Annotated in this window: 51 protein-coding genes and 1 riboswitch (2 of these 52 cut by a window edge); of the genes, 27 read left to right on the top strand and 24 right to left on the bottom strand. The window is 72.7% G+C overall.

What is annotated here, in order from left to right; translation table 11 throughout:
• Both tal and tkt read right to left on the bottom strand, forming a co-directional pair.
• Positions 1-1,098 carry the 5' portion of a transaldolase gene (gene tal, locus ACFYXK_RS00540; protein WP_389409162.1) on the bottom strand. The gene continues 21 nt to the left of window position 1, outside the view, so the window shows 1,098 of its 1,119 coding nt (coding positions 1-1,098); the start codon lies at positions 1,096-1,098; its stop codon lies beyond the left edge, outside the window.
• Positions 1,099-1,132: 34 nt separating this feature from the next.
• The gene (gene tkt / locus ACFYXK_RS00535) at positions 1,133-3,220 is read right to left on the bottom strand and encodes a transketolase (protein WP_389409161.1); all 2,088 of its coding nucleotides are present in this window, start codon (positions 3,218-3,220) and stop codon (positions 1,133-1,135) included.
• A gap of 262 nt (positions 3,221-3,482) precedes the next feature.
• Between tkt and ACFYXK_RS00530 the strand changes: the two genes are divergently transcribed.
• The 3 genes from ACFYXK_RS00530 to ACFYXK_RS00520 all read left to right on the top strand — a co-directional run bounded on the left by ACFYXK_RS00530 (position 3,483) and on the right by ACFYXK_RS00520 (position 6,076).
• Entirely contained in the window at positions 3,483-4,424 is a 942-nt protein-coding gene (locus ACFYXK_RS00530; RefSeq protein WP_383508596.1) for a heme o synthase, read from the top strand.
• Positions 4,425-4,463: 39 nt separating this feature from the next.
• Positions 4,464-4,808 (top strand): hypothetical protein, encoded by a 345-nt coding sequence (locus tag ACFYXK_RS00525; protein WP_389409160.1) that lies wholly within the window; start codon positions 4,464-4,466, stop codon positions 4,806-4,808.
• Positions 4,809-4,948: 140 nt separating this feature from the next.
• Positions 4,949-6,076, top strand: a complete 1,128-nt coding sequence (locus ACFYXK_RS00520) for an amidohydrolase family protein (RefSeq protein WP_389409159.1) — start codon at positions 4,949-4,951, stop codon at positions 6,074-6,076.
• A gap of 39 nt (positions 6,077-6,115) precedes the next feature.
• Here the strand turns inward: ACFYXK_RS00520 and ACFYXK_RS00515 are convergent, their stop codons facing one another.
• The 4 genes from ACFYXK_RS00515 to ACFYXK_RS00500 all read right to left on the bottom strand — a co-directional run bounded on the left by ACFYXK_RS00515 (position 6,116) and on the right by ACFYXK_RS00500 (position 10,048).
• Positions 6,116-7,105 carry a heme A synthase gene (locus ACFYXK_RS00515; RefSeq protein WP_389409158.1) on the bottom strand — a complete coding sequence of 330 codons (990 nt, stop codon included), beginning with the start codon at positions 7,103-7,105 and terminating at the stop codon, positions 6,116-6,118.
• Between the two features lie 4 nt (positions 7,106-7,109).
• Positions 7,110-8,258, bottom strand: a complete 1,149-nt coding sequence (locus tag ACFYXK_RS00510) for a hypothetical protein (RefSeq protein WP_389409157.1) — start codon at positions 8,256-8,258, stop codon at positions 7,110-7,112.
• A gap of 84 nt (positions 8,259-8,342) precedes the next feature.
• On the bottom strand, positions 8,343-9,125 hold the full coding sequence (locus ACFYXK_RS00505) for an ABC transporter permease (RefSeq protein WP_389409156.1): 783 nt from the start codon (positions 9,123-9,125) through the stop codon (positions 8,343-8,345).
• Positions 9,122-10,048, bottom strand: a complete 927-nt coding sequence (locus tag ACFYXK_RS00500) for an ABC transporter ATP-binding protein (RefSeq protein ID WP_383508613.1) — start codon at positions 10,046-10,048, stop codon at positions 9,122-9,124. The genes ACFYXK_RS00505 and ACFYXK_RS00500 overlap by 4 nt, the downstream gene beginning before the upstream one ends.
• Before the next feature lie 344 nt (positions 10,049-10,392).
• On the opposite strand from ACFYXK_RS00500, the gene ACFYXK_RS00495 reads away from it, so the two are divergent.
• The 9 genes from ACFYXK_RS00495 to ACFYXK_RS00455 all read left to right on the top strand — a co-directional run bounded on the left by ACFYXK_RS00495 (position 10,393) and on the right by ACFYXK_RS00455 (position 18,549).
• Entirely contained in the window at positions 10,393-11,154 is a 762-nt protein-coding gene (locus tag ACFYXK_RS00495; protein WP_389409155.1) for a helix-turn-helix transcriptional regulator, read from the top strand.
• The gene (gene sufB / locus ACFYXK_RS00490; RefSeq protein WP_030292244.1) at positions 11,151-12,566 is read left to right on the top strand and encodes a Fe-S cluster assembly protein SufB; all 1,416 of its coding nucleotides are present in this window, start codon (positions 11,151-11,153) and stop codon (positions 12,564-12,566) included. The genes ACFYXK_RS00495 and sufB overlap by 4 nt, the downstream gene beginning before the upstream one ends.
• A 60-nt stretch (positions 12,567-12,626) precedes the next feature.
• Entirely contained in the window at positions 12,627-13,805 is a 1,179-nt protein-coding gene (gene sufD / locus ACFYXK_RS00485; protein WP_389409154.1) for a Fe-S cluster assembly protein SufD, read from the top strand.
• Positions 13,805-14,122 carry a bifunctional 3-phenylpropionate/cinnamic acid dioxygenase ferredoxin subunit gene (locus ACFYXK_RS00480; protein WP_053785806.1) on the top strand — a complete coding sequence of 106 codons (318 nt, stop codon included), beginning with the start codon at positions 13,805-13,807 and terminating at the stop codon, positions 14,120-14,122. Before sufD ends, ACFYXK_RS00480 begins: the two co-directional genes overlap by 1 nt.
• A 7-nt stretch (positions 14,123-14,129) precedes the next feature.
• Complete coding sequence (sufC, locus tag ACFYXK_RS00475; RefSeq protein ID WP_053785807.1) at positions 14,130-14,894, top strand: Fe-S cluster assembly ATPase SufC; 765 nt, start codon at positions 14,130-14,132, stop codon at positions 14,892-14,894.
• Positions 14,891-16,147 carry a cysteine desulfurase gene (locus ACFYXK_RS00470; RefSeq protein ID WP_383508624.1) on the top strand — a complete coding sequence of 419 codons (1,257 nt, stop codon included), beginning with the start codon at positions 14,891-14,893 and terminating at the stop codon, positions 16,145-16,147. The genes sufC and ACFYXK_RS00470 overlap by 4 nt, the downstream gene beginning before the upstream one ends.
• A 22-nt stretch (positions 16,148-16,169) precedes the next feature.
• On the top strand, positions 16,170-16,634 hold the full coding sequence (sufU, locus tag ACFYXK_RS00465; protein ID WP_030858995.1) for a Fe-S cluster assembly sulfur transfer protein SufU: 465 nt from the start codon (positions 16,170-16,172) through the stop codon (positions 16,632-16,634).
• Positions 16,631-16,978 carry a metal-sulfur cluster assembly factor gene (locus ACFYXK_RS00460; protein WP_030160393.1) on the top strand — a complete coding sequence of 116 codons (348 nt, stop codon included), beginning with the start codon at positions 16,631-16,633 and terminating at the stop codon, positions 16,976-16,978. The genes sufU and ACFYXK_RS00460 overlap by 4 nt, the downstream gene beginning before the upstream one ends.
• A gap of 200 nt (positions 16,979-17,178) precedes the next feature.
• Entirely contained in the window at positions 17,179-18,549 is a 1,371-nt protein-coding gene (locus ACFYXK_RS00455; RefSeq protein ID WP_389409153.1) for a hypothetical protein, read from the top strand.
• Here ACFYXK_RS00455 and ACFYXK_RS00450 read toward each other — a convergent pair.
• Positions 18,536-19,447 carry a winged helix-turn-helix transcriptional regulator gene (locus tag ACFYXK_RS00450; RefSeq protein WP_389409152.1) on the bottom strand — a complete coding sequence of 304 codons (912 nt, stop codon included), beginning with the start codon at positions 19,445-19,447 and terminating at the stop codon, positions 18,536-18,538. The two genes, ACFYXK_RS00455 and ACFYXK_RS00450, sit on opposite strands and share 14 nt — an antisense overlap.
• An 85-nt stretch (positions 19,448-19,532) precedes the next feature.
• Between ACFYXK_RS00450 and ACFYXK_RS00445 the strand changes: the two genes are divergently transcribed.
• Both ACFYXK_RS00445 and dapD read left to right on the top strand, forming a co-directional pair.
• Positions 19,533-20,762, top strand: coding sequence for an MFS transporter (locus tag ACFYXK_RS00445; protein WP_389409151.1), 1,230 nt, complete (start codon positions 19,533-19,535; stop codon positions 20,760-20,762).
• A gap of 9 nt (positions 20,763-20,771) precedes the next feature.
• Positions 20,772-21,752: a 2,3,4,5-tetrahydropyridine-2,6-dicarboxylate N-succinyltransferase gene (gene dapD / locus ACFYXK_RS00440; RefSeq protein ID WP_383508633.1), complete on the top strand. Its 981-nt coding sequence runs from the start codon at positions 20,772-20,774 to the stop codon at positions 21,750-21,752.
• A gap of 94 nt (positions 21,753-21,846) precedes the next feature.
• Here the strand turns inward: dapD and ACFYXK_RS00435 are convergent, their stop codons facing one another.
• From ACFYXK_RS00435 to ACFYXK_RS00425, 3 genes are all read right to left on the bottom strand, one after another.
• On the bottom strand, positions 21,847-22,101 hold the full coding sequence (locus ACFYXK_RS00435) for a hypothetical protein (RefSeq protein WP_389409150.1): 255 nt from the start codon (positions 22,099-22,101) through the stop codon (positions 21,847-21,849).
• A 214-nt stretch (positions 22,102-22,315) separates the two neighbouring features.
• Complete coding sequence (locus tag ACFYXK_RS00430) at positions 22,316-22,762, bottom strand: GNAT family N-acetyltransferase (RefSeq protein ID WP_389409149.1); 447 nt, start codon at positions 22,760-22,762, stop codon at positions 22,316-22,318.
• A gap of 71 nt (positions 22,763-22,833) precedes the next feature.
• The gene (locus tag ACFYXK_RS00425; protein WP_389409148.1) at positions 22,834-24,675 is read right to left on the bottom strand and encodes an endonuclease/exonuclease/phosphatase family protein; all 1,842 of its coding nucleotides are present in this window, start codon (positions 24,673-24,675) and stop codon (positions 22,834-22,836) included.
• A gap of 319 nt (positions 24,676-24,994) precedes the next feature.
• Between ACFYXK_RS00425 and ACFYXK_RS00420 the strand changes: the two genes are divergently transcribed.
• On the top strand, positions 24,995-26,467 hold the full coding sequence (locus tag ACFYXK_RS00420; protein WP_389409147.1) for a hypothetical protein: 1,473 nt from the start codon (positions 24,995-24,997) through the stop codon (positions 26,465-26,467).
• A gap of 179 nt (positions 26,468-26,646) precedes the next feature.
• The gene (locus tag ACFYXK_RS00415) at positions 26,647-28,086 is read left to right on the top strand and encodes an alkaline phosphatase PhoX (RefSeq protein WP_389409146.1); all 1,440 of its coding nucleotides are present in this window, start codon (positions 26,647-26,649) and stop codon (positions 28,084-28,086) included.
• 76 nt (positions 28,087-28,162) lie between these two features.
• Here ACFYXK_RS00415 and ACFYXK_RS00410 read toward each other — a convergent pair whose 3' ends face one another.
• From ACFYXK_RS00410 to ACFYXK_RS00395, 4 genes are all read right to left on the bottom strand, one after another.
• Positions 28,163-28,339, bottom strand: coding sequence for a hypothetical protein (locus ACFYXK_RS00410; RefSeq protein WP_166663187.1), 177 nt, complete (start codon positions 28,337-28,339; stop codon positions 28,163-28,165).
• 112 nt (positions 28,340-28,451) lie between these two features.
• Positions 28,452-29,717 carry a TerD family protein gene (locus ACFYXK_RS00405; RefSeq protein WP_389409145.1) on the bottom strand — a complete coding sequence of 422 codons (1,266 nt, stop codon included), beginning with the start codon at positions 29,715-29,717 and terminating at the stop codon, positions 28,452-28,454.
• 62 nt (positions 29,718-29,779) lie between these two features.
• Positions 29,780-30,001, bottom strand: a complete 222-nt coding sequence (locus tag ACFYXK_RS00400; RefSeq protein WP_266630431.1) for a hypothetical protein — start codon at positions 29,999-30,001, stop codon at positions 29,780-29,782.
• 57 nt (positions 30,002-30,058) lie between these two features.
• The gene (locus ACFYXK_RS00395) at positions 30,059-31,582 is read right to left on the bottom strand and encodes an aldehyde dehydrogenase (NADP(+)) (protein ID WP_389409144.1); all 1,524 of its coding nucleotides are present in this window, start codon (positions 31,580-31,582) and stop codon (positions 30,059-30,061) included.
• 147 nt (positions 31,583-31,729) lie between these two features.
• On the opposite strand from ACFYXK_RS00395, the gene ACFYXK_RS00390 reads away from it, so the two are divergent.
• From ACFYXK_RS00390 to ACFYXK_RS00360, 7 genes are all read left to right on the top strand, one after another.
• A complete protein-coding gene (locus ACFYXK_RS00390) occupies positions 31,730-32,542 on the top strand; it encodes an IclR family transcriptional regulator (protein ID WP_389409143.1) in 813 nt (270 codons plus the stop codon).
• A 107-nt stretch (positions 32,543-32,649) separates the two neighbouring features.
• The gene (locus ACFYXK_RS00385) at positions 32,650-33,639 is read left to right on the top strand and encodes a hypothetical protein (protein WP_389409142.1); all 990 of its coding nucleotides are present in this window, start codon (positions 32,650-32,652) and stop codon (positions 33,637-33,639) included.
• Between the two features lie 60 nt (positions 33,640-33,699).
• The gene (locus ACFYXK_RS00380) at positions 33,700-35,007 is read left to right on the top strand and encodes a sensor histidine kinase (RefSeq protein ID WP_389409141.1); all 1,308 of its coding nucleotides are present in this window, start codon (positions 33,700-33,702) and stop codon (positions 35,005-35,007) included.
• Positions 35,004-35,684, top strand: a complete 681-nt coding sequence (locus ACFYXK_RS00375) for a response regulator (RefSeq protein ID WP_389409140.1) — start codon at positions 35,004-35,006, stop codon at positions 35,682-35,684. The genes ACFYXK_RS00380 and ACFYXK_RS00375 overlap by 4 nt, the downstream gene beginning before the upstream one ends.
• Positions 35,685-35,746: 62 nt before the next feature.
• The gene (locus ACFYXK_RS00370; RefSeq protein ID WP_389409139.1) at positions 35,747-37,195 is read left to right on the top strand and encodes a peptidoglycan D,D-transpeptidase FtsI family protein; all 1,449 of its coding nucleotides are present in this window, start codon (positions 35,747-35,749) and stop codon (positions 37,193-37,195) included.
• Positions 37,196-37,257: 62 nt separating this feature from the next.
• Positions 37,258-37,758: a GNAT family N-acetyltransferase gene (locus ACFYXK_RS00365; RefSeq protein WP_389409138.1), complete on the top strand. Its 501-nt coding sequence runs from the start codon at positions 37,258-37,260 to the stop codon at positions 37,756-37,758.
• A gap of 82 nt (positions 37,759-37,840) precedes the next feature.
• On the top strand, positions 37,841-38,548 hold the full coding sequence (locus tag ACFYXK_RS00360) for a DsbA family oxidoreductase (protein ID WP_389409137.1): 708 nt from the start codon (positions 37,841-37,843) through the stop codon (positions 38,546-38,548).
• Positions 38,549-38,625: 77 nt separating this feature from the next.
• Here the strand turns inward: ACFYXK_RS00360 and ACFYXK_RS00355 are convergent, their stop codons facing one another.
• The gene (locus ACFYXK_RS00355) at positions 38,626-39,708 is read right to left on the bottom strand and encodes a pyridoxal-phosphate-dependent aminotransferase family protein (RefSeq protein WP_389409136.1); all 1,083 of its coding nucleotides are present in this window, start codon (positions 39,706-39,708) and stop codon (positions 38,626-38,628) included.
• Positions 39,709-39,796: 88 nt separating this feature from the next.
• Between ACFYXK_RS00355 and ACFYXK_RS00350 the strand changes: the two genes are divergently transcribed.
• Together ACFYXK_RS00350 and ACFYXK_RS00345 are read left to right on the top strand one after the other, a co-directional pair.
• Positions 39,797-40,885, top strand: coding sequence for an amidohydrolase family protein (locus tag ACFYXK_RS00350; protein WP_266630449.1), 1,089 nt, complete (start codon positions 39,797-39,799; stop codon positions 40,883-40,885).
• A 294-nt stretch (positions 40,886-41,179) separates the two neighbouring features.
• Positions 41,180-42,100 (top strand): SCO1860 family LAETG-anchored protein, encoded by a 921-nt coding sequence (locus ACFYXK_RS00345; protein WP_389409135.1) that lies wholly within the window; start codon positions 41,180-41,182, stop codon positions 42,098-42,100.
• 58 nt (positions 42,101-42,158) lie between these two features.
• Here ACFYXK_RS00345 and ACFYXK_RS00340 read toward each other — a convergent pair whose 3' ends face one another.
• Both ACFYXK_RS00340 and cobC read right to left on the bottom strand, forming a co-directional pair.
• Positions 42,159-43,415 (bottom strand): CapA family protein, encoded by a 1,257-nt coding sequence (locus ACFYXK_RS00340; protein ID WP_389409134.1) that lies wholly within the window; start codon positions 43,413-43,415, stop codon positions 42,159-42,161.
• A 164-nt stretch (positions 43,416-43,579) separates the two neighbouring features.
• Positions 43,580-45,010: an Rv2231c family pyridoxal phosphate-dependent protein CobC gene (cobC, locus tag ACFYXK_RS00335; protein WP_389409133.1), complete on the bottom strand. Its 1,431-nt coding sequence runs from the start codon at positions 45,008-45,010 to the stop codon at positions 43,580-43,582.
• A gap of 86 nt (positions 45,011-45,096) precedes the next feature.
• On the opposite strand from cobC, the gene ACFYXK_RS00330 reads away from it, so the two are divergent.
• Complete coding sequence (locus ACFYXK_RS00330) at positions 45,097-45,822, top strand: ZIP family metal transporter (protein ID WP_389409132.1); 726 nt, start codon at positions 45,097-45,099, stop codon at positions 45,820-45,822.
• A 2-nt stretch (positions 45,823-45,824) separates the two neighbouring features.
• Here ACFYXK_RS00330 and ACFYXK_RS00325 read toward each other — a convergent pair whose 3' ends face one another.
• The 7 genes from ACFYXK_RS00325 to ACFYXK_RS00295 form a co-directional block, all read right to left on the bottom strand.
• On the bottom strand, positions 45,825-47,201 hold the full coding sequence (locus ACFYXK_RS00325; protein ID WP_389409131.1) for a cobyrinate a,c-diamide synthase: 1,377 nt from the start codon (positions 47,199-47,201) through the stop codon (positions 45,825-45,827).
• A complete protein-coding gene (gene cobO, locus ACFYXK_RS00320; RefSeq protein WP_030300494.1) occupies positions 47,195-47,794 on the bottom strand; it encodes a cob(I)yrinic acid a,c-diamide adenosyltransferase in 600 nt (199 codons plus the stop codon). Before cobO ends, ACFYXK_RS00325 begins: the two co-directional genes overlap by 7 nt.
• Positions 47,794-49,956: a putative cobaltochelatase gene (locus ACFYXK_RS00315; protein WP_389409130.1), complete on the bottom strand. Its 2,163-nt coding sequence runs from the start codon at positions 49,954-49,956 to the stop codon at positions 47,794-47,796. Before ACFYXK_RS00315 ends, cobO begins: the two co-directional genes overlap by 1 nt.
• Before the next feature lie 169 nt (positions 49,957-50,125).
• Positions 50,126-51,631 (bottom strand): cobyric acid synthase, encoded by a 1,506-nt coding sequence (locus ACFYXK_RS00310; RefSeq protein WP_389409818.1) that lies wholly within the window; start codon positions 51,629-51,631, stop codon positions 50,126-50,128.
• Positions 51,632-51,642: 11 nt separating this feature from the next.
• Positions 51,643-52,602, bottom strand: coding sequence for a cobalamin biosynthesis protein (locus ACFYXK_RS00305; protein ID WP_389409129.1), 960 nt, complete (start codon positions 52,600-52,602; stop codon positions 51,643-51,645).
• 38 nt (positions 52,603-52,640) lie between these two features.
• Positions 52,641-52,792: riboswitch (cobalamin riboswitch) on the bottom strand.
• A gap of 114 nt (positions 52,793-52,906) precedes the next feature.
• Complete coding sequence (locus tag ACFYXK_RS00300; protein WP_389409128.1) at positions 52,907-53,128, bottom strand: hypothetical protein; 222 nt, start codon at positions 53,126-53,128, stop codon at positions 52,907-52,909.
• A gap of 28 nt (positions 53,129-53,156) precedes the next feature.
• On the bottom strand, positions 53,157-54,440 hold the full coding sequence (locus ACFYXK_RS00295; protein ID WP_389409127.1) for an anion permease: 1,284 nt from the start codon (positions 54,438-54,440) through the stop codon (positions 53,157-53,159).
• Between the two features lie 353 nt (positions 54,441-54,793).
• On the opposite strand from ACFYXK_RS00295, the gene ACFYXK_RS00290 reads away from it, so the two are divergent.
• Positions 54,794-55,833 carry the 5' portion of an alpha/beta hydrolase family protein gene (locus tag ACFYXK_RS00290; RefSeq protein ID WP_389409126.1) on the top strand. It continues 91 nt past the right edge of the window, so the window shows 1,040 of its 1,131 coding nt (coding positions 1-1,040); its start codon is at positions 54,794-54,796; its stop codon lies off the right edge, out of view.

Here is a 55,833-nt window from a genome sequence, read left to right as displayed (position 1 = left end):
GCGCTCGAGCTCCGCCTCGGTGGACTTCAGCAGGTCGTTCCAGGACGCCTCGAACTTCTCGACGCCCTCGTCCTCGAGCAGCTGCACCACATCGTCGTACGAGATGCCCAGCTTCGCGACCGCATCGAGCTCGGCGCGGGACTGGTCGTAGGTGGCGCGCACGGTGTCACCCGTGATCTGGCCGTGGTCGGCGGTGGCCTCCAGCGTGGCCTCCGGCATGGTGTTCACCGTGTTCGGGGCGACCAGGTCGTCCACGTACAGGGTGTCCTTGTACGCCGGGTCCTTGACGCCCGTCGAGGCCCACAGCGCACGCTGCTTGTTGGCGCCGACACGCTCCAGGGCGTTCCAGCGGTCGGAGGAGAACACCTCCTCGTAGGCCTCGTAGGCCAGACGGGCGTTGGCGAGGGCCGCCTTGCCCTTCAGGGCCTTCGCCTCGTCGGAGCCGACGGCGTCCAGGCGCTTGTCGATCTCGCTGTCCACGCGGGACACGAAGAAGGAGGCGACCGAGTGGATCAGGGAGAGGTCCAGGCCCGCGGCCTTGGCCTTCTCCAGACCCGCCAGGTACGCGTCCATGACCTCGCGGTAGCGCTCCAGCGAGAAGATCAGCGTGACGTTGACGCTGATGCCCTTGCCGATGACCTCGGTGATCGCCGGCAGGCCGGCCTTGGTCGCCGGGATCTTGATCAGCGTGTTCGGGCGGTCCACCAGCCAGGCGAGCTGCTTGGCCTCGGCGATCGTCGCCGTGGTGTCGTGGGCCAGCCGGGGGTCGACCTCGATGGAGACCCGGCCGTCCTGGCCGTCGGTGCGGTCGTAGACCGGGCGCAGGATGTCGGCGGCGTCGCGGACGTCCGCCGTCGTGATCATGCGGATGGCCTCGTCGACGGTGACCTTGCGGGCCGCGAGGTCGGCGAGCTGCTGCTCGTAGCCGTCGCCGCTGCTGATCGCCTTCTGGAAGATCGACGGGTTGGTGGTGACACCGACCACGTGCGACTGGTCGATGAGCTCGGCCAGGTTGCCGGACGTGATGCGCTTGCGGGACAGGTCGTCCAGCCAGATCGCCACGCCCTCGTCGGAGAGGCGCTTGAGTGCGTCTGTCATGGGAATTGCATCTCCTACTGGTTCGGTACGGGCCTCAGCGCGCGGCGGCGGCGATGGAGTCCTTGGCGGCGGCGGTCACGGCCTCGGCGGTGAAGCCGAACTCGCGGAACAGCACCTTGGCGTCGGCGGAGGCACCGAAGTGCTCCAGCGAGACGATCCGGCCCGCATCGCCGACGTAGCGGTGCCAGGTCAGGCCGACCCCGGCCTCGACCGCGACGCGCGCCCTGACGGAGGGCGGCAGGACGCTGTCCTTGTACGCCTGGTCCTGCTCCTCGAACCACTCGACGGACGGCATCGAGACCACGCGGGCGGGGACGCCCTCGGCCTGCAGCGCCTCGCGGGCGGCGACGGCGAGCTGGACCTCGGAGCCGGTGCCGATGAGGACGACCTGCGGCTGGCCGCCTTCCGCCTCGAAGAGCACGTACCCGCCCTTGGCGGCGTCCTCGTTGCGCTCGTACGTCGGAACGCCCTGACGGGTCAGCGCCAGACCGTGCGGGGCGCCCTTGCCGAACACCTTGGTGTGGCGGCGCAGGATCTCGCGCCAGGCGATGACGGTCTCGTTCGCGTCGGCCGGGCGGACCACGTTCAGGCCCGGGATGGCGCGCAGCGAGGCGAGGTGCTCGACCGGCTGGTGGGTCGGGCCGTCCTCGCCCAGGCCGATGGAGTCGTGCGTCCACACGTACGTCACCGGCACGTGCATCAGCGCGGACAGGCGCACGGCGTTGCGCATGTAGTCGGAGAACACCAGGAAGGTGCCGCCGTAGATACGGGTGTGGCCGTGCAGCGCGATGCCGTTCATGGTCGCGGCCATGGCGTGCTCGCGGATGCCGAAGTGGACGGTGCGGCCGTACGGGTCGGCCTCCGGCAGCGGGTTGCCCTTCGGGAGGAAGGACGAGTGCTTGTCGATCGTGGTGTTGTTGGAGCCGGCCAGGTCGGCCGAGCCGCCCCACAGCTCCGGGATCACCGCGCCGAGCGCCTCGAGCACCTTGCCGGAGGCCGCGCGGGTGGCGACGCCCTTGCCGGTCTCGAAGACGGGGAGCTTGTCCTCCCAGCCCGCGGGCAGCTCGTTGGCGTTGATGCGGTCGAACTCGGCGGCGCGCTCCGCGTTGGCGGTGCGCCAGGCGGAGAAGTCCTTCTCCCAGGCGGCCTTGGCCTCGCGGCCGCGGTCCAGTGCCTTGCGGGTGTGCGCGAGGACCTCGTCGGAGACGTCGAAGGACTTCTCCGGGTCGAAGCCGAGGACGCGCTTGGTGGCGGCCACCTCGTCGTCGCCGAGGGCCGAGCCGTGCGAGGCCTCGGTGCCCTGGGCGTGCGGGGCCGGCCAGGCGATGATCGAGCGCATCGCGATGAAGGAGGGGCGCCCGGTCTCGGCCTTGGCCGCGGCCAGGGCCTCGAACAGCGCCTTCGGGTCGAGGTCGCCGTTCGGCTGCTGCGCGACGCGCTGGACGTGCCAGCCGTACGCCTCGTAGCGCGCCAGGGTGTCCTCGGAGACGGCCGTCTCGGTGTCGCCCTCGATGGAGATGTGGTTGTCGTCCCACAGCAGCACCAGGTTGCCGAGCTTCTGGTGGCCGGCCAGGGCGGACGCCTCGTGGGAGATGCCCTCCTGGAGGCAGCCGTCGCCCGCGATCGCGTAGACCATGTGGTCGAACGGGGAGGTGCCCTGGGCGGCCTCCGGGTCGAACAGGCCGCGCTCGTAGCGGGCGGCCATGGCCATGCCCACCGCGTTGGCGATGCCCTGGCCGAGCGGGCCGGTGGTGGTCTCGACGCCGGCCGTGTGGCCGTACTCCGGGTGGCCGGGGGTCTTGGAGCCCCAGGTGCGGAACGCCTCGAGGTCGGCCAGCTCCAGGCCGAAGCCGCCCAGGTAGAGCTGGGTGTACAGAGTGAGGGACGAGTGCCCTGCGGAAAGCACGAAACGGTCGCGGCCGACCCACTCGGGATCGGCCGGGTCGTGCCGCATCACCTTCTGGAAGAGGGTGTACGCGGCGGGGGCCAGGCTCATCGCCGTACCGGGGTGGCCGTTACCGACCTTCTGGACCGCGTCGGCGGCCAGGATGCGGGCGGTGTCGACGGCCCGCTGGTCGAGATCGGTCCAGTCGAGCTCTGTGGTCGTCGGCTTGGTGCTCACCGTTGGTCAGGGCTCCTCTCCACATGTCTGTTACCCGGTGACGAACGGGACACCGGCGCGATTCCGAGCCTACCCCCGTGACGGCGTGCAGCTATTCGAGTGCCCGCAGTCCGTCACAACGTCGGCGGTCCGATCGGACCAACACGAGGCGACCCCCGCGCAGGGCGACGTAAGTGCAACGTCTAGAGTGGCGTGGTACGTGCGAGCCTTCATCGGACCTTTATGTCCGGAGCTTGCCTGGTTTTCTCTGTCAGGGGTGTGCGTGACGGCCGTCGAATCCCGTCCAGCGGGGGTGCTCGGGACGAGCCCCGGTCACCGGCCGTTCGGGGCCCGGGTCATGGCTTTCGTGGCTTTGACCAAGCCTCGGATCATCGAACTTCTGCTGATCACCACAGTGCCGGTGATGTTCCTCGCGGAGCAGGGTGTGCCGTCGCTGTGGCTGGTCCTCGCGACCTGTTTCGGCGGCTACTTGTCCGCGGGCGGCGCCAATGCGCTGAACATGTACATCGACCGCGACATCGACGCGCTGATGGACCGGACCTCGCAGCGGCCGCTGGTGACCGGCATGGTCAGCCCGCGCGAGTGCCTGGCATTCGGCATCACCCTCGGCGTGGTCTCCACGCTGTTCTTCGGGCTGCTCGTCAACTGGCTGTCGGCGGCGCTCGCGCTCGGCGCGCTCCTCTTCTACGTCGTCGTCTACACGATGCTGCTGAAGCGGCGCACCGCGCAGAACATCGTCTGGGGCGGCATCGCGGGCTGCATGCCGGTGCTCATCGGCTGGTCCGCCGTCAAGAACGAGGTCTCCTGGGCCGCGGTCATCCTCTTCCTCGTCATCTTCTTCTGGACGCCGCCGCACTACTGGCCGCTGTCCATGAAGGTGAAGGACGACTACGCGCGTGTCGGCGTGCCGATGCTGCCGGTCGTGGCCGGCAACAAGGCCGTGGCGCGCCAGATCGTCCTCTACAGCTGGGTGATGGTGGGCGTCTCGCTGCTGCTGACCCCGCTGGGGTACACCGGCTGGTTCTACACCGCGGTCGCCCTGGCCGCGGGCGGCTGGTGGCTGTGGGAGGCGCACGCGCTGCACGCACGGGCCAAGGCGGGTCTGACGGGCGCGAAGCTCAAGGAGATGCGCCTGTTCCACTGGTCCATCACGTACGTGTCGCTGCTCTTCGTCGCCGTGGCCGTGGATCCCTTCCTCCGCTGATGCTTCCTCCGCTGATTACCCGCCGGTAGCATGCTGTCCATGGCAGACACCACCGCGGACACCGCAGACAAGAAGCAGGACCGGAAGGCCGCGAAGCTGGCCAAGCAGATCGGCGCGTTCGCCAAGGAGCACGGCGGCGCCGAGGGCCAGATCGCGCACATCGGCCAGGCCGGCACCCGGATCGTCCTCGTCGGCACGGACGGCGGCTGGGGCGACCTGGTGGCCCCGACGTACTCGGTGGCGCAGCTGGCCGCCGAGAAGGCCGGCCTGACCCTCCACGAGGAGTTCGACGGCGAGTTCGCCGCGCGGGTGAAGACCGGCCCGTACGAGTGGTCGCGGATGGCCGGCATCCAGCTCGGCGGGGCGGCGAACCCGGCGGCCTGACGCCTGACGTTGCCGCGCTCCGGCGGGGGCTTCGCCCCTTCGGTGGCCGCTCGGTCAACAGCGCGAGCAACACCTCACACCCCGCTCACCCGTTAGGACGTGTGGAAGCCCCTTCCTCACGTCCGCAACGGGATGCCCGGATGATCGAAACGCCGCCCCTGGTGGACCAGTACTGCCACGGAGTGCTCCGTACGGAGCTGGGCCTCGGCACCTTCGAGGCCCAGCTGATCCGCTCGGCCGGCCCGCCCGCCGCCGGGACCACCTTCTTCGACACCCAGACCGGTTTCGCGGTGCGCCGCTGGTGCCCGCCGCTGCTCGGGCTCGAGCCGCACTGCGCCCCCGCCCGGTACCTGGCCCGGCGGCGCGAGCTCGGCGTGGTCGAGTCCGGGCGCCGGCTGCTGCGCGGCGCGGGCGTCGCCGCCTATCTGGTCGACACGGGAGAGCCGGGGGACCTCACCGGCCCCAAGGAACTGGCGCTCGCGGCGGACGCCGACGCCTTCGAGGTGGTACGGCTCGAACTGCTGGCCGAGCACGTCGCCGACACCTCCGGCACGGTCCCCGCCTTCCTCGCCAACCTCGCCGAGGCCGTCCACCACGCCGCCGCGGCGGCCGTGGCCTTCACCTGCGGCGCCGAGGCCGGATATCCCGCCGTCCTCGGCCGCGCCCCCGAGCCGCCCGGTCCGGGCGAGGTGCACGGGGCGGCCGGGCGGTGGCTGGCCCGGCGCTCCAAGGGCGGGGCCGTCCGGGACCCCGTACTCCTGCGGCACCTGCTGTGGAGCGCGGTGGCGACCGGGCTGCCGCTCCAGCTGCACACCGGGGCGGGGGCGGTGGAGCCGGGGCAGCGGCCGGAGCAGGCCGATCCGGCGCTGCTGGCGGAGTTCGTACGCGCCACCGCGGGGCTCGGGACCCGGCTGGTGCTGCTCGGCGGATACCCGTACCACCGGCACGCCGCCCAGCTGGCGGCGGCCTTCCCGCACGTCCACGCCGATCTCGGCGGGGCGTTCGGGCAGAGCGGGCCGCGGGCGGCGGGGGTGCTGGCCGAGGTGCTGGAGCTCGCGCCCTTCGGCAAGCTGCTGTTCTCCAGCGGCGGGCGCCGGCTGCCCGAACTGCACGCGGTGGGCGCCCTGGTGTTCCGGGAGGCGCTGGGCCGGGTGCTGGGAGGCTGGGTCGGCGAGGGCGCCTGGTCCTGGCGGGACGCCGAACGGGTGGCGGCCATGATCGCGGCGGGCAATGCCCGGCGCGTCTACCGGCTGGACGAGCGCGGGTGAGCGACGCGGGCCCGGGGCCTGCCCGGGGCCCCGGCCGGCTCAGACGGCGGAGAGCTGCGGGTCGCCCTGTGCCGGGATCTGCGCCTCCGCCGCGGGCCGCTCCCGCAGGCTCAGCGCCACACGGACCACGGCGATCCACACCAGGCAGGAGCCGAGCATGTGGGCGGCGACCAGGGCCTCGGGCACGTGGGTGAAGTACTGGACGTAGCCGATGCCGCCCTGGGCGAGCAGCACGATCAGCAGGTCCCGGGCGCGCGCCCGGGTGTCGGCCGGCGCGTCGACCACGCGCAGCACCAGCCACATGGCCACGGCGAGCGCGCACACCACCCAGGCGGAGACCGCGTGGACGTGGGCGGTGGCCGCCCAGTCGAACGGCATCCGCTTGATCTCGCTGCGGTCGCCCGCGTGCGGACCGGAACCGGTGACCACCGTGCCCGCGGCGATCAGCACCAGGGTGGTCGCGAGCAGCGCCCACGAGAGCTTGCGCACCGGACCGGGTACGCGCGGCCGGGGAGCGCAGTCGCCCTCACGGGTGCGCTGCCAGGTGACCGTCGTGACGGTGATCAGCGAGGTGGCGAGCAGGAAGTGCCCGGCCACGCTGTACGGGTTGAGCCCCGTCAGGACGGTGATGCCGCCGAGGACCGCGTTGCCCATCACGATGAAGAACTGGGCCCAGCCGAGCTGCGTCAGCGGACGGCGCCACGGCTTGGCCGAGCGCGCCGCGATGATGCCCCAGCCGACGGCCGCGCAGAGCACGTAGGTCAGCATCCGGTTGCCGAACTCGATGGCCCCGTGGAAGCCCTGCTCCTGGGTCACGATCAGGCTGTCGTCCGTGCACTTGGGCCAGGTGTCGCAGCCGAGACCGGATCCGGTCAGCCGCACCGCACCGCCGGTGACGACGATGACCACGCTCATGACGAGCGCGGCGAGCGCGGCCCGCCGGACGATCCGGGGTGACGGGGTCCAGCGGCTGGCGAGGTAAGCGAGAGGGGTCAACACGGCCCTTATCGTACGCGGGGCCTTGTGCAAACTTTCACGAGGGGGTCCCCGCCGGTCCGCCCGCGGCCGCATCGGGCCCGACGGCCAGCCGGAACCGGGCCCCGGCGGGATCGCCTTCCTCGTGCCACCAGACGCGTACGCGCCAATGGGCGCCGTCGCCGGGGTAGTCCGCGGAACGCGTGAACCCGTGCACCAATTCGGCCCCTACGTCCTCGGCTGTCCTGTTTCTTATGTCTGCCCCGCTGTGCCACGGATGTTCCTGTACGTTCCACAGTCCGTCAGGACCGCGCACCTCGAAGCGCCAGACCGCGCGCCAGGGCGTGACCTCCAGCATCGTGCGCACCTGTTCGGCGCCGAGGTGCAGCCGGGCCGCGATCTCGTGCTCGGCCACCCCGTCGATCCTGGCCGCCACCACGGCCCGCGGCAGCAGGGGCTCGGGCAGCAGGCCCCGCGCGCGCAGGTTCACCAGGGAGTCGAAGGACAGGAAGCGCAGGCGCAGTTCCAGCTGGCGGCCGATGTGGTCGAGGGCCTCCTCCGCCTCCTGGGCCTCCTCCGAACCGGGGACCGCGAGCAGCAGTTGGCGAAAACCGCCCTCCGCGTCCACCGCCCACGCCACCGCCTCCTCGGCGGATCCCAGTTCCGCGAGGCGGTCCCCGAGGAAGACCTTGGCCTGCGCGAGGCCGCGCCGGTTGACCGGATCGCGCTGGTCCAGGCCCGCCCAGACCTCGACCGCCGCCCGGGTCAGGTCCCGGGCGCGCTCGCCCGCCGCCCGCTCCATGGCGCTCGGGCCGGTCTCGGCCGCCGGGCCGAGCGGGTAGCGGGGCAGCCGCTCCCCGTCGCTCAGCGGCCAGGACAGCCAGACCCCCTGGTTGATCAGGCCCCGGGCGTACCAGCGGGCGTACTCGGGGGCGTGCCCCGCGGCCTGCTGTGCGGACCGCAGCCCCTCCTCGACGGCCGCCAGGGCCCCGGCCCGGTCGCCGCCGGCGAACCGGCGGGCCGCCAGGTCACCGAGGCGAAGGCCGAGCCGCGCCGCGCACTCCGGATCGGTCCGCGCCGGCTCGCGCAGTGCGCCGATCAGCTCCGTCAGCAGGGCCTCGGCCTCGGCGGGCGCCGCCCGTGCGGCCCCCGACCGGATCCGTGCCCATTGGGCGTCCAGCCGTAGTACGTCTTCCCGCTGCGCCATGCCCGCCCCCCGGCGTTCTGGTGTGCACCACCCCCGCGGGGCGGCGCCCATCCTCCTGCCAGGCCAACGTCCGGGGGCGGGGATTCACTCCCAGCGGAACAGCTTCGCGGCGGCGCCGAGCCCGAGCACGGCCCACGCGGCGAGCACGGCCGCGTCCCCCCAGGGCAGCGCGGCCCCGTGCCGGAGTACCTCGCGCAGCCCGTCGGAGAGCGCCGAGATCGGCAGCAGGCCGAGTACGGACTGCACGGCGCCGGGGAACTTCTCCATCGGTACGATCACCCCGCCGCCGACCAGCAGCAGCAGGAACACCAGGTTGGCGGCGGCCAGCGTGGCCTCGGCCTTCAAGGTGCCCGCCATCAGCAGCCCGAGCCCGGAGAAGGCGGCCGTGCCCAGCAGGACCAGCGCGGCGACCGCGAGCGGGTTGCCGTGCGGGGACCAGCCCAGCGCGAGGGCGATCACCGTCAGCAGCGCGATCTGCAGCACCTCCGTGACCAGCACGGACAGGGTCTTGGCGGCCATCAGCGCCCACCGCGGCAGCGGCGAGGCGCCGAGCCGCTTGAGCACCCCGTAGCGGCGGTCGAAGCCGGTGGCGATGGCCTGGCCGGTGAAGGCGGTGGACATCACGGCCAGCGCCAGGATGCCGGGCGCGAGGAAGTCCACGGACTTCTCGGAGCCCCCTTCCTGAACAGGCACCGTGACGATGTCGACGGTGGAGAACAGCACCAGCAGCAGCGCCGGGATGATCACGGTCAGCAGCAGCTGCTCCCCGTTGCGCAGCAGCATCCGCGTCTCCAGCGCGGTCTGCGCCAGGATCATGCGGGACACGGGCGCGGCCCCCGGGTTGGGGGCGAACGTACCGGCGCTCATGCGCGCAGCTCCTTACCGGTGAGCTCGAGGAAGACGTCTTCGAGGGTGTGGCGCTCCACCGAGAGGCTGTTCGGCATCACCCCGTTCTGCGCGCACCAGGAGGCGACGGTGGCCAGGAGCTGCGGGTCCACGGCGCCGGTGACCCGGTAGACGCCCGCGTTGAGCTCGGCGGCCTCGGTGCCGTCGGGCAGCGCCTTCAGCAGGGAGCCGAGGTCGAGGGCGGGCCGGCCGGTGAAGCGCAGGGTGTTCTCGGCGCCGCCGCGGCACAGCTGCTCGGGGCTGCCGTGGGCGATGACCCGGCCCGCGTCCACGATGGCGACCTCGTCCGCGAGCTGCTCGGCCTCATCCATGTGGTGGGTGGTGAGGACGACCGAGACCCCGTCGGCGCGCAGCTCCCGTACGAGGTCCCAGGTCGCGCGGCGGGCCTGCGGGTCCAGACCCGCGGTCGGCTCGTCCAGGAAGACCAGCTCGGGCCGCCCCACCACGGCCATGGCGAGGGCGAGGCGCTGCTGCTGGCCGCCGGAGAGGCGGCGGTAGGCGGTGCGGCCGCAGCCGCCCAGCCCGAGCCGCTCCACCAGGACGTCCACGTCGAGCGGGTCGGCGTACAGCTTGGCCATGTGGCGCAGCATCTCGACGGCGCGGGCGCCGGAGTAGACCCCGCCGGACTGGAGCATCACGCCGATCCGCGGGCGCAGTGCCTCGGCCTGGGCGACCGGGTCGAGGCCGAGGACGCGGACGGTGCCGGCGTCGGGGCGGTGGTAGCCCTCGCAGGTCTCCACGGTGGTCGTCTTGCCCGCGCCGTTGGGACCGAGGACGGCGGTGACCGAGGCCCTGCGGACGGTGAGGTCCAGGCCGTCCACCGCGGTTTTCGGCCCGTACCGCTTCACCAGTCCGCGGATCTCCACGGCGGGGTCATTGCTCATGCGGGTGAGTCTACGGAGCCGCAGAAGGGGTCCCGGGTCCAGGGGTCGAGGGCTTTCGGACGTGCGTACCGATGACTTTTTCGGGTGCTCGGCCTGGATGGACCAGTCGGTTTCGGTGATCTTTTATGTCATTCGGCGTCTGCCGTGCCGGGGGCCGCCGTGGGCGGGGGATTGCTGGTGGGAGCGGTTGACCGGCTCGCTGCGGGGGCTCGGCGCGGACACGGAGCAATGCCGTCCGCTTAACTCTGCGTAGATAAATTAGGTAACCCTTAGTGATAGAGGCCACCAGGGGTGGCGTCCGTCACGGCTTGTCGGGGCTCGACTAATTACGCAACAATGGCGTTGTGAAATACGGCGAACGGATGATCGAGACCCCCCAGGGGGAACTCGCTACCGGGGAGCGGTCAACCCGCAACCGGGTCGCGCGTTCCATCCTGGACCACGGTCCGTCCACCGTCGCCGACCTCGCCGCGCGTCTCGGCCTCACCCAGGCCGCCGTCCGCCGCCACCTCGACACGCTCGTCGCCGACGACGTGGTCGAGCCCCGTGAGCAGCGCGTCTACGGCACGCGCACCCGGGGCCGGCCCGCCAAGGTCTTCGCGCTCACCGACTGCGGCCGCGACGCGTTCGACCAGTCCTACGACTCGCTCGCCGCGGACGCCATGCGCTGGATCGCGCAGGCCGCCGGCGGAGGCGAGCAGGGGGAGGCGGCCGTCGCCGCCTTCGCCAGGGCACGGATGGACGCACAGGCCGAGACCTACCGGGAAAGCCTGGACGCGGCCGCCCCCGCGGAGCGCACCGAGGCCCTTGCCAAGGCGTTGACCGCGGACGGGTACGCTGCTACGGCGAAGAGCGCTCCCGGTCCGCACAGCGGTGAACAGCTCTGCCAGCACCACTGCCCGGTCGCCCATGTCGCCGAGCAGTTCCCGCAGCTCTGCGAGGCGGAGACCGAGGTCTTCTCCCGCCTGCTCGGGACGCATGTGCAGCGCCTCGCCACGATCGCCCACGGCGACGGGGTGTGCACCACGTTCATCCCACGAGGCGCGGGCACCGCACAGACCGACACATCAGCATCTGCAAGTACGGCCGGGAGGAACCCCGCATGACCACGGAGACTGCTCACCCTGAGCTCGATGGCCTGGGCACCTACGAATATGGCTGGGCCGACTCCGACGCGGCCGGTGCCGCTGCCAAGCGGGGTCTGTCCGAGGACGTCGTACGCGACATCTCGGCCAAGAAGAACGAGCCGGAGTGGATGCTGAAGCTCCGTCTCAAGGGCCTCAAGCTCTTCGACAAGAAGCCCATGCCGACCTGGGGCTCCGACCTCTCCGGCATCGACTTCGACAACATCAAGTACTTCGTGCGTTCGACCGAGAAGCAGGCCGCTTCGTGGGAGGACCTGCCGGAGGACATCAAGAACACGTACGACAAGCTCGGCATCCCGGAGGCGGAGAAGCAGCGCCTCGTCGCCGGTGTCGCGGCCCAGTACGAGTCCGAGGTCGTCTACCACCAGATCCGCGAGGACCTGGAGGAGCAGGGCGTCATCTTCCTCGACACGGACACCGCGCTCAAGGAGCACCCGGAGCTCTTCCAGGAGTACTTCGGCACGGTCATCCCGGTCGGCGACAACAAGTTCGCGTCGCTGAACACCGCCGTGTGGTCGGGCGGCTCGTTCATCTACGTGCCCAAGGGCGTCAAGGTCGACATCCCGCTCCAGGCCTACTTCCGCATCAACACGGAGAACATGGGCCAGTTCGAGCGGACGCTGATCATCGTCGACGAGGACGCGTACGTCCACTACGTCGAGGGCTGCACCGCCCCGATCTACTCCTCGGACTCGCTGCACAGCGCCGTGGTCGAGATCATCGTGAAGAAGGGCGGCCGCTGCCGCTACACGACCATCCAGAACTGGTCGAACAACGTCTACAACCTGGTCACCAAGCGCGCCGTGGCGTACGAGGGCGCGACCATGGAGTGGATCGACGGCAACATCGGTTCCAAGGTCACCATGAAGTACCCGGCCGTCTACCTGATGGGCGAGCACGCCAAGGGCGAGACCCTGTCCATCGCCTTCGCGGGCGAGGGCCAGCACCAGGACGCCGGCTCCAAGATGGTCCACATGGCGCCGAACACCTCCTCCAACATCGTCTCCAAGTCGGTGGCACGAGGCGGCGGCCGCACCTCGTACCGCGGCCTGGTCGAGATCGGCGAGGGCGCCCACGGCTCCAAGTCGAACGTGCTCTGCGACGCGCTCCTGGTCGACACCATCTCCCGCTCGGACACGTACCCGTACGTGGACGTCCGCGAGGACGACGTCTCCATGGGCCACGAGGCCACGGTCTCCAAGGTCTCCGACGACCAGCTCTTCTACCTGATGAGCCGCGGTCTGACGGAGTTCGAGGCCATGGCCATGATCGTGCGCGGCTTCGTCGAGCCCATCGCGCGCGAGCTGCCCATGGAGTACGCGCTGGAGCTGAACCGGCTGATCGAGCTGCAGATGGAGGGCTCGGTCGGCTGATCCCGACCGCCCGAGTCCCGCAGACATTCTTTGACGTAGGAAGAGAGCACGAAGACAGCCATGGCTGAGGCTCAGAACATTCCGGCGGGTTCCACCACCGCCGGCGCGATCGCGGTGGCCGCCGAGTCCACCGTCGCCACCCGGATGAGCGCACCCCCGTCCTTCGACGTGGCGGACTTCCCCGTCCCCCACGGCCGCGAGGAGGAGTGGCGGTTCACCCCGCTGGCGCGCCTGCGCGGTCTGCACGACGGCACCGCGGTCGCCAACGGCACCATGAAGGCCCAGATCGACGCGCCCGAGGGCGTCACCGTCGAGTCGGTGGAGCGCGACGACGCGCGCATCGGCAAGGCCGGCACCCCGGTGGACCGGATCGCCGCCCAGGCGTTCTCGTCCTTCGCCAAGGCCACGGTCGTCACCGTGCCCAAGGAGGCCGTCCTGACCGAGCCGGTGCGCGTCTCGCTGCACGGTGAGGGCGGCACGACCTTCGGGCACACCGTCTTCGACGTACAGGCCTTCGCCGAGGCCGTCATCGTCATCGACCACACCGGTGACGGCGTGCGCGCCGCGAACGTCGACTTCCTCGTCGGCGACGGCGCCAAGCTCACCGTCGTCTCCGTCCAGGACTGGGACGACACCGCCGTCCACTGCTCCCAGCACAACACGCTGATCGGCCGCGACGCGAGCTTCAAGTCGATCGTCGTCACCTTCGGCGGCGACCTCGTACGCCTGCACCCCCGTATCAGCTACGCGGGCCCCGGCGGCGAGGCCGAGCTCCTCGGCCTGTACTTCACGGACGCCGACCAGCACCAGGAGCACCGCCTCCTGGTCACGCACGACGCCCCGCACTGCAAGTCCCACGTGGTCTACAAGGGCGCACTGCAGGGCGAAGGCGCCCACGCCGTCTGGATCGGTGACGTCCTCATCGAGAAGAGCGCCGAGGGCACCGACACCTACGAGATGAACCGCAACCTCGTCCTCACGGACGGCGCGCGGGTCGACTCGGTGCCGAACCTCGAGATCGAGACCGGCGAGATCGTCGGCGCCGGCCACGCCTCCGCGACCGGCCGCTTCGACGACGAGCAGCTCTTCTACCTGCAGGCCCGCGGCATCCCGGCCGACGAGGCCCGCCGCCTGGTCGTGCGCGGCTTCTTCGCCGAGCTCGTCCAGCAGATCGGTGTCCCGGACATCGAGGAGCGCCTCCTCTCCAAGATCGAGACCGAGCTCGAGGCGTCCGTCTGATGACCTACGTCAAGGCCTGTGCGCTGAGTGAGCTCGAGGAGAACACCCCGAAGCGGGTGGAACTCGACGGCACGCCGGTGTCCATCGTCTCCACCGAGGGGGAGGTGTTCGCGATCAACGACATCTGCTCGCACGCGAACGTCTCGCTCTCGGAGGGCGAGGTCGAGGACTGCATGATCGAGTGCTGGCTGCACGGGTCCTCCTTCGACCTGCGCACCGGCAAGCCCTCCGGTCTGCCGGCGACCCGCCCCGTACCCGTTTACCCCGTAAAGATCGAAGGGGACGACGTGCTCGTCTCCCTCACCCAGGAGTCCTGAGGCACCCATGGCAACGCTTGAAATCCACGACCTGCACGTCTCCGTCGAGGCCGAGAACGGCGCCCGGGAGATCCTCAAGGGTGTCGACCTCACCGTCAAGCAGGGTGAGACGCACGCCATCATGGGCCCCAACGGCTCCGGCAAGTCCACCCTGGCGTACTCGCTCGCCGGTCACCCGAAGTACACCATCACCGGTGGCACCGTGACCCTCGACGGCGAGGACGTCCTGGAGATGTCCGTCGACGAGCGCGCCCGCGCCGGCGTCTTCCTCGCCATGCAGTACCCGGTCGAGGTCCCCGGTGTCTCGGTCTCCAACTTCCTGCGCACCTCGGCCACCGCGATCCGCGGCGAGGCGCCGAAGCTGCGTACCTGGGTGAAGGAGGTCAAGTCCGCGATGGAGCAGCTCCAGATGGACCCGGCCTTCGCCGAGCGCAACGTCAACGAGGGCTTCTCCGGCGGTGAGAAGAAGCGCCACGAGATCCTCCAGCTGGAGCTCCTCAAGCCGAAGATCGCGATCCTCGACGAGACCGACTCCGGCCTCGACGTCGACGCCCTGCGCATCGTCTCCGAGGGCGTCAACCGCGTCCGCGAGACCGGTGAGGTCGGCACGCTGCTGATCACCCACTACACGCGCATCCTGCGCTACATCAAGCCCGACTTCGTGCACGTGTTCGCGAACGGCCGCATCGCCGAGTCCGGTGGCGCCGAGCTGGCGGACCAGCTGGAGGCCGAGGGCTACGACAAGTACGTGAAGGGTGGCGCGACCGCGTGACACAGATGCCTGGCCTCCTCGACATCGAGGCGATCCGCAAGGACTTCCCCCTTCTGGATCGTGTGGTCCACGACGGGAAGAAGATCGTTTACCTGGACAACGCGGCGACCTCGCAGAAGCCGCGCCAGGTGCTCGACGCTCTGAACGAGTACTACGAGCAGCACAACGCCAACGTCCACCGTGGCGTGCACGTGCTCGCCGAGGAGGCCACGGCGCTGTACGAGGGCGCCCGCGACAAGGTCGCCGCCTTCATCAACGCGCCGAGCCGCGACGAGGTGATCTTCACCAAGAACGCCTCGGAGTCGCTCAACCTGGTCGCGAACATGCTCGGCTGGGCGGACGAGCCCTACCGGGTCGACCGCGAGACCGAGATCGCCATCACGGAGATGGAGCACCACTCCAACATCGTGCCGTGGCAGCTGCTCTCGCAGCGCACCGGCGCGAAGCTGAAGTGGTTCGGCCTGACCGACGACGGCCGGCTCGACCTGTCCAACATCGAAGAGGTCATCACGGAGAAGACGAAGATCGTCTCCTTCACGCTGGTCTCCAACATCATGGGCACGATCAACCCGGTCGAGGCGATCGTCCGCCGCGCGCAGGAGGTCGGCGCGCTGGTGCTCATCGACGCCTCGCAGGCCGCTCCGCACATGCCGCTGGACGTCCAGGCGCTCGGCGCCGACTTCGTGGCCTTCACCGGCCACAAGATGTGCGGCCCGACCGGCATCGGCGTCCTCTGGGGCCGCCAGGAGCTCCTTGAGGACCTGCCTCCGTTCCTCGGCGGCGGCGAGATGATCGAGACCGTGTCGATGCACGCCTCGACGTACGCCCCGGCTCCCCACAAGTTCGAGGCGGGTACGCCCCCGATCGCCCAGGCCGTCGGCCTCGGCGCGGCCGTGGACTACCTGACCGCGATCGGCATGGACAAGATCGCCGCACACGAGCACGCGATCACCGAGTACGCGGTGAAGCGCCTCCTGGAGGTCCCCGACCTGCGGATCATCGGCCCCACCACGGCCGAGGACCGCGGCGCGGCGATCTCCTTCACGCTCGGTGACATCCACCCCCACGATGTCGGCCAGGTCCTGGACGAGCAGGGCATCGCGGTCCGCGTGGGACACCACTGCGCGCGCCCTGTCTGCCTGCGCTACGGAATTCCCGCGACCACGCGAGCGTCTTTCTACCTGTACTCCTCTCCGGCCGACGTCGACGCGCTGATCGACGGGCTGGAGCACGTACGGAACTTCTTCGGCTGACGAGGGCGACGAGGACGACGCAGTGAAGCTGGATTCGATGTACCAGGAACTGATCCTGGACCACTACAAGCACCCGCACGGGCGTGGCCTGCGCGACGGCGACGCCGAGGTGCACCACGTCAACCCGACGTGCGGCGACGAGATCACGCTGCGCGTGAAGTACGACGGCGAGACGCTGACCGACGTCTCGTACGAGGGCCAGGGCTGCTCCATCAGCCAGGCCAGCGCGTCCGTGCTGAACGAGCTGCTCGTCGGCAAGGAGCTGGCCGAGGCGCAGAAGATCCAGGGCGTGTTCCTGGAGATGATGCAGTCGAAGGGCAAGATCGAGCCCGACGAGGCCATGGAGGAGGTGCTGGAGGACGCGGTCGCGTTCGTCGGCGTCTCCAAGTACCCGGCTCGCGTGAAGTGTGCTCTGCTGAGCTGGATGGCCTGGAAGGACGCGACCGCCCAGGCACTGGGCGACGGCGCGGAGAGGAAGACGGCATGACCGAGAACGCGACGCCCGCCGAGGCGTCGATCAAGCCGGCCACCGAGGAGGAGGTCCGCGAGGCCCTCTACGACGTGGTCGACCCCGAGCTGGGGATCGACGTCGTCAACCTGGGCCTGATCTACGGCATCCACATCGACGACGCCAACATCGCGACCCTCGACATGACGCTGACCTCGGCGGCCTGCCCGCTGACGGACGTCATCGAGGACCAGGCGAAGTCGGCGACGGACGGCATCGTGAGCGAGCTCCGGATCAACTGGGTCTGGATGCCGCCGTGGGGCCCGGACAAGATCACGGACGACGGCCGCGAGCAGCTGCGCGCGCTCGGCTTCAACGTCTGAGCGACCCGCTTCACGAAGGGCCCCCGGCACTCTGTGCCGGGGGCCCTTCGCGTGCCCGGGAGCTCCCGGGAGGCCCTGCGTGTTCGTCCGGCGGACGATTGACGTGCACCGGATGTTGGCCACGGTGGCCGAACCTGCTCGACGGCCGTCACGGCGTGACGTGGTTCGCGCCCGGCTCGACTCCTGGGGACGGGACACCGATGAAGAAGCAGCTTGGTATCGCAGGGATCGCGGCGCTGGTCGTCGCCGGGACGGTCACGGTCGTGCCCGCGCAGGCGGTGACGTACGGGACGCCGACCATCAGCCTGTCCGCGGCGTACCTCTCCGGCGCCGTCGGCGCGGTCGGGGACCCCGTGGTGGACGTGACCGTGGGGCAGAGCGGCGCCGACGCGTCCGCGCTGACGGTCAGCGCCTCCGCGTCGAGCAGGGCCTCGGTCGCCGGGACGGGCGACGTGACCGTCACCGGGGCCGGTGCGGTGCGGCAGCTGGCCGTCGCAGCGCGCGGCCGCGGCTACACCAACCTCACCGTCAAGGTGACGGGGCTGGGCGGCAAGAGCGCCACCAAGACCCTGTCGTACGCCGCCTCGGCCGCCGTGCAGAACCCGGCCGACGCCCGCTACTTCACCGGCGCCTCGGACTCCTCGGCCGCCGTGGACGTGGGCGGCGGCTACACCGTGGTCGCCGACGACGAGAGCAACGTGCTGCGCCTGTACGACCGGTCCCGCTCGGCCGCCCCGATCCGGACCTGGGACTTCAGCTCGCAGCTCGGCGTCACCAAGGAGGTGGACATCGAGGGGGCGACCCTCATCGGCAACACCATCTACTGGACGGGCTCGCTCGGCAACAACAAGGACGGCGAGTACAAGGCGCCCCGGAACACGGTGTTCACCACCACGGTGACCGGCTCCGGTTCGGGGACGCAGCTCGCGTACGGACGCTCGTACAAGAAGCTCCGCGACGACCTGGTGGCCTGGGACACGGCGAACGGGAACCGCTACGGCTTCGCGGCCGGCACCGCGGCCGGCGAGGCGCCCAAGCAGATCGACGGCTTCAACGTGGAGGGGCTGGAGTTCGCGCCGGGCTCGACCACGACCGCGTACCTGGGCTTCCGCGCCCCGCTGGCCCCGGCGGTGCCGGGCGGCAAGGCCCTGATCGTGCCGGTGATCAACTTCGACAAGGTGCTCTCCAGCGGGGCCAAGGCCACCTTCGGGGCGGGCATCGAGCTCGACCTCGGCGGGCTGGCGATCCGCGACATCCGCAAGAACGCGGCGAACCAGTACCTGATCCTGGCCGGCTCCTGGGCCGCGGACGACAACTCGGACCCGTACGCGCTCTACCAGTGGGACGGCGTCGCGGGCCACGCCCCGGTCAAGCGGGCCGACCTGCCGACGACCGACCCGGGCGGCTGGGAGGCCGTCGTGGACGTGCCGGACCTGTCGGTGGCGGGCGCGCGCGTCCAGCTGATCACGGACAGCGGGTCCGCGGACCTGTACGGCGACGGGATCGAGGCCAAGGACCTGACGCACCCGGAGTGGAAGAAGTCCCGCGCGGCCTGGTTCACCCTGAACTGACGCCCCCGCCCCCACCGTCGCCCCCGCCGGCGTCGCGGACGGCGCTCAGCGCCGCCGCGACGCTCGCCTCGATGTCCCGGACCGGGTAGAACACCTCGCGCACCACCCGCTCCCGGTCCACCACCAGCGTCAACCGCTTCAGCCGGCTCACCCCCGCCGCCCGGAACGTCGGCAACCGCAACGCCGCCGTCAGCGAAAGCTCCGCGTCCGAGAGCAGCGGGAACCGCAGACCCTCCGCCTCCGCGAACTCCCGCTGCTCATCGGGCCGCTGGGTCGACACCCCGTGCACCGTCGCCCCCGCCGCCGTGAACTCCGCCAGCTGGTCCCGGTACGTGCACGACTCGAACGTGCAGCCCTTCGCCCCCGGGATCCCCGCCCACCCCGGCGGGTAGGACTCGGCCCGGGCGTACGCGCCGGGGAAGCAGTACAGGACCGTGAACGGCGTGTCCGCCACCGGATCCCGGACCTCCCCGAACCGGTCCGGCAGTGCCAGCTCCGGCAGCCGCGTACCGCGCAGCGCGTGCACCCGTTCCGCCTCCCGCGAGGACTCCTCCGTCGTCGCCGTCATCTCTCCCTCTCCCAGGACCCAGGCATCTCCCCAGTCCTGGAGGGCCACCAGGACCGGCAGCAGCCCCCGCCCGCGCGGGGTCAGCCGGTATTCGTGCCGCACCGGACGCTCCTGGTACGGCTCGCGCGTCAGCACCCCGGCTTCGACCAGCAGCTTCAGCCGCTCGGCCAGCACCTTGCGGGACATGCCCAGCTCGCGCTGGAACGCGTCGAAGCGGTGCACGCCGCGCGCGGCGTCGCGCACGATCAGCAGCGTCCACCAGTCGCCCACCACGTCGAGGGCCTGGGCGATGGCGCAGTCCGCGTCGTCGAGGTGTGTGCGCTGGGCCATGGGCACTCCTTTGTCCGTTGACCCAAGGCTGTCATGCTGACATAGTCCGTTCCCAAAAGGAACTGACCAACTCGCGGGGGGCGTGGTGCAAGGCTTCAAGGACGTGCCGAGAGCGGTGTGGCTGCTGGCGGCGGGGGTGTTCGTCAATGCCGTCGTCAGCTTCACCTTCGTCTTCGTCTTCCTGTACCTGACCGGCCCGCGCGGCCTCGGTGCCGCCCAGGCGGGCCTGGTCACCGGCATCGGCGGCGTCGGCCTCGTCGCCGGGAACTTCACCGGCGGCTGGTACGGGGACCGCTTCGGCCACCGCCGGGTGCTGCTCGCCGCCTCCACCGCCGCAGGCCTCGCCCTGATGTCCTTCCCGCTCCTGCCCACCGCCGGGCTCTACGCCGCCCTGCCGCTGGCCCAGTACGCCTCCGGCGTGGTCCGGGCCGCGAACTCGGCGCTGGTCGCCGTCACCGTCCCCGAGGGGGCCCGCCGGCAGGCCTTCGCCGTCGTCCGCTGCGTCTCCAACGGCGGCTTCACCCTCGGCCCGCCCCTCGGAGCCCTGATCGCGACCGGGCTCTCCTACGACTGGCTCTTCGTCTGCGACGGCCTCGGGACCCTGTTCTTCGCCCTCTGGACCGCGCGGGTCGTCCCCGCCCGCGGTGCCTCCCCCCATGCCGCCGCGGCCCCGGACGGGGGTCGGGGCCGCGGCCTGTGGGCGCAGCTGCGCGCCCGGCCCGCCGTACTCGTCCTGCTCGGCGCGATCCTGGTGACCGACCTCGTCTACCGCCAGCAGTACGGCACCTTCCCCGTCTTCCTCGCCGACCACGGGCTCGATGTCCGAGCTTTCGGCCTCGTGATCGCCCTCAACGGCGCGGTCATCCTGCTGCTCGAGCTGCCGGCAGCCGTCGCGCTGCGCGCCCGGCCGCCGCTCCCGGTCATCGGGACCGGCCTGCTGCTGGTCGGGGCCGGGTACGCGGCGCTGCTGCCCGGGGTGGGGGTTGCGAGCGCCGTGGTGATGATGGTGCTGCTGAGCCTCGGCGAGATCCTGTACAAGACCACCGCCACCGCGTACGTCGCCGACCAGGCGCCCGAGCACGCCATCGGGCGGTTCCAGAGCCTGTACGCGGGGGTGTCGGTCAGCGGTGTCGTCCTCGGGCCGCCGCTGGGCGGAGCGCTGTACTCGGCCGCCCCCGGGCTGCTGTGGCCGCTGTGCGCGGCGCTGGCGGCGGGCGCGGGCGGGGCGCTGCTGTGGGTGTCGGCGCGGCAGCGGCGACACGCGGGCCGACCGGCACATGAGACCGGTTCGCAACCGCAGGCCGTCGCCGGTTAGGTTTCGGGCATGACTGCTACGCGTACCACCGGCGCCGTCGCCGCCGGACTTGCCACCATCGCCTCCGACGGCACCGTCCTCGACACCTGGTTCCCCGCCCCCGAGCTGGTCGCCGAGCCCGGCCCGGCCGGCACCGAGCGCCTCACCGCCGACCAGGCCGTGGAGCTGCTGGGCGCCGCCGCGGCCAAGGCGATCCGCCTGGACGCCGTCCGCGACGTCGAGGTCGTAGCCGTCCGCACCGTGATCTCCTCCCTCGAGGACAAGCCGCTGGACGCGCACGACGCGTACCTGCGCCTGCACCTGCTCAGCCACCGCCTGGTCAAGCCGCACGGCCAGAGCCTCGACGGCGTCTTCGGCCTGCTGGCCAACGTCGCGTGGACCTCGCTGGGCCCGGTCGCCGTGGACCAGGTGGAGACCGTACGGCTGAACGCGCGCGCCGAGGGCCTGTACCTCCAGGTCACCTCGATCGACAAGTTCCCGCGGATGACCGACTACGTCGCCCCCAAGGGCGTGCGCATCGCCGACGCGGACCGGGTCCGCCTCGGCGCGCACCTCGCCGAGGGCACCACCGTCATGCACGAGGGCTTCGTCAACTTCAACGCCGGCACCCTCGGCACCTCCATGATCGAGGGCCGCATCTCGGCGGGCGTCGTGGTCGGCGACGGCTCCGACATCGGCGGCGGCGCGTCCACGATGGGCACCCTCTCGGGCGGCGGCAAGCAGATCATCTCGATCGGCGAGCGCTGCCTGATCGGCGCCGAGGCGGGCGTCGGCATCGCGCTGGGCGACGAGTGCATCGTCGAGGCCGGCCTGTACGTGACCGCGGGCACCCGCGTCACCCTCCCGGACGGCCAGATCGTCAAGGCCCTGGAGCTCTCCGGCGCCAGCAACATCCTCTTCCGCCGCAACTCGGTCACCGGCACGGTCGAGGCCCGCCCGAACAACGCGGTCTGGGGCGGCCTGAACGAGGTCCTCCACAGCCACAACTGACGCCCCGCCGCCCTGATCTGCGGCTGAGCCGGCGCCGGTGGTCGCGCCGGCCGGCCTGACGTCCTCCCGCCCCGAGCGCGGGAGGACGGGCCGGTCAGGAGTGGGGGAGGGTGCGGATGAGGCCTGCGAAGGCCTCTTCCTCCGCCTCGGTCAGCTCGACCGACTCCATCGGGTGCGCGGCGGCAGTGCGCTGCGCCGGGATCACCGCGATGCCCTCGAACGCACCGGGCTCCGGATGGTGGGAGCGGGCGCCCCGCACCATGTGGCCGAGGCCGAACACCCAGACGAGGGTGGCCACGAGCAGGACGGCGAGGCCGATTTCCTGGGCGGGGGAGATGGAGGGGAACACGCGGTCCTCCGGGGATACGGGCGGACATGGCCGAGCGTGGGGCACTGTCGAGCGTGGGGACACTCAACACCACAACCCGGGTCGAATGGGTGGTGATGTGGCGAGCATCACGCCAGGGGCGAAAGTCCCTATTGTCAGCAGAATCGAGCCGAACCAGCCCGGACCGAACCGGACCGCACCGGACCGGACCGGACCGCACCGGAGAGTTTCCCGCTCAGTCCGCCAGCCGCAGCTTGAAGCCCTCGTGGCTGCGCGCGAAGCCCAGCCGCTCGTAGAAGCGGTGGGCATCCGCCCGCCGCTTGTTGCTGGTCAGCTGGACCAGGCCGCAGCCGCGCTCGCGCGCCCGCGCCACCGCCAGCCGCATCAGCTCCGCGCCCAGCCCGCCGCCCCGCCGGTCCGCGCGGATGCGCACCGCCTCGACCAGTGCCCGCTCCCGCCCGCCCTGGCCGAGACCCGGGACGTACGTCAGCTGGAGACAGCCGAGCACCGTCCCCGTCCCGCCCTCGCAGAGGACCAGCATCTCGTTGCGGGCGTCCGCCGCGATCGCGGCGAACGCCCGCTCGTGCGCCTCGGTGACCTCGGCCCGCTCCTCTTCGCCGGCGTCGGCCAGCAGGGCCAGTACGGCGGGCAGGTCCTCACGGGTGGCAGTACGGAAGATCATGACCGGAAGTGTGGCAGGGGGCCCGGACGGGACGGCGTCCGGGCCCCCTGCGGCTCAGGTCCGCACCGCGGTCACGGGCGGAAGCGGAGCACCTGCGGGTCGTGGTCGCTGTTCTGCGCCGAGAACTCCGCGTTGATGTGCACGCTGTCGTACGTGAAGTTCTTGACCGCCGGGCTGGTCAGGATCTGGTCGAGCACCTGCGCGTTGCCCTGGTACACGTACGAGTAGCGCTCCGCCTTCGGCAGCGACTTGATCGCCGAGTACAGCGCCCCGCCGTCCTCCAGCGCCTGCGCGGTCGCCGAGAACTCGAAGTCGTTGATGTCGCCGAGGGCGAGGACGTTCGCGTTCTTGTCCGCCGCCAGGAGCTCCTTGACGAAGCCGTTCACGGCCTGCGCCTGCAGCAGGCGCTTGGCCTCCGAGGAGCGGACCGGGGGCTGGTGGGACGAGGTCAGGCCCTCGTCGCCGCCCTTGGAGCCGAAGTGGTTGGCGATCACGAAGACCGTCTTGCCCTTGAAGACGAACTCGCCCGCGAGCGGCTTGCGGCTGTCGGTCCACGCCGGGTTCGCCGGGTCGATCCGGCCGGGGGAGTGGGTCAGGGCGGCCTTGCCCTGCTCCTTGACGACACCGGTCGCGGTCACCGCGTCGCCCGCGGCGCGGTCGGTGAAGGAGACGCGCGCCGGGTTGAACAGGAACACCTGGCGGATGTTGCCGCCGGGCTCGCCGCCGTCCTTGTTGTTCTCCGGGTTGACGGTGCGCCACTGGTACGCCGGGCCGCCGGCCGCGACGATCGCCGCCGTGAACTTCGTCAGCGTCTGCTCCGCCGACACGGTGCCGTCGTTCTTGGCGCCGTTGTCGTCCTGGATCTCCTCCAGCGCCAGGATGTCGGGCGAGGCGAGGTTCGCGACGACGGCCTTCGCCAGGTTGTCGAACTTCTCCTGCGGGTCGCCCGGGTCGAGGTTCTCCACGTTGTACGTGGCCACCGCGAGCTCGTTCGTGGCCTGGGCCTTGGTCTTCTCGGGGGCGAGGGTGCCCGCCTTGACCGTGCCGAGGGTACGGGCCACCAGGGTGTAGCCGCCGAACTGGTTGAAGTCCAGCGGGCCTTCGGTGGTGCCGGTCAGCTTGTCGCCGACGTTGGCCACCGGGAAGGGCTGCTGCGCCAGCGGCGCGAGCTGCTGGATCTGGAGCCGGCCGGTGTTCTGGGACTCGTACGAGCCGTACAGCGTGCCGCCGCGCTTGGCGGTGTTCTCCCAGCCCTTCACCGTGACCCACAGCTCCGCGTGCGGGTCGGTGGCGCCGACCACGCGCGAGGTGCCGATCTTCACGTTCATGCCCTCGAGGGACTCGTAGAAGTCCAGTGCGTAGCGCGAGGGGTCCAGGGTCAGGCCGTTGATGCTGCCGGCGGCGGCCGGGTCGCCCGCCGGGGCGTACTCGGCGGGCACGTTGTACTCGTTGATCACGGTGGTCTCGGGCAGCGCGTTGCCCGAGGAGACGACGGTCACGGTCGGCTTGGAGATCTGGGTGACCGACTGGTTGCCGGAGGAGACGCCGCCGGGGATGTACTCGCCGACCAGGCCGGAGACCTTGACCGCGTCGCCGACGGCGACGGTCGGGACGGAGCTGGTGAAGACGAAGACGCCCTCACTCGTCGCGTCGTTGTCGTCGGCGTCCGGGTCCTGCATCCAGAAACCGCGCGAGCCGTACGTGCGCACGCCGGTCACGATGCCCGCGACATCGGCGACCTGCTTGCCGTTGAGCGGCGATATCCGGGTGGTGCCCTGGATGTCGTGGATGCGTATCGGATCGGCGGACGCGGCGCCTTCGGCGGCGTCGGCGGTGCCCGCGAGCAGGCCGGTGGCCAGAGCGGTGGCGACGAGTGCCGAGACGGCGGCGGAACGGGGATGCGAGGAGCGCATGGTCAGGAACTCCGGTGTGTGGAAGAGACGAGCGAAGGGGGTGATGCGTGGTTTTGGCGGGATACGTGCGGCGGGTCCGCGGCCGGGCCGCAGGGGATCCGCAGGAATCCCGGTGGTTCCCCATAGATCTACGCGCGTCAATTTCCTGTGTGACCAGGGAAGTTGTCAAGGCCTCCAGGGGATACGGAAGCTGACTGTGGGATGAACCAAAGGAGATGACCCGCCGGGCGCGCCCGATATGCGTCTACGCTTGTGCGCCGGACGGCCGCCCGCGGCGGCCGTGCCCACCGCCCCACCGCGTCCGCGAGGAGACCGCCCCATGTCCGCAGAGCCGCACGCCACGCTGCCGCCCGTACGGCTGCCCTCCGATGCGGAACTGGCCCGAGACGCCCTCGTCGCCCCGCTGTTCGCCCGTGCCGTAAGGCTGGCCCGCTGGGCCGGACCGGACACCCGCGTCGACATCGGCGGCGAACTCGTCGCCGCACAGCTGACCGAGGCCGCCGCCGCGCTCGGCTTCGACGCCGCCGACGAGGAGGGCCCGGTGCTCGCGAGCCAGGCCTGGCGCGTGGCCGTGGACACCGGCCTGGTCGACGTGACCGAACCCGAGGACGACGGTGAGGCGGAGTCCGGCACCGCCCTGCCCGGCGAGGACCTGGCCCTGGTGCCCGCAGGCGCGCCCGGCGAGGTGCTCGGCCTGTGGCTCGCCGCCCTGGACACCGTGCTCGCGGACGCGGCCGTGCCCGATCTGGACGGCCTCGTCGACGCGTTGGACGCGGGCGGCGAGATCGACTTCGACCAGCTGGACTGGAACCCGCGCCGCGAGGCGGACTTCCTCGACGGGGTCCTCGCCAACCTCTACCTGCTCACCGTCACCGAGCGCGGCGCCTCGGACCGCCCGGTTCCGCTGCCCGTACTCGCCGCTTCGATGGTCATCCCGCAGGACATGAGCGAGCCGACCGACGCCGTGCTGGAGCAGGTCTCGGACGCGATGATGCGCCTCGACGACCAGTTCCGGCAGCTGGAGCCGATCGGGCTCGTGGAGTTCCGGCCTGTCGACGAGGCGCTGATGGCGGAGGCGGACGACGAGGAGCTCGCCGCCGGTTCGGTGGCGGGCGCCGCCGACGACGAGGACGTCTCCCGGTACGGGATGGTGCGGCTGACCCCGCTCGGCCTGTACGGGATCCGCGCCCGCATGCTGGAGGCCGGGGTCGTCGCCCCCGCCGTCGGAGAGCTGGCCGACAAGGGCGCGGACGCCCTGCTCGACGCCGTCTCCGGCTATCCCGAGGGCGCGGCCCAGGCCGAGATCGAGCAGTGGCTCACGGGCCGCGAACTGCCCGCCGCCGTCGCCGAACTGCTGGCCGCCGCCCGCGGCGCCGACGAGGGCGGCCCGCTGCGCCGGCTGCGCTGCCAGCAGGCCCTCGCCCCGGCCGGTCCTGAGGCCGAGCCCGCGGTCCGCGCGGTGCTGGACGACCCGGAGCTCGGCGGGCTCGCCCGGGTCTGGCTGTCCGAGCGCGGGGTGGCCGACGTACCGGCGCCGGACGGGGCGATGGTGTTCTGGCTGACCGTCGACACGATCGCGGCGCAGCTCGCGGCGGACGGGGAGACGGTGGAACTGCCGCTGCTGATGGAGTCGCTGACCGCGCACCACGCCGGGTTCTTCGACCAGGTCTGGCGGGTGGAGCACCCGGCGACCGCTTACGTGCTGGAGGCGATGGGCCGGCTGCACCCGGACAGGAAGGCCGCGAAGGAGGCCCGCAAGGCCGCCTTCAAGGCTCGCTCCCGCCAGTCCTGACGCACCGGGGAACGGGTGCCGGAACGCGCCGTTCCTGAGCCGGAGTTGGCCATTCCGGCGACCGGGAAGGGGTCGGTTTCCCTTCGTGGGTAGTTCAGCCGCCGTTCACGTGCGGGCGGGAGCGTGTGCGCCGACGACCGCACGACAGGCGCACCACCTCCCCACCCCCTGGAGACCCGATGCCGCTCAGCCGTAGAGACTTCACCGCCCGCACCGTCATCGCCGGCGCGGGAGTCGCGCTCACCGGAACGGTCGGCGCACTCGCCACCGCCCCGGGAGCGCTGGCGGCCGACGACGGCACCCGCCGCGACGAGCACGGGCGGCCCTGCGAGCCCGGCTACGGCCCGCTCCTCCCGGACCCGGCAGGACTGCTCGCCCTCCCCGCCGGATTCGCCTACCGCGTGATCACCCACAGCGGTGTCACCACACTGGAGTCCGGCGAGTCCACGCCGTCCAACCACGACGGCACGGCCGCTTTCGAGGGCCACCGCGGGGTCACCCTCCTCGTCAACAACCACGAGCTCAAGGGCAAGCGGGCGGACTGGGCCCACCCCGTCCCCCTCACCGAGGGCCTGGTCTACGACCCGGCCGCTGCCGGCGGCTGCACGGTCGTCGAGGTCCGGCGCGGCGGAGAGGTCGCCGAATGGGTGGGCGTCGCCGGTACGTCGACCAACTGCGCGGGCGGTGCCACCCCCTGGGGCACCTGGCTGACCTGCGAGGAGACCGAGGACCTCGCCGGCAAGAACGGGATGACCAAGGACCACGGGTACGCGTTCGAGGTCGACCCGCACGACCGCCGAGCCAACCGCGACCCCCAGCCGATCAAGGCCTTCGGCCGGTACGCCCACGAGGCTGTGGTCATCGACCCGCGCCAGGGACACGCCTACCTGACCGAGGACGCCTCCGGCCCCAACGGGCTGCTCTACCGCTGGACCCCGCCGAGCGGCTTCCGCCACGGGCGCGGCAAGCTCCGTACCCTCGCCGCCGACGCCGGCGTGCTGGCCGCCGCCAAGTGCTTCGACAGTGCCGGCCGGTTCGTCGACGACCTCTCGCGCGCCACGAAGACCGGCACCGTCTACGGGGTCGACTGGGTGAACGTGGCGGACCGCGACGCGCGGACGGTGTCGGTGCGCAAGCAGTTCGCGGACGGCGCGGTGACCCGCGCGCGCAAGCTGGAGGGCATGTGGTGGGCCGACGGCGGCGCCTACTTCGTCTCCTCGTACGCGCGTGAGGAGAGCCCGGGTGCGGCGCACGACGGCCAGGTGTGGTTCTACGACCCGAAGCGGCGCACGATCCGGCTGATGGTGCTGCTCGGGGTCAACGCCGACCCGGCCGAGGACGGCTCCTTCGACGGTCCCGACAACATTACGGTCTCCCCGTACGGGGGCCTGGTCATCGCGGAGGACGGCAGCGGACTGCAGCACCTGTTCGGCGCAACCGAGTCGGGACGCACCTACCCGCTGGCGCGCAACGAGCTGAACATCGGGACGGCGCAGAAGCCGGAGTACTCGGAGTTCACGGGGGTCTGCTTCTCCCCGGACGGGCGCACGCTGTACGCCAACATCCAGGAGCCCGGCATCATGCTCGCCATCACCGGACCGTGGCGGCGCGCGCACTGACGCGCCGGCAGCCGGTACCGACGACCGACGGCTGCGCCACCGCCCTCTCACGGGCGGCGGCGCAGCCTTCGATCGTTCACTGAGCGGCGGCGACCTCGGCGCGACTGGCTGCGGCCCATTCCTCGAGCAGGAACTCGTACGCCTCGGAGGGCCACTCCTCGTCCACCCGGGTCTCGACGAGGTGCCGTATCGCCTCGTTCGCCTCAGCGGCGGACGGACGGGCGGGACCCGCGGGCCGGAGTGTGCTGTACATGCCTTCAAGGCTACGGGTGGGCACTGACAGTCACCTCCGGATTAAGGGTGGAATCCATCACCTCGGCCCTCGGGCCGATCGGTCACCGTAGCTCCGCGTGCCGCCCACCTGCTCAGAGTGCCTGTGAGGCGGGTTGGACCATGCCGCGCACTGTGCGCGACTTCACAAAGTCTCCGATCGCCGTCATCTCCCATTCGCCCGAGAACTGGCGAACCAGCTTGGCCATCATGACCCCGGTCTGCGGCTGGGCGCCGGTGAGGTCGAAGCGCACCAGCTCCTCCCCGCTCGCCGCGTCGATCAGGCGGCAGTAGGCCTTGGCGACCTCGGTGAACTTCTGGCCGGAGAAGGAGTTGACCGTGAAGACCAGGCCCGTGGCCTCGGCCGGCAGCCGTCCGAGGTCCACCACGATCACCTCGTCGTCCCCGGCGCCCTCACCGGTGAGGTTGTCGCCCGAGTGCTTGATGGCGCCGCCCAGGATGGACAGCTTGCCGAAGTAGCAGCTGTCGATGTGGTTGCGCTGCGGGCCGTACGCGATGACGGAGGCGTCGAGGTCGATGTCACGGCCGCCGAACGCCGGCTCCCAGCCCAGGCCCATCTTCACCTGGGAGAGCAGCGGGCGGCCGTTCTTGACCAGGGAGACGGTCTGGTTCTTCTGGAGGCTGACCCGGCCCTTGTCGAGGTTGATCTTCCCGGTGCCGGCGGCGGCAGGGGGCGCGGTCGGCGGCGCGGCCGGGGCGGCGGGGGCCGCCGGCGTCGTGGGGGCGCTCGGCCAGGAGGAGGCGGACGGGGCGGACGGCGGCGAGGGGGTCTGGCCCCAGACCGGGGCCGAAGGGGTGACCGGGGCCGCAGGAGCCTGCGGGGCGGCCGCGGGCGGCGGCGCGGCTTCCTCGTCCACGGAGACCCCGAAGTCGGTCGCGATCCCGGCGAGACCGTCGGCGTACCCCTGGCCGACCGCACGCACCTTCCACACGCCGCCGCGCTGGTAGACCTCGACGACCACGAGCGCGGTCTCGGCGCCCAGCTGCGGAGGGGTGAACGTGGCGATCACGGCGCCGCTGTCCGCATGGCGCACGGTGGCGGTGGGCTCGATGCCCTGGAAGGTCTGACCTGCGGCGTCGGGACTGGCCGTGACCACGATCCGCTCGATGCCCGGCGGCAGCGCGCCCGTGTCCACCGTGATCGAGTCCGGCGCCGCCCCGCCGCCGGACCGGTAGCTGACACCGGGCCCGGACGGCTGGTTGTAGAAGATGAAGTCGGCGTCGGAACGCACCTTGCCGTCCGCCGCGAGGAGGAGTCCCGACACGTCGAGCCGCACCGGGGCAGCCACGTCCACCGTCACGCGGACGGTGTTGAGCGGCAGGTTGGAACCTGGGGTCATAGCGGTCATGCCGGGAGAACGACCGGAGGCCCTTTGCCGTTCCCTTACCCTCGCGGCAGATTTCAGCGCCGGTTGCGGGGGTGGTTCTTCGCCGTGCGCTCGTTGCCGAACTTGTACGCGCCGGTCCAGCGCGCCATCACGAGCTGCGCGTCGCCGGACTCCACCTCGGCGAGGAACTTCTCGGCCCGCCCGCCCCGCAGGGTGCTCGCGGCCCGCCCCTGGTGCGTGATGACCACGCTGTTGTCGCTGCGCTGCTCGTACGTGAATCCGTGAGGTCTCGGCATGACCGGCAGCCTGCCCCGGGGCGGGCGGGGCGGGCAACGGGTTTACGGCGGCCCGCCTCAGTCGCCGGTGACGCGGCGCGGCAGCCCCAGCGGGTTCGCCTCCCGCAGCTCCGCCGGAAGCAGCGGGTCCGGCACCGACTGGTAGGCCACCGGCCGCAGCCAGCGCTCGATGGCGGTCCCGCCGACCGAGGTGGAGTGCGAGGTCGCCGCCGGGTACGGGCCGCCGTGGTGCTGGGCCGGGGCAACCGCGACACCGGTCGGCCAGCCGTTGACCACGATCCGCCCGGCCAGCGCCGTGACCTGCGCGATCAGCTCCGCCGCCGGGCCCGGACCGCCGTCGGCCTCGGCCGCGGACAGCTGGAGCGTGGCGCTCAGGTTCCCGGGGAGCAGGCCGAGCACCGACCCGGCCTCGCGCTGGTCGGCGTACCGGACGACCACGGTCACCGGTCCGAAGCACTCCTCGAGCAGCACCTCGTACGCGCCGCCCTCCAGGAGGGTCCCGGCCGGGACGGTCAGGTAGCCCGCGCCGACGGTGTGCTCGCCGCCGGAACCCGGGGTGACGGGCGCGGTGACGCCGGGCAGCGCCGCCCGCTCGCGCACCCCGGAGACGAAGTTCTCCCGCATCCGGTGGTCGAGCAGGACACCCGGCTCGGTCTCGCCGAGGGCCTTCGTCAGCGCGCCGGTGAACCGGTCGCCGTCCGCGCCCTCGGGGACCAGGACCAGGCCCGGCTTGACGCAGAACTGGCCGACCCCGAGGGTGACCGAGCCCGCGAGCCCGGCGGCGATCTCCTCGGCGCGCTCGGCGGCGGCCGCGGGGGTGACCACGACGGGGTTCAGGGAGCCGAGTTCGCCGTGGAAGGGGATGGGGACGGGCCGGGCGGCGGCCGCGTCGAACAGCGCCCGCCCGCCCCGGATGGAACCGGTGAATCCGGCGGCGGAGACGAGCGGGTGGCGGATCAGCTCCAGGCCCGCGTCGAACCCGTGGACGACGCCGACCACGTCGGCCGGCAGCCCGGCCGCCACGGCCGCGCGGCGCAGCAGCGAGGCGCACAGCTCGGAGGTGGCCGGGTGGTCGGGGTGCGCCTTGACGACCACCGGGCAGCCGGCGGCCAGCGCGCTGGCGGTGTCCCCGCCGGGGACGGAGAACGCGAGCGGGAAGTTGGAGGCGGCGTAGACCGCGACCACGCCCAGCGGCACCTTGTAGCGGCGCAGTTCGGGGCGCGGCGGGACGGCGGCGGCGTCGGCGCGGTCGATGCGGATGTCGAGGTAGGAGCCCTCGTCCACGGCATCGGCGAAGGCCCGCAGCTGGCCGGTGGTGCGGGCGAGCTCGCCGGTGAGCCGGCCCGGCCCGAGGGCGGTCTCGGCGTCGGCGGCCTCGATCACGTGGTCCGCGGCCTGGTCGAGCAGCTCGGCGGCGGCGCGCAGGAAGGCCGCGCGGGCGGTGCGGTCGGCGAGCGCGCCGCGGGCGGCATGGGCGGCGCGCACGGCCTCGTCCACCTCGCCGGATGTGGCTTCCACCGCAACCTGTTCGCGCTGCTTCCCGGTACGGGGGTCCACACTCCAGACTGGTGTTGCTGCCATGGCGCACTGCCTCCTGGATCTACGCTGACCCGCGCGGTGGCGTTCAGTATTCTGAACGCCGTTCCGATGGATGAATGATCACATCCGCTCCGGACTCTATTTCCGGGCCTTCCGCGTTGACAAGAGACAAGAGGGGCAAGAAGGCGAATGACCACAGCTGAGCCGGACCGGTCCGCCGCGGAACCGGAGGGGCCGGGGGGCCCGGGGGCACCGGCCGCCGTCAAGTCGGCCGTCCGCACGGTCCTGTTGCTGGAGCACTTCGCGGCGCGGCCCGGGCTGCACAGCCTGGCCGACATCCAGCACGACCTCTCGCTGCCCAAGTCGAGCCTCTACATGCTGCTGCGCACGCTGGTGAACCTGGGGTGGGTGGAGACGGACGCGACGGGCACGCGGTACGGCATCGGCGTACGGGCCCTGCTCGTCGGCAGCTCGTACATCGACGGGGACGAGGTCGTCGCCGCGGCGCGGCCGACCCTGGACCGGCTCTCCGACGACACCACCGAGACCATCCACCTGGCCCGGATGGACGGCACGAGCGTCGTCTACCTGGCCACCCGCCAGTCCCAGCACTACCTGCGGCCGTTCACCCGGGTCGGGCGGCGGCTGCCCGTGCACTCGACGGCGCTCGGCAAGGCCCTGCTGGCGACCCACTCCGACGCGGAGGTACGGGCGCTCCTGCCGCGGCGGCTGGAGGCGGTCACCGAGCACACGATCACCGACCGGGAGCGGCTCGTCGACGAGTTGGCGCTGGTACGGGAGCAGGGCTACGCGGTGGACCGCGAGGAGAACACGCTCGGGCTGCGGTGTTTCGGGGTGGCCGTGCCGTACCGGACGCCGGCCCGGGACGCGGTGAGCTGCTCGGTGCCGGTGGCCCGGCTGACGGCGGGCCACGAGCAGAAGATCAAGGCGGCGCTGTTCGAGGCGCGGGACCGGCTGTCGGTGGCGACCCGGCGCATGTGAGGCGGTGGACGTCGGCCCGCCGCAGGTGAACCGTCTCCCCCGGGCGGGGGAGACGGTTCACCTTCACGGGGGAGGTGGCGGGGCGCGGCGCACGCGACCGTTGAGTCATGAACACACGAGTGGTGCACACCGACGAGACGACGTACGCGGGTCGGCCGCAGGCGTCCGGCCCGGGGACCGGGCGCAGGGTCCTGCAGGCGGCGGCCGTGGCCGCCACCGTGCCGTACCTGTGCCTCAAGGGCGCCTGGCTGGCGGGGAGCCACATCGGGATACCCGACGGCAGCGTGCTGCTGGAGCCCGGGATGTTCTTCAAGGCGGCGAACGCCGTCACCCTGGCCATGGACGCGGCCGTCATCGTGCTCGTACTGGTGTTGACCCGGCCCTGGGGCATACGGGTTCCGTCCTGGCTGCTGACCGTCCCGGTCTTCGTCGCCACCGGACTGCTCGTGCCGATCGTCGTGGCGTTTCCCGCCCAACTCCTCCTGGGGGCCGTGGGCCTGGGGCCGGACGCGGCCGCGCAGGCGGCCAAGGAGCCCTTCCTCGACCCCTGGGTGTTCAACGTCGTCTACACCGGCTTCATCGTGCAGGCCATGGCCCTGGCCGGGCTGTTCGTCCCCTACGCGCGGCGGCGCTGGGGCAGCCTGTGGCAGGGCGTCCAGGGCGAGCGGCTCCCGTCACCCACGGGGGTGGTGGCGGGAGCCGCGGCGCTGATGGCCGTGGCCGTCGCGGCGATGCATCTCACCTGGGCCTTCGGCGGCACGGCCGGGCTGAGTGCTTCACAGATGGCGCAGTTCAATCCCCAGACCGGTGCCGTGTTCGCCACCCACGGGATATGCGCGCTGGTCGCGGGGGCGAGTGCGGTGAACCTGGCCCGGGGCGGAGCCCGGCAGGCCCGCTGGGCGCTGGCCGTCGCGTGGACCGGATCGGCGGCCGCGGCCGGTTGGGGCCTGTGGCTGCTGATCTCCGCGACGGGCACCACCGATCCCGCGAAGGCGGTCACCACCGCGATGGTCCTGACCTACGCTGGCCAAATGATCACCGGTCTGCTCGGCGCCGCCGTCGTGGTCCGCTTCCTCGCCTCACGCCGCACCGGGTGAGACGGGCGCGGTGCGGGCGGGCCCGGACCGAGGGGGGCGACGATGCCGGGGGGCTGCGGGATGCGGGCGGTGACGCGGGCCGGCGCGGCCCGGCTGCTGGGGGCCAGGGCTCGGCTGCGCTGGGTGCACCTGATCCTGGGCGGGGCCCTGCTGATGCCGTACTTCCTCCTCGCCCAGGTGGTGGTCAGTGTCGTGGCGGGCGAGGGCAACGTCTTCGGCTCCACCCCGCTCACCTTCGCCTCGTACGGGCTCTCCCTGCCCATGGCCGCGGTGACCGCCCTCTTCGGGCTCGTCCGGCCGATGTCGGTGGGCGCCGTACGGGCCCTGTGCGGGGTGCCGGGCGAGCGGCTGGCGGAGGGTCCGGCCCGGTCCTGGGCCGCCCGGGGGCGGACCTCGGCCTGGTGGACCCTGCACGTGGGGGTCGGCGCGGCGATCAGCGGGATGAGCCTCGCGGTGCCGCCCATGGCGGGCGTGCTGATCGCGCTGCCCTTCGTGAAGGCGCTGCGGGAGACGCCCATGGGGCTGGGCTGGTTCAGCACCGGCACCGCGCCGTACGCCGCCCCGCTGCTCGGGATCGGGCTGCTGTGCGGGCTCGTCCTGTGCGCCGCCGGGGCCGGGGCGCTGCTGGCCCGGCTGGCACCCGTACTGCTCGGGCCGACGGCGGCGGACCGGCTGGCCGCGGCCGAGGAACGGGCGGCCGACCTGGCCGTGCGCAACCGGCTCGCCCGGGAGCTGCACGACGCGGTCGGGCACGCCCTGAGCGCCGTCACCCTCCAGGCGGTCGCCGCCCGGCGCGTGCTCGACAGCGACCCCGGGTTCGTACGGGAGGCACTGGCCGCGATCGAGGACACCACCCGGCGGACGGTGGGCGAGCTGGACGCCGTGCTGGGCCTGCTGCGGGACGGCGACCCGGCCCGGCCCGACGCGGCGCCCGCGCCGACCCTCGCCGCCGACCTCGACGGGCTGCTGGCCCGCACCCGGGCCGCCGGCACCGCCGTCACCGCCCACCAGGGCCCCGGACCGGCCGGGGACTGGGCGCAGCTCCCGGCGATCGCCTCCCGCGAGGCGTACCGGATCGTCCAGGAGGGCCTGAGCAACGCCCTGCGCCACGGCGCGGGCCCCGTCGAGCTGCGGATCGCCGTACAGGGCCGGCAGGACGGCACCGGCGCCACCCACCGTGAACTGGAGATCACCATGACCAATCCGCCGGGAACAGCCGACGGGCAGCAGCCCCGCACCACCGGGGGCCGCGGGCTGCGCGGCGCCGCCGAGCGGGCCACCCTGCTGGGCGGCCACGTCGAAGCGGGCCCGCACCAGGGGCTGTGGCGGCTGCGGGCCGTCCTGCCGCTCGGCGGGGGGTCCCGATGAGCGCGGGGCCCGCGCAGCGGCGGCCTGCGCTGCGCATCGTGCTCGCCGACGACGAGCGCATGGTCCGCACCGCCCTGCGGGTGATCCTCGAGGCCGAACCGGACCTGGAGGTGGTCGGGGAGGCGGCCTCCGGCGCCGAAGCCGTCCCCCTGGTCCGCTCCCTGGCCCCCGACGTGGTGCTGATGGACGTCCGGATGCCGGAGATCGACGGCATCCGGGCCACCGAGCAGATCATCGCCGGCATGTCCGAACCGCCCCGGATCGTGGTCGTCACCACCTTCGAGAACGACGCGTACGTCTACGACGCGCTGCGCGCGGGCGCCTCCGGGTTCCTCCTCAAGCGGGCCGACCCCGACGAGCTGATCGGTGCGGTCCGCCTCGTCGCCCGCGGCGACTGCCTGCTCTTCCCGGCGGCCGTCCGCTCGCTCGCCGCGTCGTACGCCCCCGGGGCCGCGAGTCCCGCCGCCCCCTGGGTGGCCCGGCTCACCGAGCGGGAGGCCGACGTACTGCGCCTGATGGCCACCGGGCTGTCCAACCACGAGATGAGCGAACGCCTCGGCGTCGGCCCCCAGACGGTCAAGACCCACGTCGCCGCGGTCCTGTCCAAGACCGGCTCCCGCGACCGCACCCAGGCGGTCATCGCGGCCTACGAGGGCGGCTTCATGAAGAAAGGCTGAGAACCCCGCCACAATCGGGGCAGAGCGGAACGACCGAGGGCCTTGGCACGTCCTTCTGGGGGATGAACAAGACGATCAGGCGTGCGTCGGTCTTCTGTCTGCTCCTGGTGCTGGCCCTTTTGGTGCGGGTCACCTGGGTGCAGGCCTACCAAGGCCAGGCCCTCGCAGACAACGAGAACAACCGGCGGAACCTCATCGGGCAGTACGAGAACCCGCTGGGCAACATCATCGTGGGCGGGGAGGCGATCACCGGCTCGGTGAAGACGGACGGAAAGGACTTCGGGTACAAGCGGACGTACGTCGAGGGTCCGCTCTACGCGCCGCTCACCGGCTACAGCTCCCAGGCCTTCGGCACGAGCATGCTGGAAGGCGTCTACAAGAAGATCCTGAACGGTTCCGACGACCGGCTCAAGACCGTGATGGACATGCTCACCAACAAGCGGGCCGCGCCGGGCAACGTGCTGACCACGGTCGACAAGGGCGTGCAGAAGGCCGCGTACGACGCGCTCCAGGGCAAGCAGGGCGCCGCCGTCGCCATCGATCCGGCGACCGGCGAGATCCTCGCCATCGTGAACAACCCCTCCTTCGACCCGGGCAGCATCACGGGCGCCAACGACAAGGCGGCCTGGGAGAAGCTGATCGAGGACAAGGGCAAGGCGATGGAGAACGTGGCCCTGCGCAAGCCGCAGGCACCCGGCTCCACCTTCAAGCTGGTCACCCTGGCGGCGGCCATCGAGAACGGGCTGGTCACCGACATCGACACGCCGACCGGCACCCCGGACCCGTACACGATCCCCGGGACCCGGACCCTGCTGCCCAGCGAAGCGGGCTCCGCGGCCTGCAACAACGTCTCCGCGCGCACCGCCCTGCGGCTGTCCTGCAACAACGTGTTCGCGGAGCTGGCGCACAAGCTCGGCCAGGACAAGATGCGGGCGATGGCCGAGAAGCTCGGCTTCAACACGGAGATCGCGACGCCCGTCACCGCCCGTCCGGCGAGCAAGTACCCGACGAAGAAGATGTCGGTCGACCAGGTCGCGCAGACCGGTATCGGCCAGTTCGACGTGCAGGCCACCCCGCTCCAGATGGCGATGGTGACCGCCGCGATCGAGAACGGCGGCAAGCTCGTCGCCCCGCACTCGGTCTCCGAGGTCACCGACGCGAACGGCAACGTGCTGGAGAGCTTCAAGAACCCGAAGTCCGAGCAGGTCATGAGCGCCAGGACCGCGTCGATGCTGCAGGACGCCATGCGGACGGTCGCGACCGAGGGCGGCGGCAAGCCCGCGCAGGTGGCGGGCGCCGAGGTGGGCGGCAAGACCGGCACCGCGCAGCGCGGCGTGAACAACAGCCTGCCGCCGCTGGCCTGGTTCACCTCGTACGGCAAGCAGGGCGGCAAGCAGATCGCGGTCGCCGTGGTGATCGAGAACTCGGACACCGACCGCTCCGAGATCGGCGGCGGCAGGCTCGCCGCCCCCATCGCCCAGAAGATGATGGAGGCGTGGCTGAAGAAGTAGCCGCGCCGGCCGCCACGGGGCGCGCCGGGAACCGACACGGTTCCCGGCGCGTTTCCCTTCCCATGATCAGGACCGCGCAACCCGCAGACCTCGACGCCATAGCCGCCCTCCACAGCCGGGCCCGGGCCACCTACTACCGCGGCCGCGTCCCCGAGCAGGCCTACGCAGGCGCAGCCGAACTCGCGCGGACCCGCGAGGGCTGGTCCCGGGCCGTCGCGCGGGCCGCCGCCGACGGCGGGGTGCTCTGCGCGGAGCAGGACGGCGAGCTCACCGGGGTCGCCGCCTTCCGCACCGCGGACGGCGAGAGCACCCTCACCCAGCTGCACGTCGACCCGGTCCACTGGCGCCGGGGCACCGGAGCCGCCCTGCACGCCGCCTGCCTCGACGCCTGGCGGCTGGCCGGTGTGGAGCGGGCCCGGCTGGAGGTCTACGAGCACAACCTCCGGGCCCAGGCCTTCTACGCCCGCCACGGCTGGCGCCCGGATCCGGCCGGGGCCGGGCGGTCCGGCTCCCACCTCACGCTCTGGCTCAGCGTCGGCCCGCAGGCCGCGTCCGGGGAATGAGACGCCGCGCCAGGTGGTTGAAAGGGAAACCGCCGCGGCTCGCAGCCGCGGCCTCCCAATGAACCCGGAGAGAAGAAGGATCATGCGCGTCGAGATCTGGAGCGACATCGCCTGCCCCTGGTGCTACATCGGCAAGGCCCGTTTCACCAAGGGGCTGGCCGAGTTCGCGCACCGCGACGAGGTGGAGGTCGTCTTCCGGTCCTTCGAGCTCGACCCGAGCAGCCCGAAGGGCAGCACGGCGCCGGTCCTGGAGATGCTCGCCAAGAAGTACGGCCGCACCCTCGACGAGGCGCGCGCGATGGAGGAGCACGTCGCCGCCAGCGCCCGCGCCGAGGGGCTGACGTACCGCACCGACGGCCGCGACCACGGCAACACGTTCGACATCCACCGCCTGCTGCACCTGGCTGCCGCCCGCGGCCGCCAGGAGGAGCTGCTCGACCTCGCCTACCGGGCGAACTTCGCCGAGGAGCGGTCGGTCTTCGACCCCGAGGTGCTGGTCGCCCTCGCGGTCGAGGCGGGCCTGGACGAGGCGGAGGCCCGTACGGTCCTCGCGGACGACTCCGCGTACGCGGCGCAGGTGCGGGCGGACGAGCGCGAGGCGGCGGAACTCGGCGCCAACGCCGTGCCGTTCTTCGTCCTCGACCGCCGCTACGGCATCTCCGGCGGGCAGCCGGCGGAGGTGTTCACGCAGGCGCTGGAGCAGGCGTGGGCGGGCCGCGAGCTCACCGAGCCGGCCCCCACGGCCGACGCCTGCGACCCCGAGGGCGCCTGCGCCGTCCCGCAGGCCTGACCCCTCCCGGCCCGGCCGGCCGACGGGACCCGGACCGGGGCTGCGCCCCTTCCCGGGTCCCCGGCCGGCCGGACGGCTCAGTGCAGGGCTTCCGCCCAGGCGGCTTCCGCCGCGGCCACGGCCTCGGACGGGTCCGCCGACAGGGCGCAAGACAGGGCCGTCAGGGAGGTCAGGACCGTCTGCAGCGACGCGTCCCGGCCGTAGTGGTTCACCCGGACCATCTCCCGGGCCAGCGCGCCGCCGCCCGCCGCGAGCGGGGCCGCCGGGTCGGCGGCGAGGGCCTTGGCCACCACCAGCGAGGCGTCCGGCACCCGCAGCGTCGTGGCCACCGGTGCCGCCTGCGAGGCCCGGCCGACGTACGGGGCGAGGCCCAGCGCCACCGCGCCCGCCCGGGTCGCCGCCGCGGCCGCCGCGTGGCGGGCCGTCACCGCGGGCAGGCCCTCGGCCGCGATCCGGTCCAGGCAGGCCTCCAGCGCCAGCATCTCCAGCTGCGCCGGGGCGTGGGGCAGCGCCGTGCGGCCCGCGTCGATCCAGCGCTCCTTCCAGTCCAGGAGGGAGAGGTACGAGCGCCGCGGAGCGGCCGGGTTCTGCGCGAAGCGGGCCCACGCCCGCTCCGAGACCGACACCGCCGAGACACCCGCCGGGCCGCCCATCGCCTTCTGGGCGCCGATCACGCACAGGTCCACGCCCCACGCGTCCGGGAGCAGCGCCTCCGCGCCCACCGACGCCACCGCGTCCAGCATGAACAGTGCGCCGTGGGCCCGTACAGCCTCGCCGATCTCCGCGACCGGGTTCGTGTTGCCGGTCGCCGCCTCCGCGTGGACCAGGGACACGAAGTCGATCTCCGGGCGGTCGGCCAGGGCGCGCGCCACCGCGTCCGCCGTCACCGCCGTGTCGAAGGGGACCGCCAGGTCCACCACGTCGGCCCCGCAGTCGCGCAGCCAGTTGCCGAAGGTGGTCCCGTACGGCCCGGTCACGACGTTCAGCGCCGTCGAACCGGGCCGCGCCCCGGAGCGGATGCACCCCTCCAGCGGCAGCAGCGCCTCGCCCTGGGTGATCACCACGTCCTCGCGGGTGCCGAGCAGGTCCGCGACCCCCTGCTCGATCTGCGCGAAGCGCTCGGCGGTGAGCGGCGGAAGGTCCAGGAGGGGGTGGTTCACGGCGGTGCTCTCTTCGTCCGGGGCGTCTGGTCCGGGGCGTTCGGGGTGACCGCATGAGCCTACCCAGCACGCACGTACAGTGCGGGACATGACCGATGACGTGCTGCATGTGAAGGGGCGTGTGCTCGTCGGGCCCGACGACGCGCGCGACGAGCTCTGGGTGGTCGGCGGCCGGATCTCCTACGAACGCCCGCACGGGGCCCGCGAGATCACCACGGTGTCCGGCTGGGCCCTGCCCGGCCTGGTCGACGCGCACTGCCACGTGGGGCTGGACGCCCACGGCCCGGTCGACGCGGAGACCGCCGAACGGCAGGCCCTGACCGACCGCGACGCCGGCACCCTGCTCATCCGCGACGCCGGATCGCCCTCCGATACCCGCTGGATCGACGACCGCGAGGACCTGCCGAAGATCATCCGGGCCGGTCGGCACATCGCCCGCCCGCGCCGCTACATCCGCAACTTCGCCCACGAGATCGAGCCGTCCGACCTCGTCGCGTACGTGGGCCGCGAGGCGCAGCGCGGCGACGGCTGGGTGAAGCTGGTGGGAGACTGGATCGACCGCGAGGTCGGGGACCTGGCGCCCTGCTGGCCGCGGGCCGAGGTCGAGGCGGCCATCGCCGAGGCGCACCGGCTGGGCGCCCGGGTCACCGCGCACTGCTTCGCGGAGGACTCGCTGCGCGACCTGGTCGAGGCGGGCATCGACTGCATCGAGCACGCCACCGGGCTCACGGAGGACACCATTCCGCTGTTCGCGGAGCGCGGTGTGGCGATCGTCCCGACGCTCGTGAACATCGCGACGTTCCCGAAGATGGCGGCGGGCGGCGAGGCCAAGTTCCCGCGCTGGTCGGCGCACATGAGGCGGTTGCACGAGCGCCGGTACGACACCGTACGGGCCGCCTACGACGCGGGCATCGGCGTGTACGTCGGCACCGACGCGGGGGGTTCCCTGCCGCACGGCCTGGTCGCGGCGGAGGTCTCGGAGCTGGTGCGGGCCGGGATCCCGGCCCTGGAGGCGCTCTCGGCGACGACCTGGGCGGCACGCGAGTGGCTCGGCAGGCCAGGCCTGACCGAGGGGGCGCCGGCGGACCTCGTGGTCTACGACGCCGACCCGCGGGCCGACGTACGGGCGCTGGCGCAGCCGCGGCGCGTGGTCGTGAACGGCAAGGTCCGGGCCTGAGCGCAGGGTTGACGCGTGCGTGACGCCGGCGCCCCGGCGGTCGTTGTGAACGGCCGCCCGGGGCGCCGGCGTCGGCGTATTCCCCTCCGCCCTGTGGCGGAAAAGAACTCCCGTTCTTCGTGATGCGCAGTTAATCGAATACGTGCATGGAAACCACCCTTTGGGGTGAACTCACCCCGGGTTGCCGCCCGTTCACTCTCCGTGCGTAAAGATTCCGAGGGTCAGAGGCCGTCGGCGCGCGATGTCCCCCATTGGCGGCGCGACGGCTCCCATCTCCCCGGGGGTTCCACCACCTTGAACAGCAACACCTTCCGCATGCCCGCAGCCGTCCTGCTCGCCACGGGAGCGGTCGCCCTGCTCACCGCCCCGCCCGCTTCCGCCACCGCGGGCGCCGGCTCCACGGGCGGCGGCGAGGGCAAGGCCGGCGCGGTCGTCCTGCGCGCCGGACTGGACGTGGGCCTGCTCAACAAGACCGTCCACGTGCCGCTGAAGACCACCCTCAACGAGGTCAGCGCCCCCGCGACGGCCCAGAAGACCGCCCTCTCCGTGACATTGGACGGGGTCGAGGGAGGGCAGCCGGTGAGCGTGCTGCGCGCCGACGTGGCCACCTCCAAGGCGACCGCGGACACGAACCGCGCCGAGGCGGAGGCCAACCTGGCCAACGCCACGGTGCACGTGCCCGGGCTGCCGCAGCTCTCCCTCGTCCAGGTGGAGAAGGTCACCTCCAAGGCCGTGTGCGAGGCCGGCAAGAAGCCCGTGGCCGACTCGAACGTACTGGGCACGGTGACCGCGCTCGGCAAGAAGGTCACCCTCTCGGCGGGCGGCCCGACCAAGATCGAGGTCCCCAAGGTGGGCCTGGTCAGCCTGGAGCTCTCCGGCACCGAGACCACGTCCACCACGGCCGCCGCGGCGGCGCTCCGGCTGAAGGTGTCCGTGAACCCGCTGGACCTCAACGTGGCGCAGGTCGAGGGCGAGATCGTGCTCGCCGAGGCGCACTGCGAGACCCCGGCCGGGCCGGCCCCGGAGCCTTCGGCGAAGCCCGACGTCAAGGCGCAGACGGCCGCCTCCGGGACCGGGGCCGCCCTCACCACCGACGCCAACCTGGCCGAGACCGGCGGCGGTTCGACGACCCCGTACGTCGCGGGCGGTGCACTGGTCCTGCTCGGCGTCGGCGCGACCGCGCTGGTCGTGACCCGGCGCGGCCGCAGCCAGTGAGCCAGTGAGCCAGTGAGCTCGTGACCTCGTGACCCGGGCACCTCGTGACGGGGGCGGCTCAGCGGGTGGCGTGCACCAGGCCCTGCTTGTCGGCTCCGCGCGACAGCACGGCCTCGCTGACCTGTTTGTCGACGGCGGCGTACGCGGACTGCCTGGCCGCGCCGAGCCCGGAGTCGGAGGGGGCGCAGGAGGCGCAGACGACCCGGAACGGCGGGTTCATGTCCGAGTACTGCGTGAGGTACTCGGCCTTGGTCACCTCCCAGCGGCCGGGGTGGGCGGCCGCCGGGGCGAAGGTGAAGCGCGGGATCGAGGACATGTTGCCGCGCGCCTTGTCGGCCTCGTAGAAGCTGGCGACCTGGTCGCCCATGCCGTAGACGACCCAGGTGCCGTTGATCTTCTCGTACGGCTGCGGCACGTGGTTGTGGGTGCCGATGATCAGGTCGATGTCGGGAAGCCCGTCCGGGCCGCGCGAAGCGGTCAGCGCCTGCGCCAGATCGCGCTGCTGCTGGTCGGGGGCCGTCTGCCACTCGGTGCCCCAGTGGACGCTGAGGACGACGACGTTCGCGCCGGCCGCCCGGGCGGCGCGGGCGTCGGCGACGATCCGGTTCTGGTCGAGCAGGTTGACGGACCAGGGCTTGCCGTCCGGGACCGGGATGCCGTTCGTCCCGTACGTGTAGTCCAGCTGGGCGACCTTGGCGCCGCCCGCCGAGAGGACCGCCGGGGCCTTGGCCTCTTCGGCGCTGCGGGCCGATCCGACGTGCTTGATGCCGACCCGGTCCAGGTGCTCCAGGGTGCGCACGAGCCCGTCGTAGCCGTCGTCCAGGGTGTGGTTCGAGCCGGTCGAGCAGCTGTCGTACCCGGCGTCCTTCAGGGCGTCGGCCAGCTGGTGGGGGGCCTTGAACGCGGGATATCCGGTGTAGGGGCCGCCGGGCCGGCCGTACGGTATCTCGTGGTGGCATATCGCCAGGTCCGCGGCGGCCACCAGGGGTTTGACCCCGGCGAATATCTTCCGGAAGTCGTGGCTCTGGCCGCTGCCCTGCGCGTCGTCCGCGGCCCGCTGGACGATCGACGGGTACGGGATGATGTCGCCCGTCGCGACCAGCGTGAACGGCTTGGCGCCGGCGGGCGTCGTGGGACTCGCCTTGCCCTGGCCGGGCTTGCCCTGGCCGGGCTTGGCCCCGAGCCGCTGCTCGCCGGCGCTGCCCCGTCCCCCGGCGTCATCGAGGTGGTCGAGCAGGCTCGGCAGGGCGAGGATCCCGCCGGCCACGGCCGCCACCGCGGTCAGTGCCAAGCTCGTTTTCGTCTTCGTCTTCATTCCGGCCCCCCGGGGTTCCCTGCTGATGCCGAGATCATCGCCTACCTCCGCCTGCCCCGCCAACGGAGCCGGATCGTCCGGATATCCGAGGCGCCGCAGGTCAGAGGCATCGGCGATGCAGTGGTGCCGCTCGGGCGACCGGCCCTGCGCCCGGGAGGCGCAGGTCAGCGGGCGGTCAGTGCCAGGGCGTGATCGAGGGCCTGGAGGAGGCGGCCCGTCGTGGCGCGGTCCCGGACCGCCAGCCGGAGCCACGAGTCGTCCAGGCCCGGGAAGGTGTCCCCGCGGCGGACCGCGAAGCCGAGGGCGCGCAGCCGGGTGCGGATCTCCATGGCGCCCGCCACCTGGATCAGGACGAACGGCCCCTCCGCGACCCCCGACACCGTGATCTCCTCGAACTCCGCGAGCCCCGCCAGCAGATGGGCCCGGTCCACCGCGATCTGCCGGGCCGCGGCCTGCGCCTCGGCCAGCGCCGCCGGAGCCATGCAGGCCTCCGCCGCCACCAGCGCCGGCGAAGACACCGGCCACAGCGGCTGCGCCGCCGCCAGCTTCGCGATCACCTGGGGCTCGGCCAGCACGTAGCCGATCCGCAGCCCCGCCAGCCCCCACGTCTTGGTCAGGCTCCGCAGCACCACCAGACCCGGCACGTCCGTCCGTCCGGCCAGCGCCTCCCGCTCGTCCGGGACCGCGTCCAGGAACGCCTCGTCCACGACCAGGATCCGGCCCGGCCGGGCCAGCGCGGTCAGCACCGCCGCCGGGTGCAGGACGGACGTCGGGTTGGTCGGGTTGCCCACCACCACCAGGTCCGCGTCCTCGGGCACCGCCGCCGGGTCCAGCCGGAACCCGTCCGCCGCCCGCAGCACCACCCGCTCCACCGTGTGCCCCGCGTCGCGCAGGGCCGCCTCCGGCTCCGTGAACTGCGGGTGCACCACGACCGGCCGCTGCGCGCCCAGGGCCCGCGCGATCAGCACGAACGCCTCCGCGGCCCCCGCCGTCAACAGCACCCGGTCGGCCGGCAGCCCGTGCCGAGCCGCCACCGCCGCGCGGGCCGACCGCCCGTCGGGGTAGGCGGCGAGAGCGTCGAGCGAAGCCGCGATGCGCTGCTTGAGCCACTCCGGCGGGGTGTGCGCCCGTACGTTCACTGCGAGGTCCACCAGCGTGCCGCCGTCGCCGCGCACCTCCGCGTCCCCGTGATGGCGCAGGTCATGTGCCTGCGCGGTGGCCACCGCGCAGGTCGCCGCGACCGACCGGCGCTTCGGTACGAGCAGCTCGCCGCCGCCCGCGAGCGCCGCGGCCTCCGCCACCGAGGAGGTGCCGGCGGCGCCCTGCACCGTGTCGGAGGGGTGCGGTACGCAGATGCCCGCGAGTTCTTCGGCGGGATAGCTGAGCAACGGCACGCCGAAACGTTCCGCCGCACCCGTGATCCCCGCCTCGCCCGCCTTCGACTCCACCGTGGCCAGCGCCTTCACCGCCCCGGTGGCCAGCCCGGCGCCCCGCAGCGTCTCCTCGACCAGGGCGCAGACCTCCGCCACGGACACCCCCGCCCGTCCGCCGACCCCGACCACCAGCTGCGTCGCGTACTCGCCCACCGGGCTCATGCCCCCTCCGTAGTCGTCAATGGTTCGTGCCCCGCCGCCCGCGCGCACACGTGCGCACGGGGCGAGGAGTCGGTATTCAGGGGCACATGGCCGTGATCGTGGCGTTGGGCGCGTTCCTGATGACCCTGGCGGGCGGATGGACGGCGCAGCGCGTCACCGACCGCCGCCACCTCGTGCTGGGCCTGGCCGGCGGGCTGATGCTCGGCGTCGTGGGCCTCGACCTGCTGCCGGAGTCGCTGCGCGCGGCGGGCCGCGAGGTGTTCGGCGTCCCGCTCGCGCTGCTGCTCTTCGTGGCCGGGTTCCTGATCGCGCACGTCGTGGAACGCCTGCTGGCGGTACGGCAGGCCGCGCACGGAGCCGAGAACGGGGGCCGCGTCCCCGAGGTCGGGCTGACGGCGGCCGCCGCGATGGTCGGCCACAGCTTCGCCGACGGAGTGGCCCTGGGCGCGGCCTTCCAGGTCGGCGGCGGGATGGGCGTGGCCGTATCGCTGGCCGTCGTCACGCACGACTTCGCCGACGGGTTCAACACGTACACGCTCACCCGCCTGTACGGGAACGCCCGCCGCAAGGCCGTGATGATGCTCTTCGCGGACGCGGTGGCCCCGGTTCTGGGCGCGGCGTCCACTGTGCTGTTCACCCTTCCGGAGGAACCGCTCGGGGCGTACCTCGGCTTCTTCGGCGGAGTCCTGCTGTACCTGGCGGCCGCCGAGATCCTGCCGGAGGCGCACCACAAGCACCCCGCCCTGTCCACGCTGATGTGCACGGTGGGCGGGGTGGCCGGGATCTGGCTGGTGGTGGGTCTCGCGGACTGAACTCACCTGGCCCGCGCCGCGGCTTCCGTGAACCGGCGGGCCACCGACGGCTCCGCCGCCCAGTGCGTGTGCAGGTAGCTGGCGTGCACGCCCTGCTGTACGAAGCCCTCGACCCGGCGTTCGGGGTGCGTGAACCCCCAGGCGGGGGCGGCGCCGGCGCCCGGCTCGATCACGGTGCGGTGGAACTCGTGGCCGCGCAGGCGGGTGCCGGTGGCGGCCAGCGCGCTGTCCGAGACGGCGACGGCCTCGCGGTAGCCGAGGGTCAGGCGCTCCGACATCCGCGCGTCGGCGTCGATGACCCCGCACATGGCCTTGCCGTCCAGGGAGCGGGCGAGGTACAGCAGCCCGGCGCACTCGGCGGCGACGGGCCCGCCGTCCGCGGCGAAGGCCGCGACGGCCTTGCGCAGCGGCTCGTTGGCGGCGAGCTCGGGGGCGTACACCTCGGGGAACCCACCGCCGATCACCAGGCCGGTGGTTCCCTCGGGCAGCGCCTCGTCCCGGAGGGGGTCGAAGGTGACCACGTCGGCCCCGGCGGCGGTGAGCAGCTCCGCGTGCTCGGCGTACGAGAACGTGAACGCGGCCCCGCCTGCGACGGCGACGACCGGTCGCCGGCCGGGGCTCCGCCCCAGACCCCGCGTAGCCTGTTCCGGCGACCACGAGTCGCAGGTCAGCGGCGGGGCCGTCCTGGCCAGGGCCATCAGGGCCTCCAGGTCGCAGCCCGCCCGGACCTGGTCGGCCAGGGCCGTCACCGAGGCGAGCGCGTCGCGGCGCCGCTCGGCGACCGGCACCAGGCCCAGGTGCCGGGACGGCGCGGCCACCTGCGGAGCCCGCCGCAGCACGCCGAGCACCGGCATCCCGGCCTCCTCCAGCGCCTCCCGCAGCATCACCTCGTGCCGGTCGGACCCGACCTTGTTCAGGATCACGCCCCCCAGCCGCACCTGCGGGTCGAACGAGGCGAAGCCGTGCACCAGCGCCGCCACCGACCGCGACTGCGACGACGCGTCGACGACCAGCACCACCGGCGCCCGCAGCAGCTTCGCGACCTGCGCCGTCGACGCCAGCTCACCCCGACCCGCGGCCCCGTCGTACAGCCCCATCACGCCCTCGACGAGGGCGAGATCGCACCCCGCAGCCCCGTGCGCGAACAGCGGAGCGACCAGTTCCGGCCCGCACATGAACGCGTCCAGGTTGCGCCCCGGCCGGCCCGTGGCCAGCGCGTGGTAGCCGGGGTCGATGTAGTCGGGCCCGGCCTTGTGCGGGGACACGGCCAGGCCGCGCTCCGAGAACGCCGCCATCAGGCCCGTCGCGACCGTGGTCTTGCCGCTGCCGGACGACGGCGCGGCAATGACCAGACGCGGAACGTGCAGGGAATTCACCACTCGATGCCCTTCTGGCCCTTCTGGCCGGCGTCCATCGGGTGCTTGACCTTGGTCATCTCCGTGACCAGGTCCGCGAACTCCAGCAGCTTCTCGGGCGCGTTGCGCCCCGTGATCACCACGTGCTGCGTACCGGGCCGGTTGCGCAGGACCTCGATGACCTCGTCGACGTCGATCCAGCCCCAGTGCATCGGGTACGCGAACTCGTCCAGCACGTACAGCCTGTGCGTCTCGGCGGCCAGGTCGCGCTTGACCTGCTCCCAGCCCTCCTTGGCCGCCTGCTCGTTGTCGAGCTGCGCGTCCCGCTGGACCCAGGACCAGCCCTCGCCCATCTTGTGCCAGACGACCGGGCCGCCCTCGCCGGAGGCGCCGAGCACCTTGAGCGCGTTCTCCTCGCCGACCTTCCACTTCGCCGACTTGACGAACTGGAACACCCCGATCGACCAGCCCTGGTTCCAGGCGCGCAGTGCCAGCCCGAAGGCCGCCGTCGACTTGCCCTTGCCCGGGCCGGTGTGGACGAAGACGAGCGGGCGGTTGCGGCGCTGGCGTGTCGTCAGTCCGTCGTCCGGAACGACGGTCGGCTGTCCCTGCGGCATTACGCGGCCCTCCTGGTGGTGTGGTGAGACGGGGAAGTCACTGCGGTACGTACGTTCTTCACGAGCCCGGCCAGCGAGTCGGCCCGCAGCCCGTCGAGCGTGACGGCGGGCCCGCCGAGGTCGGCGGCCAGTACACCGGCCAGCCCCAGCCGGACCGGCCCCGACTCGCAGTCCACGACCACCGAGGCGACGCCCTCGGCCTGGAGCAGCCGGGCGCTGCGGGCCGAGAGCTCGCGCGGCGTACTGTCCTGCCGGCCACCGGCGGAACCGGCCGAGGTGGCCCGCCCGTCGGTGACCACCACGAGCAGCGGACGGCGGCTCGGGTCCCGCAACCGCTCGATGCGCAGCACCTCGTGGGCCTTGAGCAGGCCCGCGGCGAGCGGGGTGCGCCCGCCCGTCGGCAGCTGCTCGAGCCGGGCCGCGGCCGCGTCCACCGAGGAGGTGGGCGGCAGCGCCAGCTCGGCGGCGGCGCCGCGGAAGGTGATCAGACCGACCTTGTCCCGGCGCTGGTAGGCGTCCAGGAGCAGCGAGAGCACCGCCCCCTTGACCGCGCCCATGCGCTGCCGGGCGGCCATCGAGCCGGAGGCGTCGACGACGAAGAGGACCAGGTTGCCCTCGCGGCCCTCCCGGCTGGCCTGGCGAAGATCGTCCTTGCGGACGACGAGCCCGCGCCCGCTGCGCCCGCGCGCCTTCTGGTGCGGGGCGGCGGCCTGGATGGTCGCGGCGAGGTGCAGCTTCGTCAGGTGGCCGCGGGGGCGCTGGGCGCCGGTGGTCCGGCCGTGCGCGGTGCGGGCGCGCGAGCGCCGCCCGGACGCGCCCTCGCCGAGGCCCGGCACGCTGAGCATCTTGGTCCGGAACGGCTCGGCGGCCCGTACGGCGGCCTGCTCCGGTGCGGCGCCCTCCTGGGAGGCGGGCTGCGGCTCGGGGGACTCCGGGGCGTCCGGGGCCGGCAGGGACGTGTCGTCCTGCGCCTCGGGGGTTTCGGGGGCCTCGGGCCCGGGGGCGTCCGGTCCGCTCTGCGGGGGGACCCCGCCGCCTCCGCCGTCGGGACCGCCGTCTTCCGGACCGCCGTCGTCCGGACCCTCGGGCTCGGGCTCGGGCTCCGGGTCCGGGTTCGGGTCGGGCTCGTCGTCCGGCTCCTCGTCGGGGAACCGGTCCAGGATCTCGTCGAGCTTGTCCTCGTCGAGCCCGGGTGCGTCGAAGGGGTTGCGGCGCCGCCGGTGGGGGAGCGCCAGCAGCGCGGCCTGCCGTACGTCCTCCTTGCGTACGTCGCTCCGCCCGGCCCAGGCGGCCAGCGCGGTCGCCGTACGGGCCATCACGATGTCGGCGCGCATGCCGTCGACCTCGAAGCCGGCGCAGGTCGCCGCGATCTGCAGCAGCGAGGCGTCGCGCAGGCGGACCTTCGGGAGCAGCGCCCGGGCGGCCACGACGCGGGCGCGCACGTCCGCTTCGTCGCCGGCCCAGCGGGTGGCGAACCCGGCGGGGTCGTCCTCGTACGCGAGCCGGCGGCGCACCACCTCGACGCGCTGGGCGGGCTCGCGGGAGGCCGCCACCTGGACGGTCAGCCCGAACCGGTCGAGGAGCTGCGGGCGGAGCTCGCCCTCTTCGGGGTTCATGGTGCCGACGAGCAGGAAGCGGGCGGCGTGGCGTACGGAGACGCCCTCGCGCTCGACGTAGGAGGCGCCCATCGCGGCCGCGTCGAGGAGGACGTCCACCAAGTGGTCATGGAGAAGGTTCACTTCGTCGACGTACAGGATCCCTCGGTGCGCGTCGGCCAGTAGCCCCGGCTCGAAGGCCTTGACTCCCTCCGCCAGCGCCCGTTCGATGTCGAGGGCGCCGATGAGCCGGTCCTCGGAGGCGCCGACGGGCAGTTCGACCATGCGCGCGGGCCGGGCGGAGCCGGGCCCCGCCTCGTGCGGGCCGTCCGGGCAGGAGGGGTCGGGCGCGGACGGCGCACAGGAGAACCGGCAGCCGGGAACGACGTCCACCTGTGGCAACAGTGCGGACAGTGCGCGGACGGCCGTCGACTTGGCGGTCCCCTTCTCGCCGCGCACGAGTACACCGCCGACTGCAGGGCTCACGGCGTTGAGCAGCAACGCCAGCCGCAGGTCGTCCTGACCGACCACCGCGGTGAACGGGAAGTGGGTGGTGCTCGTGCTCATCCGCTGATCACTCCTTCGAGTGGGCTGCGCCCGCGACATGCTGAGCGAGAGCGGCCCTCGGCCATGCTGGTCATCTGCTCCCCGCGGTGACGGGGGTGGTCCGCTCCTCCACGAGCACGTGATCGAACTGCTGCTCTGCTCCCCGCCTCCGCGGGGATCTCCCGGGCCTTCACGGTGCGCCCGGTGGGAGGAACGGGAGGCCCGACGGGGCTCCGGTCTCGATCAGGCGGAGCAGGGCGTCGGTGTCCGCGTGCTCGGCGATCAGGTCGCCCAGCAGGTCCAGCTGCTCCTCCCGCAGGGCGCCGAACGAGGTGTCCGGGGACGGGACGAAGCGGCGCCCGGCAGCCGCGGCCACCTCGCGCAGGAACGCCCTGCGGAAGCCGTCCGACTCCAGCGAGCCGTGCCAGTGGGTGCCCCACACCGACCCGACCCGGCAACCGTCGAGGAACGGCTCCCCGCCCAGGACCTCGGCCACCCCGTGGTGGATCTCGTAGCCCGTCACCGGCTCGCCCAGCGCCGCACCCTCCGGCCGCGCCAGGGTCTTCTCCCGCTCGAAGCGGATCCGCACCGGCAGCAGGCCGAGCCCGTCCACCGAGCCCGCCCTGGACTCGACCTCGTCCTCGATGTGCTCGCCGAGCACCTGGAAGCCGCCGCAGATGCCCAGCACCGGCCGCCCCTGTGCGGCCCGCCGCGCCAGCGCGTCCGCGAGGCCGCGCTCGCGCAGCCACTCCAGCGCCTTCACCGTGCCCCGGGTGCCCGGGACCACCACGAGGTCCGCGTCGACCAGTTCCTCGGCCCGGTCCACGAACCGCACCACGACCCCCGGCTCCGCCGCGAGCGCGTCGACATCGGTGAAGTTCGACATCAGCGGCACCGCGCACACCGCGACCCGCAGGACGTCCTCGCCGACCGGCGGCGCCACGACCGACTCGCGCACCGCGCCCCGCAGGGAGACCCGGAGCCCGTCCTCCTCGTCGATGCCCAGCCCGTGCCGGAACGGCAGCACGCCGTACGTGGCCCGGCCGGTCAGGTTGCGCAGCATCTCCATGCCCGGCTCCAGCAGCGACACGTCGCCGCGGAACTTGTTCACCATGTATCCGGCGATCAGCGACTGGTCCTGCGGCGACAGCAGCGCCGTCGTCCCGAAGAACGAGGCGAAGACCCCGCCCCGGTCGATGTCCCCGACCACGACCACGGGGAACCGCGCGGCCCGCGCGATGCCCATGTTCACGATGTCGGTCCGGCGCAGGTTGATCTCGGCCGGACTGCCCGCCCCCTCGCAGATCACGGCGTCATACGTGCCCCGCAGCTGCTCCAGGCAGTCCGTGACGACCCCGAGAAGCTGTTCCTGGCGCCCCCCGTGGTAGCCGCGCGCACTCATCTCGCCCACCGGCTTGCCCAGCAGCACCACCTGGCTGCTGCGGTCGCTGCCGGGCTTGAGCAGCACGGGGTTCATCAGCGCCGTCGGCTCCACGCACGCCGCCTGCGCCTGCATCGCCTGCGCCCGCCCGATCTCGGCGCCCTCGCGCGTCACGAAGGAGTTCAGCGACATGTTCTGCGCCTTGAACGGCGCCACCTTCACGCCCTGCCGGGCCAGCCAGCGGCAGATGCCCGCCGTGACCACGCTCTTGCCCGCGTCCGATGTCGTACCGGCGACGAGGAGCCCCCCGCCCAGCTTTCCGCCGCTCACCGGCGTCCCCTCCCAGCCACACGCGACACCGCACAGCGCAGTGCCACACACGCCCCCAGCGCCAGCCACGTCACCTGCCGTGACAGCCGCACCGCCCGATCGATGTCCGCGACCTGCACCGGCCGCCCCGCCCCGCCGTTCAGTACGGCCCGGTGCTCGACCCGCCCCCCGTACGCCAGGGTGCCCCCCAGCCGTACGCCGAGCGCCCCGGCGAACGAGGCCTCCACCGGGCCGGCGTTCGGGCTCGGGTGCTTGGCGGCGTCCGCGCGCCAGGCCCGTACGGCTCCCCGCCGGTCGGGCCCGGCCAGTACGGCGGCCAGCGCGGTCAGCCGGGCGCCCGGCCAGCCCGCGAGGTCGTCGAGCCGGGCCGAGGCCCAGCCGTAGCGCAGGTACCGCGGCGACTTGTGGCCCACCATCGCGTCCAGGGTGTTCACGGCGCGGAAGGCCAGCAGCCCGGGGACACCGGCGGCGGCGCCCCACACCAGGGCCCCGACCACCGCGTCGGAGGTGTTCTCGGCGACCGACTCCACGACGGCGCGGGCCATCTGCTGCTCGTCCAGGGCCTGCGGGTCGCGTCCGCACAGGTGCGGCAGCCGCTCCCGGGCCACCTCGGCGTCCCCGGCGGCGAGTGCGCCGCCGATGGCGCGGGCCTCGCGGCCCAGGGAGGTGCCCCCGACGACGGCCCAGGTGGCCGCTGCTGTCAGGGCGATACGGGCGGCTGCGGGCCGGGAGCGCACGGCGCGGGCGCCCAGCGCACCCACGGCTGCCGCGCCCCCGGCGCACACGAGGGTGTGGAGGAGGCCCCGGGCGCGGTCGTCGCGCCACAGGGCGCCCTCGACTGCGGAGGCTGCTCGTCCGAAGGCGGCCACGGGGTGCCCTCGGCGCGGATCTCCGAGGATCCGGTCGCCGATCAGGCCCGCCGTGGCGCCGTACGCGAAGACGCGATCGGCACGCATGGTGGCAGGTATGTCCTCACTCAGGGTCCGCGCCCTGGTTCGACGTGTCCGGCGGTGGGAGTTCCTGGCTCCCGGGGCGCACGTGCCGCGTGCTCCCCGGTGACAGTGGCGGGACCGCGCCGGATTCGCACCGGACTTCCTCTCCATGCCGCCGTATTGGCTCGGGCAGTCCACCACGCACCGCGAAGGCCCGTCAACTCGCCGTTGACCTGCGGCGGGGCAGGTCACCGCCCCGGGCCGCAGGTACGGGAAAGCTCCCCCCGGGATGCCCGGAGGGAGCTTTCGTGCGCCGTGCCCGAATCGGTCAGCTGACGATCAGGTAGATGCCGTACGCCACGGCCGCCGCGACGAGCGCGAAGCAGGCGTACGCACCGCTGCGGGCCAGGGTGGCGGTGCCGCCCTGCTCGGTGGCGGCCTCGTGCTTGGAGAGGCCCACCAGGCCCAGGGTGAACAGGGCCACGAGCGTGACGGTGGCGGAGAGGCTGACCCCGAAGACGGAGCCGAGTGCTGCCCAGTCGATCTTCATACTGCGGAATCCTCTGTCGTTCTCGGGGTCAGACCGCGGCGGCGGGAGCCGCCGGAGCCGCGGGGACGGCGGCCGGGATGGTGGCCTTCAGGTCCTCGTCGGCCACCGCGGCGGTCGTACCGGCGGCAGCCGCCTCGGCGGCCACGGTCGGCGGGACGGTGACGGCGGCCATGGCCGTGGTGACGACACCCGGCTCCTCGGCCGCGGCCTGCTGCGCGGCGTTGACGTTGCTGTGGTCGACGACCTGGCGGCGGGAGATGAGCCAGATGGCGACGCAGGAGCCGACCAGGAAGAGCGCGACCGCGGCGACGCCGAGGTCACCGGTGCGCATGACCAGCTCGGCGCCGGAGGCGACGACGGCGGCGGCCGGCAGGGTCAGGCCCCAGGCGATGAACATGCGGGTGGCGGTGGACCAGCGGACCACACCGCCCTTGCGGCCCAGACCCGCACCCATGACGGCGCCGGAGCACGCGTGGGTGGTGGAGAGGGAGAAGCCGAGGGTGGAGGAGGCCAGGATGACGCTGGCGGCCGAGGTCTGGGCGGCGAAGCCCTGCTGCGGCTGCAGGTCGGTCAGGCCGCTGCCCATGGTGCGGATGATGCGCCAGCCGCCCAGGGAGGTGCCCAGCGCGATGGCCAGACCGGCGGAGACGATGACCCACACCGGCGGGTTCGCGCCGGAGTCCAGGGCGCCGCCCGCGACGAGGGCCAGGGTGATGATGCCCATCGTCTTCTGCGCGTCGTTGGTGCCGTGCGCGAGGGAGACGAGACCGGCCGAGGCGATCTGCCCGGCGCGGTAGCCCTTGGTGGCGGTCTTGCCGCCGACCTTGCCACCGAGCTTGTACGTGACCTTCGAGGCCAGCATCGCGGCCGCACCGGCCACGATCGGGGCGGCGATCGCGGGGATCAGCACCTTGGTGACGACGACGCTGCCGTTGACCGCGCCGATGCCGGCGGAGGCGACCGCGGCGCCGATCAGGCCGCCCATCAGGGCGTGGGAGGAGCTGGAGGGGAGTCCGACCAGCCAGGTGACGAGATTCCAGAGGATCGCGCCGACCAGCGCGGCGAAGATCACTTCCGGCTGGATGCCCTCCTCGTTGATCAGGCCCTTGGAGATCGTCTTGGCGACCTCCACGGACATGAACGCGCCGACGAGGTTGAGCACGGCGGACATGGCCACCGCCGTCTTGGGCTTGAGGGCGCCGGTCGAGATGGTGGTGGCCATCGCGTTGGCCGTGTCGTGGAAACCGTTCGTGAAGTCGAACACGAGAGCGGTGATGATCACGATCCCGAGGAGAAGCGTTATGTGCTCCATTTACCCAGGCTTCTGTTTGACGTCAGTGGCTCGGCGACCGTAGGCAACCTGAGTGAACGGAAGATGAACTGATGCGGGCGGAGCGGTGTACTGGCCCGTCGTGCCATCGGGACCTTCGTCCTGATTTTGCCGCCGATACCGCGATTAATGCACGTCAAAGCGGGGTGAACGAAAGGATCCGCAGCGGATCACAGGCCCCTGGACCCACCCTCGAGGGGGCCTGGAAGAGATCTAGATCACTCCTCCGGTCGCCCCGGCGCGCCGCTGCGCGATCCCTTCCCGGCCCCGCCCGGCGGTATGCGGAACATTCCGCTCAGGTGGCCCGCCCGGGCTCCCGCCTCGACACTGGAGCCGTGCGTACCGCCACAGCGACGGCCGCGGTCGTCGCCACCTCCCTCGTCGGTGCCGGTGCAGCCGCGGTCGCGGCCGGCCGGTACGCCGCCGACGCCGCCCTGCGGCACGAGCCCGGCCGCCCCCTGCCCGGCGAGGCGCGGCTCAGCGTCCACTCCGCCGGCTCCGGACAGATCGTGCTGACCCGCTCGCTGGCCTCCCTGCGTCCCGGTACGTACGGACTCGCCGCCCCCGGCGTGCACGCCGTGGTGGGGCCCGTCCTCGAGGGGGCCGCGCCCGGACCGGACACCGTCGTACGCCGGCTCCTCGCCGTCACCCACGGCAGCCTCGAGCCCGGCACCCGGGTCGCCCTCACCCCCCAGGTCCACGCGGGCAACCCCCGCACCGCCCTCGGGCTCGACCACGCCGACGTGGACATCCCGGGCGAGCTCGGCGGGCTGCCCGCCTGGTTCGTGCCCGCCGCCCGCGACACCTGGGTGATCACCGTGCACGGGCTCGGCGCCGGCCGCGAGCACCCGATGGTGGTCATGCCGTTCCTGCACCGCCAGCGGATGCCCGTCCTCGACCTCGGCTACCGCGGCGACCTCGGCGCCCCCGCCTCGCCCGACGGTCTCGGCCACCTCGGCGAGTCGGAATGGCGGGACGTGGACGCCGCCGTCCGCTACGCCCTGCGCTACGGCGCCCGCCGGGTCGTCCTGCACGGCTGGTCCACCGGCGCCGCCATGGCCCTGCACGCCGTGGAGCGCTCGGCCCTCGCCGACCGGATCTCCGGGCTCGTGCTGGACTCGCCGGTGCTCGACTGGCACGCCACCCTGCGCGCGCTGGTCGCCGCCCGCCGCACCCCGGCCCCGCTGGTGCCGCTCGCGGTGCGGGCCGCCGAGGGGAGCGCCGGGCTGCGCGCCGAGGGCCGGGGGGCCGGGGCGGACCCCGCGGCGCTGCGCGTCCCCGTCCTGATCTTCCACGGCCCGGACGACACGCTCGCCCCCTGGGAGCCCTCCCGCCGGCTCGCCGCCGCCCGCCCCGACCTCGTCACCCTGAAGAC

It is taken from the genome of Streptomyces sp. NPDC002209, assembly GCF_042890265.1.
Classification (GTDB): domain Bacteria; phylum Actinomycetota; class Actinomycetes; order Streptomycetales; family Streptomycetaceae; genus Streptomyces.
The sequence above is the reverse complement of the archived record's forward strand: the minus strand, read 5'-3'. Positions and strand labels throughout refer to the sequence as shown.

Excerpts from the sequence above, each read along its gene's own strand:
- ACFYXK_RS00300 (WP_389409128.1), bottom strand. The coding sequence starts at position 53,128 with ATGAAGATCGACTGGGCAGCACTCGGCTCCGTCTTCGGGGTCAGCCTC.
- ACFYXK_RS00460 (WP_030160393.1), top strand. The coding sequence starts at position 16,631 with ATGACCGAGAACGCGACGCCCGCCGAGGCGTCGATCAAGCCGGCCACC.
- ACFYXK_RS00350 (WP_266630449.1), top strand. The coding sequence starts at position 39,797 with ATGACCGATGACGTGCTGCATGTGAAGGGGCGTGTGCTCGTCGGGCCC.
- ACFYXK_RS00425 (WP_389409148.1), bottom strand. The coding sequence starts at position 24,675 with ATGCGCTCCTCGCATCCCCGTTCCGCCGCCGTCTCGGCACTCGTCGCC.
- ACFYXK_RS00520 (WP_389409159.1), top strand. The coding sequence starts at position 4,949 with ATGATCGAAACGCCGCCCCTGGTGGACCAGTACTGCCACGGAGTGCTC.
- ACFYXK_RS00340 (WP_389409134.1), bottom strand. The coding sequence starts at position 43,415 with ATGAAGACGAAGACGAAAACGAGCTTGGCACTGACCGCGGTGGCGGCC.
- ACFYXK_RS00430 (WP_389409149.1), bottom strand. The coding sequence starts at position 22,762 with ATGATCTTCCGTACTGCCACCCGTGAGGACCTGCCCGCCGTACTGGCC.
- ACFYXK_RS00405 (WP_389409145.1), bottom strand. The coding sequence starts at position 29,717 with ATGACCCCAGGTTCCAACCTGCCGCTCAACACCGTCCGCGTGACGGTG.
- ACFYXK_RS00375 (WP_389409140.1), top strand. The coding sequence starts at position 35,004 with ATGAGCGCGGGGCCCGCGCAGCGGCGGCCTGCGCTGCGCATCGTGCTC.
- sufB (WP_030292244.1), top strand. The coding sequence starts at position 11,151 with ATGACCACGGAGACTGCTCACCCTGAGCTCGATGGCCTGGGCACCTAC.
- ACFYXK_RS00330 (WP_389409132.1), top strand. The coding sequence starts at position 45,097 with ATGGCCGTGATCGTGGCGTTGGGCGCGTTCCTGATGACCCTGGCGGGC.
- ACFYXK_RS00525 (WP_389409160.1), top strand. The coding sequence starts at position 4,464 with ATGGCAGACACCACCGCGGACACCGCAGACAAGAAGCAGGACCGGAAG.
- cobC (WP_389409133.1), bottom strand. The coding sequence starts at position 45,010 with ATGAGCCCGGTGGGCGAGTACGCGACGCAGCTGGTGGTCGGGGTCGGC.
- ACFYXK_RS00390 (WP_389409143.1), top strand. The coding sequence starts at position 31,730 with ATGACCACAGCTGAGCCGGACCGGTCCGCCGCGGAACCGGAGGGGCCG.
- ACFYXK_RS00385 (WP_389409142.1), top strand. The coding sequence starts at position 32,650 with ATGAACACACGAGTGGTGCACACCGACGAGACGACGTACGCGGGTCGG.
- ACFYXK_RS00420 (WP_389409147.1), top strand. The coding sequence starts at position 24,995 with ATGTCCGCAGAGCCGCACGCCACGCTGCCGCCCGTACGGCTGCCCTCC.
- ACFYXK_RS00365 (WP_389409138.1), top strand. The coding sequence starts at position 37,258 with ATGATCAGGACCGCGCAACCCGCAGACCTCGACGCCATAGCCGCCCTC.
- ACFYXK_RS00400 (WP_266630431.1), bottom strand. The coding sequence starts at position 30,001 with ATGCCGAGACCTCACGGATTCACGTACGAGCAGCGCAGCGACAACAGC.
- ACFYXK_RS00450 (WP_389409152.1), bottom strand. The coding sequence starts at position 19,447 with ATGGCCCAGCGCACACACCTCGACGACGCGGACTGCGCCATCGCCCAG.
- ACFYXK_RS00500 (WP_383508613.1), bottom strand. The coding sequence starts at position 10,048 with ATGAGCAATGACCCCGCCGTGGAGATCCGCGGACTGGTGAAGCGGTAC.
- cobO (WP_030300494.1), bottom strand. The coding sequence starts at position 47,794 with ATGCCGCAGGGACAGCCGACCGTCGTTCCGGACGACGGACTGACGACA.
- ACFYXK_RS00480 (WP_053785806.1), top strand. The coding sequence starts at position 13,805 with ATGACCTACGTCAAGGCCTGTGCGCTGAGTGAGCTCGAGGAGAACACC.
- ACFYXK_RS00455 (WP_389409153.1), top strand. The coding sequence starts at position 17,179 with ATGAAGAAGCAGCTTGGTATCGCAGGGATCGCGGCGCTGGTCGTCGCC.
- ACFYXK_RS00510 (WP_389409157.1), bottom strand. The coding sequence starts at position 8,258 with ATGGCGCAGCGGGAAGACGTACTACGGCTGGACGCCCAATGGGCACGG.
- ACFYXK_RS00505 (WP_389409156.1), bottom strand. The coding sequence starts at position 9,125 with ATGAGCGCCGGTACGTTCGCCCCCAACCCGGGGGCCGCGCCCGTGTCC.
- dapD (WP_383508633.1), top strand. The coding sequence starts at position 20,772 with ATGACTGCTACGCGTACCACCGGCGCCGTCGCCGCCGGACTTGCCACC.
- ACFYXK_RS00295 (WP_389409127.1), bottom strand. The coding sequence starts at position 54,440 with ATGGAGCACATAACGCTTCTCCTCGGGATCGTGATCATCACCGCTCTC.
- sufC (WP_053785807.1), top strand. The coding sequence starts at position 14,130 with ATGGCAACGCTTGAAATCCACGACCTGCACGTCTCCGTCGAGGCCGAG.
- ACFYXK_RS00395 (WP_389409144.1), bottom strand. The coding sequence starts at position 31,582 with ATGGCAGCAACACCAGTCTGGAGTGTGGACCCCCGTACCGGGAAGCAG.
- ACFYXK_RS00380 (WP_389409141.1), top strand. The coding sequence starts at position 33,700 with ATGCGGGCGGTGACGCGGGCCGGCGCGGCCCGGCTGCTGGGGGCCAGG.
- sufD (WP_389409154.1), top strand. The coding sequence starts at position 12,627 with ATGGCTGAGGCTCAGAACATTCCGGCGGGTTCCACCACCGCCGGCGCG.
- ACFYXK_RS00315 (WP_389409130.1), bottom strand. The coding sequence starts at position 49,956 with ATGAGCACGAGCACCACCCACTTCCCGTTCACCGCGGTGGTCGGTCAG.
- ACFYXK_RS00370 (WP_389409139.1), top strand. The coding sequence starts at position 35,747 with ATGAACAAGACGATCAGGCGTGCGTCGGTCTTCTGTCTGCTCCTGGTG.
- ACFYXK_RS00415 (WP_389409146.1), top strand. The coding sequence starts at position 26,647 with ATGCCGCTCAGCCGTAGAGACTTCACCGCCCGCACCGTCATCGCCGGC.
- ACFYXK_RS00305 (WP_389409129.1), bottom strand. The coding sequence starts at position 52,602 with ATGCGTGCCGATCGCGTCTTCGCGTACGGCGCCACGGCGGGCCTGATC.
- ACFYXK_RS00410 (WP_166663187.1), bottom strand. The coding sequence starts at position 28,339 with ATGTACAGCACACTCCGGCCCGCGGGTCCCGCCCGTCCGTCCGCCGCT.
- ACFYXK_RS00360 (WP_389409137.1), top strand. The coding sequence starts at position 37,841 with ATGCGCGTCGAGATCTGGAGCGACATCGCCTGCCCCTGGTGCTACATC.